The 57,443-nt window shown below is 57.2% G+C and carries 52 protein-coding genes and 2 tRNA genes (2 of these 54 running past the window's edge); 29 read left to right on the forward strand and 25 right to left on the reverse strand.

Translation table 11 applies throughout. The features are described 5' to 3' along the window. Positions 1–697, forward strand: the 3' portion of a protein-coding gene (locus tag K3556_RS04970; RefSeq protein WP_260518625.1) for an inositol monophosphatase family protein. 92 nt of this gene lie to the left of the window's left edge; only the last 697 of its 789 coding nucleotides appear in the window; its start codon lies off the left edge, out of view; it ends in the stop codon at positions 695–697. 100 nt (positions 698–797) lie between these two features. Then, positions 798–968 (forward strand): hypothetical protein, encoded by a 171-nt coding sequence (locus K3556_RS04975; protein WP_260518626.1) that lies wholly within the window; start codon positions 798–800, stop codon positions 966–968. A 50-nt stretch (positions 969–1,018) separates the two neighbouring features. Here the strand turns inward: K3556_RS04975 and K3556_RS04980 are convergent, their stop codons facing one another. Together K3556_RS04980 and putA are read right to left on the reverse strand one after the other, a co-directional pair. Beyond that, positions 1,019–1,771, reverse strand: coding sequence for a rhomboid family intramembrane serine protease (locus tag K3556_RS04980; protein ID WP_260518627.1), 753 nt, complete (start codon positions 1,769–1,771; stop codon positions 1,019–1,021). A gap of 44 nt (positions 1,772–1,815) precedes the next feature. Then, a complete protein-coding gene (putA, locus tag K3556_RS04985; protein WP_260518628.1) occupies positions 1,816–5,274 on the reverse strand; it encodes a bifunctional proline dehydrogenase/L-glutamate gamma-semialdehyde dehydrogenase PutA in 3,459 nt (1,152 codons plus the stop codon). A gap of 109 nt (positions 5,275–5,383) precedes the next feature. On the opposite strand from putA, the gene K3556_RS04990 reads away from it, so the two are divergent. From K3556_RS04990 to K3556_RS05000, 3 genes are all read left to right on the forward strand, one after another. Further along, positions 5,384–5,863, forward strand: coding sequence for an Lrp/AsnC family transcriptional regulator (locus tag K3556_RS04990; RefSeq protein WP_260518629.1), 480 nt, complete (start codon positions 5,384–5,386; stop codon positions 5,861–5,863). A gap of 83 nt (positions 5,864–5,946) precedes the next feature. Beyond that, positions 5,947–6,033, forward strand: a tRNA-Leu gene (locus tag K3556_RS04995). Between the two features lie 257 nt (positions 6,034–6,290). Beyond that, on the forward strand, positions 6,291–6,581 hold the full coding sequence (locus K3556_RS05000) for a CBU_0592 family membrane protein (protein ID WP_260518630.1): 291 nt from the start codon (positions 6,291–6,293) through the stop codon (positions 6,579–6,581). A gap of 101 nt (positions 6,582–6,682) precedes the next feature. On the opposite strand, the gene ychF is transcribed toward K3556_RS05000, so the two are convergent. Beyond that, positions 6,683–7,780 (reverse strand): redox-regulated ATPase YchF, encoded by a 1,098-nt coding sequence (gene ychF / locus K3556_RS05005; RefSeq protein ID WP_260518631.1) that lies wholly within the window; start codon positions 7,778–7,780, stop codon positions 6,683–6,685. Positions 7,781–7,879: 99 nt separating this feature from the next. Between ychF and K3556_RS05010 the strand changes: the two genes are divergently transcribed. Continuing rightward, entirely contained in the window at positions 7,880–8,296 is a 417-nt protein-coding gene (locus K3556_RS05010; protein WP_260518632.1) for a VOC family protein, read from the forward strand. Positions 8,297–8,356: 60 nt separating this feature from the next. Beyond that, positions 8,357–9,148 carry a tryptophan synthase subunit alpha gene (gene trpA / locus K3556_RS05015; protein WP_260518633.1) on the forward strand — a complete coding sequence of 264 codons (792 nt, stop codon included), beginning with the start codon at positions 8,357–8,359 and terminating at the stop codon, positions 9,146–9,148. A gap of 4 nt (positions 9,149–9,152) precedes the next feature. On the opposite strand, the gene K3556_RS05020 is transcribed toward trpA, so the two are convergent. Together K3556_RS05020 and K3556_RS05025 are read right to left on the reverse strand one after the other, a co-directional pair. Further along, the gene (locus tag K3556_RS05020) at positions 9,153–10,355 is read right to left on the reverse strand and encodes an NAD(P)/FAD-dependent oxidoreductase (RefSeq protein WP_409557772.1); all 1,203 of its coding nucleotides are present in this window, start codon (positions 10,353–10,355) and stop codon (positions 9,153–9,155) included. A gap of 57 nt (positions 10,356–10,412) precedes the next feature. Then, positions 10,413–10,913, reverse strand: coding sequence for a DUF2478 domain-containing protein (locus K3556_RS05025; protein WP_260518635.1), 501 nt, complete (start codon positions 10,911–10,913; stop codon positions 10,413–10,415). A gap of 129 nt (positions 10,914–11,042) precedes the next feature. Here K3556_RS05025 and K3556_RS05030 point away from each other — a divergent pair, with 129 nt between their 5' ends. From K3556_RS05030 to K3556_RS05040, 3 genes are all read left to right on the forward strand, one after another. After that, positions 11,043–11,906, forward strand: a complete 864-nt coding sequence (locus K3556_RS05030) for an urea carboxylase-associated family protein (RefSeq protein ID WP_260518636.1) — start codon at positions 11,043–11,045, stop codon at positions 11,904–11,906. A gap of 67 nt (positions 11,907–11,973) precedes the next feature. Continuing rightward, complete coding sequence (creD, locus tag K3556_RS05035; protein WP_260518637.1) at positions 11,974–13,392, forward strand: cell envelope integrity protein CreD; 1,419 nt, start codon at positions 11,974–11,976, stop codon at positions 13,390–13,392. 262 nt (positions 13,393–13,654) lie between these two features. Continuing rightward, positions 13,655–14,917, forward strand: a complete 1,263-nt coding sequence (locus tag K3556_RS05040; RefSeq protein ID WP_260518638.1) for a SulP family inorganic anion transporter — start codon at positions 13,655–13,657, stop codon at positions 14,915–14,917. A gap of 183 nt (positions 14,918–15,100) precedes the next feature. On the opposite strand, the gene deoD is transcribed toward K3556_RS05040, so the two are convergent. Further along, a complete protein-coding gene (gene deoD, locus K3556_RS05045) occupies positions 15,101–15,805 on the reverse strand; it encodes a purine-nucleoside phosphorylase (protein ID WP_260518639.1) in 705 nt (234 codons plus the stop codon). A 47-nt stretch (positions 15,806–15,852) separates the two neighbouring features. On the opposite strand from deoD, the gene K3556_RS05050 reads away from it, so the two are divergent. Next, entirely contained in the window at positions 15,853–16,377 is a 525-nt protein-coding gene (locus tag K3556_RS05050; protein ID WP_260518640.1) for a DUF4329 domain-containing protein, read from the forward strand. 3 nt (positions 16,378–16,380) lie between these two features. Here the strand turns inward: K3556_RS05050 and K3556_RS05055 are convergent, their stop codons facing one another. Beyond that, positions 16,381–18,345 (reverse strand): protein meaA, encoded by a 1,965-nt coding sequence (locus K3556_RS05055; protein WP_260518641.1) that lies wholly within the window; start codon positions 18,343–18,345, stop codon positions 16,381–16,383. Between the two features lie 227 nt (positions 18,346–18,572). On the opposite strand from K3556_RS05055, the gene K3556_RS05060 reads away from it, so the two are divergent. The 6 genes from K3556_RS05060 to K3556_RS05085 all read left to right on the forward strand — a co-directional run bounded on the left by K3556_RS05060 (position 18,573) and on the right by K3556_RS05085 (position 24,940). Further along, entirely contained in the window at positions 18,573–20,018 is a 1,446-nt protein-coding gene (locus K3556_RS05060) for a 1-acyl-sn-glycerol-3-phosphate acyltransferase (RefSeq protein WP_260518642.1), read from the forward strand. 157 nt (positions 20,019–20,175) lie between these two features. Next, positions 20,176–21,465, forward strand: coding sequence for a crotonyl-CoA carboxylase/reductase (gene ccrA / locus K3556_RS05065; RefSeq protein ID WP_260518643.1), 1,290 nt, complete (start codon positions 20,176–20,178; stop codon positions 21,463–21,465). Positions 21,466–21,719: 254 nt separating this feature from the next. After that, positions 21,720–21,935 (forward strand): hypothetical protein, encoded by a 216-nt coding sequence (locus K3556_RS05070; RefSeq protein ID WP_260518644.1) that lies wholly within the window; start codon positions 21,720–21,722, stop codon positions 21,933–21,935. Beyond that, the gene (locus K3556_RS05075) at positions 21,880–22,593 is read left to right on the forward strand and encodes a helix-turn-helix transcriptional regulator (protein WP_260518645.1); all 714 of its coding nucleotides are present in this window, start codon (positions 21,880–21,882) and stop codon (positions 22,591–22,593) included. The genes K3556_RS05070 and K3556_RS05075 overlap by 56 nt, the downstream gene beginning before the upstream one ends. 90 nt (positions 22,594–22,683) lie before the next feature. After that, on the forward strand, positions 22,684–23,334 hold the full coding sequence (locus tag K3556_RS05080; protein WP_260518646.1) for an acyl-homoserine-lactone synthase: 651 nt from the start codon (positions 22,684–22,686) through the stop codon (positions 23,332–23,334). 67 nt (positions 23,335–23,401) lie between these two features. Next, entirely contained in the window at positions 23,402–24,940 is a 1,539-nt protein-coding gene (locus K3556_RS05085) for an ATP-dependent RecD-like DNA helicase (protein ID WP_260518647.1), read from the forward strand. Between the two features lie 13 nt (positions 24,941–24,953). On the opposite strand, the gene K3556_RS05090 is transcribed toward K3556_RS05085, so the two are convergent. The 14 genes from K3556_RS05090 to K3556_RS05155 all read right to left on the reverse strand — a co-directional run bounded on the left by K3556_RS05090 (position 24,954) and on the right by K3556_RS05155 (position 37,087). After that, positions 24,954–25,721 carry a TIGR02186 family protein gene (locus K3556_RS05090; protein ID WP_260518648.1) on the reverse strand — a complete coding sequence of 256 codons (768 nt, stop codon included), beginning with the start codon at positions 25,719–25,721 and terminating at the stop codon, positions 24,954–24,956. Next, positions 25,721–26,638 carry a sulfite exporter TauE/SafE family protein gene (locus K3556_RS05095; RefSeq protein ID WP_260518649.1) on the reverse strand — a complete coding sequence of 306 codons (918 nt, stop codon included), beginning with the start codon at positions 26,636–26,638 and terminating at the stop codon, positions 25,721–25,723. Before K3556_RS05095 ends, K3556_RS05090 begins: the two co-directional genes overlap by 1 nt. Positions 26,639–26,703: 65 nt before the next feature. Continuing rightward, on the reverse strand, positions 26,704–27,507 hold the full coding sequence (locus K3556_RS05100) for a purine-nucleoside phosphorylase (protein ID WP_260518650.1): 804 nt from the start codon (positions 27,505–27,507) through the stop codon (positions 26,704–26,706). Then, positions 27,491–28,459, reverse strand: a complete 969-nt coding sequence (locus tag K3556_RS05105) for an ABC transporter permease (protein ID WP_260518651.1) — start codon at positions 28,457–28,459, stop codon at positions 27,491–27,493. Before K3556_RS05105 ends, K3556_RS05100 begins: the two co-directional genes overlap by 17 nt. Continuing rightward, positions 28,459–29,556 carry an ABC transporter permease gene (locus K3556_RS05110; protein WP_260518652.1) on the reverse strand — a complete coding sequence of 366 codons (1,098 nt, stop codon included), beginning with the start codon at positions 29,554–29,556 and terminating at the stop codon, positions 28,459–28,461. The genes K3556_RS05105 and K3556_RS05110 overlap by 1 nt, the downstream gene beginning before the upstream one ends. Further along, positions 29,556–31,127: an ABC transporter ATP-binding protein gene (locus tag K3556_RS05115; RefSeq protein WP_260518653.1), complete on the reverse strand. Its 1,572-nt coding sequence runs from the start codon at positions 31,125–31,127 to the stop codon at positions 29,556–29,558. The genes K3556_RS05110 and K3556_RS05115 overlap by 1 nt, the downstream gene beginning before the upstream one ends. 7 nt (positions 31,128–31,134) lie before the next feature. After that, positions 31,135–32,130, reverse strand: a complete 996-nt coding sequence (locus K3556_RS05120) for a BMP family protein (protein WP_260518654.1) — start codon at positions 32,128–32,130, stop codon at positions 31,135–31,137. A gap of 158 nt (positions 32,131–32,288) precedes the next feature. Beyond that, a complete protein-coding gene (gene rimI / locus K3556_RS05125) occupies positions 32,289–32,732 on the reverse strand; it encodes a ribosomal protein S18-alanine N-acetyltransferase (RefSeq protein ID WP_260518655.1) in 444 nt (147 codons plus the stop codon). Between the two features lie 10 nt (positions 32,733–32,742). After that, positions 32,743–33,360 (reverse strand): tRNA (adenosine(37)-N6)-threonylcarbamoyltransferase complex dimerization subunit type 1 TsaB, encoded by a 618-nt coding sequence (gene tsaB, locus K3556_RS05130; protein WP_260518656.1) that lies wholly within the window; start codon positions 33,358–33,360, stop codon positions 32,743–32,745. Beyond that, positions 33,350–33,913, reverse strand: a complete 564-nt coding sequence (locus K3556_RS05135) for a NifU family protein (RefSeq protein WP_260518657.1) — start codon at positions 33,911–33,913, stop codon at positions 33,350–33,352. The genes tsaB and K3556_RS05135 overlap by 11 nt, the downstream gene beginning before the upstream one ends. Before the next feature lie 67 nt (positions 33,914–33,980). Further along, the gene (locus K3556_RS05140; RefSeq protein ID WP_260518658.1) at positions 33,981–34,436 is read right to left on the reverse strand and encodes a universal stress protein; all 456 of its coding nucleotides are present in this window, start codon (positions 34,434–34,436) and stop codon (positions 33,981–33,983) included. A gap of 58 nt (positions 34,437–34,494) precedes the next feature. Continuing rightward, positions 34,495–35,529 carry an AbrB family transcriptional regulator gene (locus tag K3556_RS05145; protein ID WP_260518659.1) on the reverse strand — a complete coding sequence of 345 codons (1,035 nt, stop codon included), beginning with the start codon at positions 35,527–35,529 and terminating at the stop codon, positions 34,495–34,497. Further along, positions 35,522–36,385 (reverse strand): branched-chain amino acid aminotransferase, encoded by an 864-nt coding sequence (locus K3556_RS05150; RefSeq protein ID WP_260518660.1) that lies wholly within the window; start codon positions 36,383–36,385, stop codon positions 35,522–35,524. The genes K3556_RS05145 and K3556_RS05150 overlap by 8 nt, the downstream gene beginning before the upstream one ends. Before the next feature lie 264 nt (positions 36,386–36,649). Beyond that, positions 36,650–37,087, reverse strand: coding sequence for a DUF1489 family protein (locus K3556_RS05155; protein WP_260518661.1), 438 nt, complete (start codon positions 37,085–37,087; stop codon positions 36,650–36,652). A gap of 127 nt (positions 37,088–37,214) precedes the next feature. Here K3556_RS05155 and K3556_RS05160 point away from each other — a divergent pair, with 127 nt between their 5' ends. Further along, positions 37,215–39,470 (forward strand): adenosylcobalamin-dependent ribonucleoside-diphosphate reductase, encoded by a 2,256-nt coding sequence (locus K3556_RS05160; protein WP_260518662.1) that lies wholly within the window; start codon positions 37,215–37,217, stop codon positions 39,468–39,470. Between the two features lie 30 nt (positions 39,471–39,500). Here K3556_RS05160 and K3556_RS05165 read toward each other — a convergent pair whose 3' ends face one another. Next, positions 39,501–40,172: a Crp/Fnr family transcriptional regulator gene (locus K3556_RS05165; RefSeq protein WP_260518663.1), complete on the reverse strand. Its 672-nt coding sequence runs from the start codon at positions 40,170–40,172 to the stop codon at positions 39,501–39,503. Positions 40,173–40,302: 130 nt separating this feature from the next. Continuing rightward, positions 40,303–42,174 (reverse strand): cation:proton antiporter, encoded by a 1,872-nt coding sequence (locus tag K3556_RS05170; protein WP_260518664.1) that lies wholly within the window; start codon positions 42,172–42,174, stop codon positions 40,303–40,305. A 401-nt stretch (positions 42,175–42,575) separates the two neighbouring features. Here K3556_RS05170 and K3556_RS05175 point away from each other — a divergent pair. The 5 genes from K3556_RS05175 (at position 42,576) to K3556_RS05195 (ending at position 47,952) form a co-directional block, all read left to right on the forward strand. Beyond that, positions 42,576–42,665 (forward strand) — tRNA-Ser (locus K3556_RS05175). 219 nt (positions 42,666–42,884) lie between these two features. Continuing rightward, positions 42,885–44,135, forward strand: a complete 1,251-nt coding sequence (locus tag K3556_RS05180; RefSeq protein WP_260518665.1) for a sarcosine oxidase subunit beta family protein — start codon at positions 42,885–42,887, stop codon at positions 44,133–44,135. Positions 44,136–44,145: 10 nt separating this feature from the next. Further along, positions 44,146–44,442, forward strand: coding sequence for a sarcosine oxidase subunit delta (locus K3556_RS05185; RefSeq protein WP_260518666.1), 297 nt, complete (start codon positions 44,146–44,148; stop codon positions 44,440–44,442). Next, entirely contained in the window at positions 44,439–47,393 is a 2,955-nt protein-coding gene (locus K3556_RS05190; protein WP_260518667.1) for a sarcosine oxidase subunit alpha family protein, read from the forward strand. The genes K3556_RS05185 and K3556_RS05190 overlap by 4 nt, the downstream gene beginning before the upstream one ends. Beyond that, entirely contained in the window at positions 47,386–47,952 is a 567-nt protein-coding gene (locus K3556_RS05195) for a sarcosine oxidase subunit gamma (RefSeq protein ID WP_260518668.1), read from the forward strand. Before K3556_RS05190 ends, K3556_RS05195 begins: the two co-directional genes overlap by 8 nt. 12 nt (positions 47,953–47,964) lie before the next feature. Here K3556_RS05195 and K3556_RS05200 read toward each other — a convergent pair whose 3' ends face one another. Continuing rightward, complete coding sequence (locus K3556_RS05200; protein WP_260518669.1) at positions 47,965–48,981, reverse strand: GlxA family transcriptional regulator; 1,017 nt, start codon at positions 48,979–48,981, stop codon at positions 47,965–47,967. Next, the gene (locus tag K3556_RS05205) at positions 48,978–49,874 is read right to left on the reverse strand and encodes a LysR family transcriptional regulator (protein WP_260518670.1); all 897 of its coding nucleotides are present in this window, start codon (positions 49,872–49,874) and stop codon (positions 48,978–48,980) included. Before K3556_RS05205 ends, K3556_RS05200 begins: the two co-directional genes overlap by 4 nt. Before the next feature lie 101 nt (positions 49,875–49,975). Between K3556_RS05205 and K3556_RS05210 the strand changes: the two genes are divergently transcribed. From K3556_RS05210 to K3556_RS05235, 6 genes are all read left to right on the forward strand, one after another. Further along, positions 49,976–51,424: an aldehyde dehydrogenase family protein gene (locus K3556_RS05210; protein WP_260518671.1), complete on the forward strand. Its 1,449-nt coding sequence runs from the start codon at positions 49,976–49,978 to the stop codon at positions 51,422–51,424. Then, positions 51,424–52,401, forward strand: coding sequence for a dipeptidase (locus K3556_RS05215; RefSeq protein ID WP_260518672.1), 978 nt, complete (start codon positions 51,424–51,426; stop codon positions 52,399–52,401). The genes K3556_RS05210 and K3556_RS05215 overlap by 1 nt, the downstream gene beginning before the upstream one ends. After that, the gene (locus tag K3556_RS05220; RefSeq protein WP_260518673.1) at positions 52,398–54,083 is read left to right on the forward strand and encodes a DUF2408 domain-containing protein; all 1,686 of its coding nucleotides are present in this window, start codon (positions 52,398–52,400) and stop codon (positions 54,081–54,083) included. The genes K3556_RS05215 and K3556_RS05220 overlap by 4 nt, the downstream gene beginning before the upstream one ends. Beyond that, positions 54,080–54,709, forward strand: a complete 630-nt coding sequence (locus tag K3556_RS05225; protein ID WP_260518674.1) for a DUF3726 domain-containing protein — start codon at positions 54,080–54,082, stop codon at positions 54,707–54,709. Before K3556_RS05220 ends, K3556_RS05225 begins: the two co-directional genes overlap by 4 nt. A gap of 12 nt (positions 54,710–54,721) precedes the next feature. Then, on the forward strand, positions 54,722–55,732 hold the full coding sequence (locus K3556_RS05230; RefSeq protein ID WP_260518675.1) for an Ldh family oxidoreductase: 1,011 nt from the start codon (positions 54,722–54,724) through the stop codon (positions 55,730–55,732). Positions 55,733–55,811: 79 nt separating this feature from the next. Next, positions 55,812–57,443, forward strand: the 5' portion of a protein-coding gene (locus K3556_RS05235) for a BCCT family transporter (RefSeq protein WP_260518676.1). It continues 207 nt past the right edge of the window; only the first 1,632 of its 1,839 coding nucleotides appear in the window; its start codon is at positions 55,812–55,814; its stop codon lies beyond the right edge, outside the window.

Below are 57,443 nucleotides of genomic sequence, written 5' to 3' on the forward strand. Positions count from 1 at the left end.
GCAAGTGTCGATGAAGGGCGCAGGCGACTTCGTATCGAAGGCTGATTTGGCCGCTGAAAAGATCATTCGAGACATCTTGATGGAGGCACGGCCCAACTATGGCTGGCTGGCCGAAGAAAGCGACGCGGCCGAGGGCAAAGATCCGACCCGTCGCTGGATCGTCGATCCCCTGGATGGGACGACCAATTTCCTGCACGGTTTGCCACATTGGGCGGTTTCTATTGCTCTGGAGCATAAAGGCGAGATTGTTGCCGGTGTGATTTTTGATGCCGCGAAAGACGAAATGTTCGTTGCTGAAAAAGGCGCAGGCGCATGGTTGAACCAAAGCCGGCTGCGCGTTTCGGGCCGGTCGCGGATGATCGAAAGCCTGTTTGCCACGGGGCTTCCATTTGGCGGGCGCGCTGATCTTCCAGATACGCTGCAAGACCTTGCACGGATCTTGCCCAGTTGTTCGGGTGTTCGCCGCTTTGGTGCTGCTGCTCTTGACCTCGCCTATGTGGCGGCTGGACGGTATGACGGGTTCTGGGAACGCCGCCTGAACGCATGGGACGTCGCAGCCGGACTAGTTATCGTTCGCGAGGCAGGTGGCCTTCTTGCACCGATCAATCCTGAAGGGTCAATCCTGTCGGATGGAGAGGTCATCGCATCAAACGAAGCGATCTTTGAGAAGTTCTCGGGCCTCGTTCGCGGCGACTAATTTCCTGCCAGAGCTGCAAAATACCGTTTCGAGGTCACAATGCTGCCTGATTGTTCGGCAAGAAAGCGGTATGAACAAGTTAAAAGATATATCAGCCCGCATGTTTGGGCTTCTCGCGGACGAAGATGGTGCTGTAACCGTCGATTGGATCGTGTTGACCGCTGCTATTGTCATGCTGGGCATGGCGAGTATGTTTATTGTCGCTGGGAATATTCCCGGGCTGTCCAGTAAGGTCAGTAGCGTCGTGGCCAATCAGTCAGTCGGAAGTTAACCACCTTTTCGTGGGTCGAAAGCAGGTGCGTGCGTTGCGCCAGCTGTGCGTTATTGCTTCCGTCGGCGAACGGTCGGAATACCACTTTTCTCAAATTTATATTGTGCATCCGGATGGTCCGGATGCCCATGGGTGCGTGTCCAAAACGCCGTTGCACCAAGCCGTTGCCAAACTGGCAGCACGAACAGGAGACCGGTGATGAAGCCGCCCGCGTGGGCCCAATAGGCCACGCCGCCGCCTGTTTGCGACAGGCTCAGCGCTCCGTTCACGACCTGCAATCCGAACCAGATGATCAGCATGAGCCAAGCTGGGAACGGGATCACTTTGATGATCACGATGATGATGAAAAGCACGTCGACCCGCGCCCGCGGAAACAACAATAGGTATCCGCCCATCACGCCCGCGATCGCACCTGATGCGCCGACCATTGGGACGAGGCTGCTGGTGTCTGCGATTATCTGCATCGCCAAAGCGCCGATACCGGACAGAAGATAAAAGACGGCAAACCGGACATGACCAAGTACATCTTCAAGGTTGTCACCAAAGATCCACAAAAACAGCATGTTGCCAGCGAAATGCATAAAGCCACCATGCAGGAACATTGAGGTGACCACCGTTAGGATGCCATCGCCGCTCATAAGCCGCATCGGTACGGCGCCAAACTCCACGTAGATGCGGCCCAACGCTTCTTCATTGCCATAAAGCGGCAACATCAAAAGAAAAACGATCGCGTTTATCGCAATCAGCCCGTAGGTGACATAGGGCGTGCGTTCGGATGGGTTGTGATCGCGAATAGGAAACATGGGATGACTTGACCCGATGGCGTGCACCGGGTCAAGCACAGTGCTTATTCAGCGGCAAGATCAGGCGCTTGCGACAGCATCAAAAGTTCCGCATTGCCACCCGATGCCGTGGTGTCCACGCAAAGGTGGCGTTCATAGGTGACAGCCTCTGCGGTGATCGCGCCGGTGATCAAAGACAGGATCGCTCCCGGACGCGCAGAAAGCGCCTGCGCGATGGTGCGGGAGATGTCGTTGTCGCCCCAAAAGACCGCGCCGCCTATTCCACCGACAGATGAAATCAGCTCGGCTGGCAGATCGGGCGACAAAACCGCTTTTCCGCCCAATTTTTCAATGTCGGCCTTCTGCCGTTCGGCTGCGACCTTGCCTGGCCCAAGACACAAGAACGGTGCCCGCGGGTGGATGGACAGTTGGTTCAGTTCACCTGTGGGGCCGGGCAAGCGCTCCGAGCCAAGCATTGTCGCTTTGGAAGCTGACGCGACCGCGCGTTCGAGTTCTGCTTTGCTGAGTATCGAAATCGCGCTCTCCGTAGCGGACATTGGCGCGGGTCCCGTGTCGCAGAAACGATCCATATAAGATGGCCCGCCCGCCTTAGGGCCGGTGCCAGATAATCCCTCTCCGCCAAAGGGTTGCGATCCTACAATCGCGCCGATCTGGTTGCGGTTGACATAGGCGTTACCCGCATGAATGCGTTCGACCACGTGTTGAACGCGGTCATCAATGCGCGTGTGCAGCCCGAAGGTCAGACCATAGCCCGTCGCATTGATCGCATCGATCACACTGTCCAGCTTGTCTGCCTTGTACCGCGCGATGTGCAGCACCGGCCCAAAGATCTCGCGCTCCATCTCTTTGATGCCACCGACGCGGATCAGGGCAGGCGCGATGAAATACCCGCTGTTTGGTGCAGTTAATTCGTGCACCAACCGCTTGTCGGCCCGAGCGGCGTCCACATAGGCGCGAATGCCTTGGTAAGCTTCGTCATCAATCACCGGTCCAAGGTCGGTAGACAATTGCCAAGGATCCGCGGGGTTAAGTTCGTCCATCGCGCCGATCAGCATCTCAGTCAGGCTGTCGGCGATGTCCTCTTGCACGTAAAGACAGCGCAGGGCCGAACAACGCTGGCCGGCTGATTGAAAGCTCGACGCGACGATGTCGCGCACGGCTTGCTCGGGCAACGCCGTGCTGTCGACGATCATTGCGTTCAGTCCGCCGGTCTCAGCGATCAAGGGTGCTGACGGCGACATGTGTTTGGCCATCGCACGTCGAATGATCAGCGCCGTCTCGGTCGACCCGGTGAAGGCGACGCCACCAATCCGTGCATCCGACGTGAGGGCGGCACCGACAGTGGCACCGTCGCCCGGCAAAAGTTGCAAAACATCACGCGGCACACCGGCCTCGTGCATCAATTTCACCGCAGCATGGGCGATAAGCCCCGTCTGTTCGGCAGGCTTGGCCAGCACGCCGTTTCCAGCCGCAAGTGCGCCGGCAATCTGGCCGGTGAAAATCGCCAAAGGAAAGTTCCATGGCGAGATACAAGTAAACACGCCACGCGCCTCGCGGGTCAGATGTGGAATGCGGGACGCGTAATAACGCAGGAAATCCACGGCTTCGCGCAGTTCCCCCATGCAGTCCGGTAAGGTCTTTCCAGCCTCGCGGGTGAGCAGAGCAAAGAAGATACCAAGGTTGTCTTCGTAAAGATCAGCGGCGCGGTTCAGCACATCCGCGCGCCTCGCGGCGTCTGCGTCCCAGCGTTTTGCGGCACCAAGAGCTGCCGTGACGTCTTCGGCGCTGGCCCATGTAATCTTGCCAACTGCGTTGCCATTGGCGGGGTTCTTGACGGTCACGACCTTGCCGCCCTTGGGTTTCGCCGAGATCAGCGGCGCGCCGGTAAATTCGGTTTTGCCAAAAACATCGCGCGCCGCATCAATTTGGTCCAGATGCGGCTCGTATGTTAGATCCAACCCCATCGAGTTCTTGCGGTCGCCATAAAGTTCGGGTCCAGTCGGAACATGCGGCGCCGGGTGGTCCAGCGCATCAAACGGGCAGGCGGCAACCTCCTCTGGTGTAACGCTTTCATCGACAATTTGGTTCACGAACGAGCTGTTTGCCCCGTTTTCCAGCAGGCGACGCACCAGATAGGCTAGCAGGTCGCGATGTGCGCCAACGGGCGCATAAATCCGGCACCGCGTGCCGTTTCCATCCATGATGATCTGGTGCAGACGTTCCCCCATCCCGTGCAGGCGTTGGAATTCATAGCCACGGGCATCCACGCCGGACGTCTTTGCGATGTCCAGAATGGCGGCTGCCGTATGCGCATTGTGGGTCGCAAATTGTGGATAGATACGATCAGTCCGCGACAGCAGGTTGCGCGCGTTGGCGATATAGCTGACATCGGTTGCCACTTTGCGGGTGAAGACAGGGAACTCCGGCAAGCCTTCGACCTGTGCACGTTTGATTTCGCTGTCCCAATAGGCGCCTTTCACCAAGCGCACCATGATCTTGCGGTCCAGCCGCTCAGCCAAGGCATGCAGCCAGTCAATGACCGTGCCAGCGCGGTGGCCATAGGCCTGCACGACAACGCCAAATCCGTCCCACCCGGCCAAAGATTTTTCGCTGAGTACGGCTTCGATAACATCGAGCGAGATTTGCAGTCGATCGGCTTCTTCGGCATCGATGTTGAACCCCATCCCGGCGGATTTCGCCAAGTGGGCAAGTGCGGATACGCGCGGCACCAGTGTTTCCATCACCCGGTCGCGCTGGGCACGCTCATAGCGGGGGAAAAGCGCGGAAAGCTTCACCGAGATGCCGGGGTTGGCCCGGATGTCTTTGGATTTGCAGGCGCCAGCGATTTCAGAGATCGCCTTGGCATAGGACATCTGATAACGGCGCGCGTCATCATCGGTCAGCGCGGCTTCGCCCAGCATGTCATAGGAATAGGTGAAGCCTTTGGCCTCCATTTTCGACCCGCGCTTCATCGCGGACCCAATGGTTTCGCCCAGCACGAACTGGCTGCCCATTTCCTTCATTGCACGACCGACGGCGGTCCGGATGACGGGTTCGCCCAACCGCTTCACGGCTCCACGCAGCGCGCCCGCAATGCCGGGCTCGCGGTCTTCCAGCACCTTGCCAGTCACGAGCAACGCCCAGGTAGACGCGTTCACCAGCGAAGAAGACGAGCGCCCAAGGTGCTTGCCCCAGTCACTGGGGGCGATCTTGTCCTCAATCAACGCGTCAATGGTTTCGGCATCCGGCACACGCAGAAGGGCTTCGGCCAGACACATCAGCGCAATGCCTTCGTCCGTCGACAAGCCGTATTCAGCCAGAAAGACCTCCATCATGCCCGGATCGGAAGAGGCACGGATCGCGCGCACAAGATCGGCACCACTGGCCGAGATACGGGCGCGGTCCTCATTGGACAGCCCAGCCGCTTTGGCCAGCGCATGGATATGTTGTTCTTCGCCAGCATAGGCGAGTGCGTCGATTTTTTGGCGTAGAGCATCGGTCATTTGCGGATCCCCTTGGTGTTCGCGTTTCTGCTATGATATGCCGAATTCACAAATCAGTTTTCCTGATTTTTGCTGATCTGCAGCCGAAATGAACAATTTGAGGGGTAAAATGAAGGAAGAAAAGCAAGTCGACCTTGACCGGTTTGATCGAAAGATTCTGGATGTCTTGTCTGGCGATGGGCGTATCTCGATTACTGATCTGGCACAGCGGATTGGGTTGTCGAAATCACCGACCCAAGCGCGGGTCCGCAGGTTAGAGGCAGAAGGCGTCATCACCGGCTACCGCGCCGATGTTGATCCGATCCGGCTGGGGCGTGATCACGTGGCCTTTGTCGAGGTGAAGCTGTCTGACACTCGCGAGGCTGCTCTGACTGCTTTCAACAAACATGTCGCGCGCATCCCTGAAGTCGAAGAATGCCATTTGCTCGCGGCTCATTTCGATTACTTGTTGAAGGTGCGCACGCAAGACATGCGTGATTTTCGACGCGTGCTGGGCGAGGCGATTTCGACTTTGCCGCATCTGGCTCAAAGCTCGACCCATGTGGTGATGCAGGCCATCAAAGATGACGGACCCACCATCGTGACCTGATCGCAAAGCACGCAATTTCATCTGACCGATTGCCACCGGTTTTCTAAGGAGGTAGGGAAAGGGCGGGGCTAACCCCACCCGGTGCGGGCGTGATGGAATGGTAGACATACCAGACTTAAAATCTGTTGGGCCTTGTGCCCGTGTGGGTTCGACTCCCACCGCCCGCACCACTCAAAGTCACCCATTTAAAGCATCCCACAGCAAAGTTCCTGCTTCGTTCCGCTTGGCGTGAGTGTGGGGTTTGGGCGGCGTTAATTAAGCGTCAATACGCGTGTCGGGGCATTGATTTTTTGCCCCGGCATGGCGAAACCTAAACTCAGGTCAGGCACCGCAGATCATTCATTCTGCAGATTACAGCCAAGTTTTCATTAGGCCTTTTCGATAACCAAATTATTTTTTTAAGACTTTGGATTGGATGGTCGGGGATATGAGTCATTTTAGCTCATTAGATGGTTGGGAAATGGTCGGATTGCTGGGGGCAGCGATCTATTGCACGACCTACATGTTGATCGCGTTCGACATACTGACCAGCAAGGCAACGTGCTATTACGCGTTGCAGTTTTCGGCAGCCAGTTTTGTGGCGTTGAGCCTGACGGTTCATTTCAACGTCGCTGCGCTAACCATCCAGGTATTTTTCCTGGTGGTATCGATCATAGGTTTCGCAAACCACATGAAGGGGCAGTCCGCTTCGTCTGCAAAAAACAGCAAAGCGGTTTGACGGGTAACGAGACCTCTCCCTGAGTGCGTTGTCCCACGTGCTCAACAGAAAAGCCGGGCTAGGGGTGGCCCGGCTTTTCACTTTTCCATCGGCTGTTGGGGTCAGGCGTTGAACAGGAAATGCAGAACGTCGCCGTCTTTCACCTGATAGGTTTTACCTTCGGCGCGCATTTTTCCCGCTTCCTTGGCGCCAGCTTCGCCATTCAAAGCGATGTAGTCCGCATAGGCGATGGTTTCTGCCCGGATGAAGCCGCGTTCGAAATCGCCGTGGATGACGCCTGCCGCCTGCGGTGCCCGTGTGCCCTCGCGGATCGTCCAGGCGCGGGCCTCTTTCGGGCCGACGGTGAAATAGGTTTCCAGATGCAAAAGCTCGTATCCTGCGCGGATCAGGCGATCCAGACCCGCTTCTTTCAGGCCCAGTTCTTCCAAAAACATTTCCATGTCATCAGCGTCAAGCTGGCTGATCTCTTCTTCGATCTTGGCGGAAATGACGACCGAGGCCGCACCTTGTTCAGCAGCCATCTTTTCGACGGCTTCCGAATAGGCGTTGCCGGTGGCGGCGTCGCTTTCATCAACGTTGCAGACATACAGGATCTTCTTGGTAGTCAGAAGCTGCAACATGTCCCATGCTTTACGGTCTTCGTCGTCCACATCGACAGTGCGGGCAGGGCGGCCCGCTTCCAGCGCCTCTTGGGCGGCCCGCATCAGACGTTCTTGCTGCACGGCTTCCTTGTCGCCCCCACGCACTTTGCGCACGATGTTTTGCAGGCGCTTTTCGATGCTTTCCAGATCGGCCAGCATCAATTCGGTTTCGATGACTTCGGCGTCTTCAACCGGGTTCACGCGGCCTTCGACATGGGTCACGTCACCGTCGTCAAAGCAGCGCAGCACATGGGCAATGGCATCAACTTCGCGAATGTTGGCCAGAAACTGGTTGCCCAACCCTTCGCCTTTGGACGCGCCCTTAACCAGACCGGCGATGTCGACAAAGGTCATTCGGGTCGGAATGATCTCTTTTGACCCGGCGATGGCGGCCAATTTGTCCAGCCGGTCATCCGGTACGTTCACCTCGCCCACATTGGGTTCGATGGTGCAGAACGGAAAGTTCGCCGCCTGCGCTGCGGCCGTTTTGGTCAGTGCGTTGAAAAGGGTTGATTTACCGACATTCGGCAGACCAACGATACCCATTTTGAAACCCATCACGGCCTCCGTCATTCAGTGTTCGAGGCGTTCTAGGGCTTTGACAGGATGGGCGCAAGCGTGCTGGAGTGGGAATGCGCACAACACAGGAGCTTTGCTATGCAACCTATTCCTTACGTGTTTTTTAAGAGCGGCTGTCGCGATGCCGTTTCACGCTATGGCGAGATATTTGGCAGCGACCCCGAGATCATGTCGTTCAAGGACATGCCGGAAGAAGATCGCAAACAGATGCCCGGCGTGCCCGACGATGCGGTGATGCATGCCGGCGTGGCAATTGGGGACGGGATGCTTTTTGCCAGCGATGACCCAAGCGGCGAGACACCAGAGATGGCGGGGTGCAATGTCTGCATCTCCTTACCGGACGAGGCCGAAACCAAGCGGGTCTTTAACGCTTTGGCCGAGGGTGGCGATGTTCGCATGCCACTCAGCCCGATGTTCTGGACTCCATTGTTCGGAACGCTGACCGACAAGTTCGGCATCCGCTGGATGATTATGGCGGACAGCGACTATCAGTGACCCATTGATTTTCTCGCGCGTTTTCGGCACATCGGTTCTGAACTTGATAAAGGACGGATGATGAGCCGGATTGATGCGAAATTTGCTGCTTTGGCCGCGACAGGTCAGAAAGCGTTTGTGAGCTATATCATGGGCGGTGATCCCGACATGGCGACATCGCTTGAGGTGATGAAAGGATTGCCAGCGGCGGGTGTCGATATCATCGAGTTGGGCGTGCCTTTTACCGATCCGATGGCGGACGGCCCGACCATCCAGTTGGCCGGACAGCGCGCGCTTGAAGCCGGGATGACCCTGCAAAAGACGCTTGAAATGGCCGCCGAGTTTCGCAAGGGCGATGACACGACGCCAATTGTGCTGATGGGGTATTACAACCCGATCTACAATCGGGGTGTGGACAAGTTTCTGGCGGATGCAAAAGCTGCGGGCGTGGATGGCCTGATCGTTGTCGATCTGCCACCGGAAGAGGATGACGAATTGTGCATTCCCGCGAATAAAGCTGGGCTGAACTTTATTCGGCTGGCGACCCCAACCACTGACAACAAACGGTTGCCGAAGGTTCTGCAAAACACTTCTGGGTTTGTCTATTACGTCTCAGTTACCGGCGTGACCGGTTCGTCCGAAGCGCAGGCGGCAAATGTCGGGCCCGAGGTCGCGCGGATCAAGGCAGCGACAGATATTCCTGTGATTGTCGGCTTTGGTGTGAACACACCAGAAAAGGCCGAGGCGATCGCTTCTATTGCAGACGGCACCGTTGTGGGCAGCGCTATTGTTGCAAAAATCGGGGCGGGTGAGTCTGTTGAGGACGTCCTCGCCTTCGTGAAAACGCTGGCCGACGGAGCGCATCGGGGCTGATGGGTCAGATCACCGCGCGTTCGCCAAAGGGACGACCAGCTGCGATCCGGTCATAACCAAACGGGCTCAGGTGCATGGTCTGGAAGCCGCCGGTCGTGATCAATTCGGCCAGGCCGCGCCCCATCGCGGGGGCTTGTTGCAGCCCGTGGCCAGAGAACCCATTGATAAAATAGAAGTTTCCGATCTCGCCATGCGAGCCAAGGATCGCGTTCTGATCGAGTGTATTATAGGCGTAATGCCCCACCCATTCGGTCACGATCTTCAGCGCCTCGAATTGCGGAATGCGTGTCGCGACAATTGGCCAGACATGGTTTTCCCACCGACCGTGGTCCATATTGAAATCATCCGGGTCAACCGCTAGGTCCGGGTCGGCAGCCGCACCTATCATATATGTTTCCGGGCCATCTTGACGGAAGTGCACTCCAGACGGGTCAATCGTTAAGGGCAGGACGCGATCAAGGGGCCGTACGGCTTTGACGACCCAAGTGAAGCGCTTGCGCGGCTCAACCGGGATGGTCAGCCCGGCCATCTGTGCAACGTGACTGGCGCGCGGACCTGCGGCGTTGACCAGATGTCCGCAGGACAGGTTCTGTCCAGAGGCGAGCATCACCGATGAAACCTGCGAGCCAGCGGTTTCGATCCCGGAAACCTCGGCATCCACATATTCGACACCTGCCGCCACAGCTTTGCGCCGGAACCAGTCAAATAGTGCTCCGCCATCCCAATACCCTTCGTCACGTGTGCCGTGACTGCCTAGGGTGATGTCGTCCAGATCGTAGAACGGAAAGGCCTGCGCAATTTCATCTCTCGACAAGATGCGGGTGCCGGCCCCAAGGCTGTGTTGGACGGCTTGCGCTGCGCGCAGCGCCGCGGCCTTTTCTTCCGTATCGGCCAGGTAAAGATAGCCGAAGTCTTGAATCTCCAGATCATCGACACGCGGATCACCGCCCATGTTCGCGCGTAAATTTCTGATGAATTCGACTGTGAATTGCGAGATGCGCACGTTCAGCGCCTCGCTGAACTGTTGCCGAATGCAGGAATTGGTGTGCGCAGTCGAACTTTGGGCAAATGTGGCGTCGCGTTCGACCACCAATATACGGCCCTGAAAGGCGGGATCATTGGCAAGCCACCACGCAACGGAAGAGCCCATCATCGCGCCGCCGATGATGATGACGTCATAGGTGTCATGCATCGGGGTGCAGGACATTACAGCCATTAGACTGCCCTCCAACAAGCGAACGATGCGGGCTGCAGAGGCAGTTTTTTAGGGCGTCGCATTCAGCGCCCAAGCCATGACGGCTTCATGTTCCGGGTCCAATTGCTCCGCGTCCCCAACAAAATCCATGAAGGCCTGACGTGACCCTTCCGAGACGCCAATAATGGCAGGGATGTCGCGGGCCAGCGCTTCGCCCACGGCTTCGCGAAAGCCCCGGCCTTCGGCCTCTTGCTTGCCAAATTTGTTGACGATCAGAAGATCAGCGCCTGCTTTCAAACGCTCTTCGGTTTGCCCAACGGCGGTTTCCAACGCTTCGGGGTTTAGTTTGCAACCGCGGGCATTCGCGCCCAGAAACTGGCTGATGCGGATCTTTGGCCCGTCTGGCAGCACCAATACATCCATGTCACAATGGTGGTCCTCGGCCCGTTCGGTGTCCAGTTGCACGGTGCCGCACAGCGTCAGCCCGCGCTGTGCCAGCGCCTCTGCAATTCCTGCCAGCAACAGGTTCGTTTTGCCCCGTCCGGGCGCAATGACATATGCGAGCTTCATGCGGACCCCAATTAGACCTTCGTATCAGATGGCAATCCGGCGCGGCCTTGTCAATTGGAACGACGCCCACAGTGTTCTTGCCTGTCCGGGCAGCATGTGGCCTGATGACGGAAAGATAAGGGCTGCCATATGAAACTACAAAATCCAACCCACTCGGCACCAGTCGATGCAGCGCAACGCCGCGCCGTCGCGCCGGTGATTTGCTATCCTGTCGATGATCTGCCTGCGCCCGACCTCGATCTGTATCAGGCCGCGCGTGAGACGGCGACAAAGATCGACGAAGTGGTGGTGCCGCCTCGGGATGCAAAGGTGTTTCAAGTGCCTGCGGGTCACTTTTTTCGAATCACGTCCGTCGAAGGGCCACAGGTAGGGGACCTGAACTTGTGGAACCTGAAAGATCTGGCCGAAAGGTTCTATTCAGGCAAGACGCGGGCCCTTCATGGCACACATTTGTCCGTTTCAGATCGGATTTGGTCAAGTTTTCCAAACATGCGGCCAATGGCAACTGTCACCTGTGACACGCTCGACTGGTATGGATTCGACGAATTTGGCGGCTCTGTCCATGATGTGATTGGCACGCGGTGCGACCCCTATACCCATAATCTTTTGGCGGGCGGACAGTATCACCATTGCTGCCATTCCAACCTGACCCGCGCGCTTGCCGATCATCTAGGGTGTTCAACCGATGAGGCAGAGCCGCATATCCACGATGTTTTGAACGTCTTCATGTGTACCGGCTTTACCCGTGACACCGGTCAATACTTCATGAAAGCCAGCCCTGTGCGCCCCGGCGATTATCTTGAGTTTTTTGCCGAGATCGATCTCTTGGGCGCGTTAAGCGCTTGCCCGGGCGGTGATTGCTCGACCAATCACAGCTCGGACGCGGCGCTGTGCCATCCGTTGCTGGTGGAGACATTTGCCCCAGATAGGAAAGCCTTGGGTGACTGGCGTTCGCCGCCGGTGAATGGGTATTCAGGTGACCATGGGCGGTGACAGTTCTGCCTTGCCCTTGCTTGCCGGTCCGTTAGGGTCCACCTGACTGTTGTTAAAGGAGAATCCCATGAAATCATTGGGTTGGCGTTTCTTGATCGTGGGACTTTTGTGCCTTGTAATGTTCATCCCGCTGATGATGGTCTCGGACATCGTAAGCTCGCGGCGCGCCTATTCTGAAGACACCATACGTTCAGTTGGTCGTGAATGGGGTGGAGCACAGACACTTTCGGGCCCTCAGATCGTTATCCCGGTGAAGGCGCGCGTTAAGGTCACTGAGCTTCGCAATGTGATCGATCCAGAGACGGGGTTGGTGATGCGAGATCAGGATACAGGCAAAAACCTGCAAAAGCTTGTTGAGGAAGAACGGATCGAAGCGCGCGAAGCGCTTTATGTCTATCCCGATCTCTTTGACGTGCAGATCACGACCCAAACCCAGATGCGCCACCGCGGAATTTTCCAAGTGCCCGTATATCAGGCCGTCGCGAACATAGAGGCTGATTTCCCGCTTGATCGCGTCGAAGCAACCCTGAAAGACGGTGAATTTGCGATTTGGGAAGAGGCTGAGTTTCGGCTGACCGTCAGTTCAAACCGCGCTTTGCGTGGCGAAGCCAGCTTGCAGGCTAACGGCAAAAATATTCTTCTCGAACCGCTAAGTGGGCAGGCAGGTCTGCGTGCCCATCTTGGCAACGGCAAAGACACCAAGAAATTCGAGCTGTCACTGGCGTTCAATGGGGCCACCGATTTGCGCGTGGCACCTGTCGGCCGGACGAGCACGGTCAGAATGATAAGCGACTGGCCAGATCCGAGTTTCGGCGGAGCCTTTTTACCCGATGAATCTGATATTACGGAGACAGGCTTCAGCGCCAAATGGACCATCCCCCATCTGGCACGCAGTCTGCCCCAAATCGCGCGCATCGACCGCGAGGACCTGTCGCGCTCAGAGACAGCGTTTGGGGTCAGCTTCTATCAACCCAACGATTTCTATCAGAAAGCTTGGCGCGCTGCGCGATATGGCATTTTGTTTGTTTCGCTGACATTTCTGACGGTTTTGTTGATCGACATGCAAAGCAAACGGCCGGTCCATCCGGTGCAATATCTGATGATCGGTCTTTCGCAGGCGGTGTTTACCCTGCTGATGCTGGCCTATGCCGAGCAGGTTGGATTTGGCCTTGCTTATCTTGGTTCCGCGGCAGCCTTGATCGTGCTTCTGGTGTTGTTTGGGAATTTTGCTCTGAAGCTTGGATCACGGGTCTGGGTGCTGGCGGCAATGTTGGTGCTGCTCTATGCCATTCTCTATCTGATCTTGTATTCGACAGACTATGCGTTGCTTGCCGGCGCGTCCCTCGCGTTTGTTGCGATCGGGGCGACCATGTATGCGACGCGGAACGAAGAATGGTACAGCGAAGCCGGACCCGGATCGGGATGGTTCGGGAAACGGGCCGCCAAGAAAGAGGCTCTCGCACCGGTTCAAACCAAAGAGACCTGACCCAAAAAAAGAGGCGCTTCAGGGCGCCTCTTTTTACGGATGGAGCCAAATTCAATCGCCGCATCCACCTTGCGCAGCAAGTGATCGGTGGGCAATGGGTTTCTTCAACATGACAAGGTTGAATCCGTGCAAAGGCGGTGGATCAAGTGGTGATCTGGCAGAGATGAAGGTCTGGATTGCAGGACTTTGCTGCCTTTCAGGACAGCAAGCTGAGCGTCCGCTTTCAAATGACGACAGATGAACAGTTGATTAGTGTCTACACATGAAACCTAAGATTCTCACGACGCTACCAGACTATACGCGTTCTCTCTTTATGCAGGACGCCATAGCTGGCTTGACGGTTGCGATGGTCGCATTGCCGCTCAGCCTTGCCATTGCGATTGCGTCTGGCGCGGATCCTTCAAAAGGGCTTGTGACTGCGATTGTCGCCGGTTTTTTGATTTCGCTTCTGGGCGGAAGTCGGGTGCAGATCGGCGGTCCCACAGGGGCCTTTATCGTCGTCGTTTTCAGCGTGGTCGCGGAACATGGCTATGACGGATTGGTCATGGCCACTTTCATGGCCGGTCTGATCTTGTTGGTCGCCGGATATTTCCGGGCGGGAAACCTCATAAGACTCATTCCGGAGCCGGTCATCAATGGCTTTACCATCGGCATCGCAGTCATCATCGCAACAAGCCAGCTCAAGGACCTTTTCGGGCTTTCACCATCCGAAAATCCCGCTGAATTTATCGCCAAGGTTGAAGGTCTTTGGACTGCCCGTCCGACTTTTTCCATGGCAGCGGCAGTCATCGGCCTGTCCACAATGGTGCTGATCGTGTTGTTTCGCCGAGCAGCACCAAAACTGCCCGGATTGATCTTTGCGGTCGCAATCACGTCAGCACTTGTGGCGCTTGCCGATCTTCCGGTCGAAACTATTCATTCCCGGTTCGGCGATTTGCCGAACACCCTGCCATGGCCCGCGATGCCTGAGATCAGCTTTGAGCGGATCGTCGAACTGCTGCCATCGGCACTCATCATCGCGTTTCTGGCGGGTGTTGAGTCCCTGCTGTCTGCCATGGTGGCCGACCGCATGATTTCCGGTCATCACCGCCCGAATGCAGAACTGCTCGCGCAAGGTGCTGCAAACATCGGATCGTCTCTTTTTGGGGGCATGCCCGCGACGGGGGCCATTGCCCGCACAGCGACCAATATCCGAGCGGGCGGCAAGACGCCGGTGGCAGGGTTGATCCATGCTGTGATCATTCTGCTTATCATGCTGGTCGCGTCACGCCTTGTAGGATATCTCGCCATGCCTGCACTGGCGGGTCTGTTGATCCTTACGGCGTGGAATATGAGCGAGCCGCACAAATGGAGCAGCTATCTGGAGGAGCGAAAAACGGACATCTTCCTGCTTACGCTGACTATGATCCTGACCGTCTTAGCCGACCTGACGGTCGCTATCGGTGTCGGGGTTGCCTTGGGTCTGGCGCTCCGTCTGCAACGTCGCGATATCCCTGAATCCGTATGGTCCGAGCCGGACCGGTAACACGATGACAGTAAGCTTCCTGTCGTTTTAACGGCCATTGGTGCAAGTTGCAGCATCGGTCAAAGTGGGCTCAAAGCAGCCATTCATCCAAAAAAAGAAAGTCGGGCTGCGCGCGCACGCAAGCGCGACCTTTTCAGCGGTCTGAGGCGCCTTACGGCGCCTATTTCTGCCTTGTGGACAGGATCAGGCGAAGGCCGCTTCCAGCGCAATCTCGATCATATCGCCAAAGCTTTTTTCGCGTTGGTCGGATGGTAGGGCTTCGCCTGTTTGAAGGTGATCCGATACTGTCATGATCCCCAAGGCACGCACGCCATGGCGGGCGGCCAGTGTATATAGCTCGGCGGCCTCCATCTCGACCCCCAGAATGCCGTGGCGGGTCATTTGCTCGTTCAGGTCGGGGCGTTCGTCATAGAAAGTGTCCGAGCTGTAGATGCCCCCCACATGGACCCCGACATCGCGCGTGCGCGTCGCGGCAACAGCGGCCTCCAGCAGCCCGTAATCGGCGCAAGGCGAATAATTCAGTTCGCGGAACATCGATGATGACGGTGTCGCCACAGTCGTGCAGGTCATCGCAATGATCACATCCCGGACTTTCACCTGCGGCTGCATGCCACCGATCGAACCGACACGGATCAGTGTTTTCGCGCCGAAGTCGCGGATCAGCTCGTTGGCGTAGATCGACAGGCTGGGCATGCCCATACCGGACCCTTGGATGGACACGCGGTTGCCCTTGTAGGTTCCGGTAAAGCCAAGCATGCCACGCACTTCATTGACCAACTCAGCGCCGTCCAAGAAATTCTCGGCAGCCCAGCGGGCGCGATAGGGATCGCCCGGCATCAGGACGGTTTCAGCGATCTGGCCGGGTGCGGCACCAATGTGGATGGTCATCTTAATCTCCTATGGGTAAAGTCGCGCATTAGAAAACGGAGTTTGTTATGCGCTGGTTGTTCTTTGCCCTCTTTATCCTCCCACTTCCTGCTTGGGCGCAAGAGCCGGGCGAACTTGCCTTGGTCAAGAAGGTGTTTGCTAAACTGCAACCGATCTCGATCAAAGCCAATCGCGAATACTGCGGCTATATCGGTTACAACGCATCCGGCAAGCTGGTGGCGTCGAATGCCAAGCGGGGGGGCAAAGGGTCGTGTCTGGCGAATGATCCGGTCAATCTTGAGACGGTGATCGCATCATACCATACCCACGGTGCATTCTCGACCCGCTATGCGAACGAGGTCCCGTCTGGCGATGACATGGAGACCGACGAGATTGAGGGCATCGATGGTTGGGTTGCCACTCCCGGCGGTCGCCTTTGGTATATTGATACAGAAGATATGGTCACCAGCCAGATTTGCGGGATTGGGTGTTTGCCGATGGATGCCAAATTCAGGCAAGGCGACATGGGGAAGATCGCGCAAAGTTACAATTACGACCAACTCATTGAAAAGCTGGTCGAATTGGACGAATAGGCCTTACTCGGCGGCTACGGTTTTCGGCGCAACCAAGGTTACAATGTCGTCCATGATGGTATTCAGCTCAAAATCTTTTGGGGTATAGACCTTCGCGACGCCCATGGCGCGCAGCCGCTCTGCGTCGTCATCCGGGATAATACCACCCGCGACAACTGGAATGTGCCCCAATGCCGCGTCGCGCATCCGATCGATCAACTCTTCCAACAAAGGAATGTGGCTGCCTGACAGGATCGATAGGCCGACTACATGGGCTTTGGTCTCCAAAGCAGATGCGACAAGTTCCTCTGGCGTCAGCCGGATCCCTTCATAGGTGATGTCCATGCCACAGTCGCGGGCGCGGGCGGCGATTTGTTCGGCCCCGTTGGAATGGCCGTCCAGTCCCGGTTTGCCGACCAAAAAGGTCAGGCGGCGGCCAAGAGCGTCGGATACGGCGTCCACACGGGCACGGATGTCGTCCAGCCCTTCGGTGCGATTGGATGGGTTTTTCGACACGCCCGTCGGCGCACGATATTGCCCGAAAGCCTGACGCATCACTTCGCCCCATTCGCCGGTTGTCACGCCGGCTTTGGCCGCGGCAATTGAGGGTGGCATGATGTTGTCGCCGGACTTCGCGGCGGCACGCAACCCGTCAAGCGCGGCTTTGACCTTGGCATCGTCACGGTCCGCGCGCCATTGGTCCAGTCGCGCGATTTGATCGGCTTCGGCTTCCGCATCTGCCACCATGATCGCTCCGTCGCCAGATGTCAGCGGGCTTTCGGCGGCTTCTGTCCAACGGTTCACGCCAACGACGGTGGTTTCGCCAGCCTCAATCTTGTTGATACGGCGGGCATTGGAGTCCACCAGACGCGACTTCATGTACTCGATGGCGGCCACTGCGCCACCCATCCCGTCAATCTGCGCCAGTTCGGCACGCGCGCCGTCCTTCAGCTCGGCAACTTTGCGGTCCACGGCGGGGTTTTCATCAAACAGGTCGTCGAATTCCAAAAGGTCTGTTTCATAGGCCAGAATCTGTTGCATGCGCAGGGACCATTGCTGGTCCCAAGGGCGGGGCAGGCCAAGTGCCTCGTTCCATGCGGGTAGCTGCACGGCGCGTGCGCGGGCGTTTTTCGACAGCGTCACCGCCAGCATCTCGATCAGAATGCGGTAGACGTTGTTTTCAGGCTGCTGCTCGGTCAGACCCAACGAGTTCACCTGCACACCATAACGGAAGCGGCGGAATTTCGGGTCTTCGACGCCGTAACGCTCACGGGTGATTTCGTCCCACAGTTCGACAAAGGCGCGCATCTTGCACATCTCGGTGACGAAACGGATGCCTGCGTTCACGAAGAAGCTGATACGGCCGACCATGGCGGGAAAGGCCTCGGCGGGAACTTTGTTTTTCAGATCGTCCAGTACGGCAATCGCGGTGGCCAGCGCAAAGGCCAGTTCTTCTTCCGGCGTCGCCCCGGCTTCTTGAAGGTGATAGGAACACACGTTCATCGGGTTCCACTTTGGCAGATGTTCGCGGGTGTAGGCGGCCACGTCGGTGATCATGCGCAACGAAGGTTCGGGCGGGCAGACATAGGTGCCGCGAGACAAGTATTCCTTGATAATGTCGTTCTGAACCGTGCCCTGCAGCTTCGAGATGTCCGCGCCCTGTTCCTCTGCCGCAGCAATATATAGTGACAACAGCCATGGCGCAGTGGCGTTGATCGTCATCGAGGTGTTCATCTGCTCAAGCGGGATATCGGCAAATAATGCGCGCATGTCACCAAGGTGACCAAGCGGCACACCAACCTTGCCCACTTCACCCCGTGAGAGCTTGTGGTCACTGTCATAACCGGTCTGGGTCGGCAGATCGAAGGCCACGGACAACCCGGTTTGCCCCTTGGACAGGTTATTACGGTACAGCGCGTTCGAGGCTTTGGCGGTCGAGTGACCGGCATAGGTGCGGAATAGCCAAGGGCGGATCGTATTTGAAGACATGGCAGAGACTCACCTTATGTTGCGCTGCAGCATTTTTCGCAGACGCAAGATTATTTCGCAAGGGTGAAATCAGCGGGAAGAAAATTACGCACGATGCTGTGCAGGGAAGCTTGCTGGGGCAGAATTGACTGTTTCGCCCGCCGCGCGTTGAAAACACGCTGTTTGGTTGGTTTAGGAGCGCCACGCACGGCCTTTACCTTACAGCCATTTCCTGAAAACGTGGCGCTATGACGCGCGCGATAGAATTGCCCCTTTGGCTTCTTATCCTGATCCTGGCCTTTGCCACGGTGACATTTGCATCGCATTTCTTATTTCCGTCAGTCCGCTGGTTCTTCCGCAAACGGCTCGTGCGGGCCGTTGACCGATTGAACGAGAAGCTTGAACGCCCGATCGAGCCATTCAAGCTCGCCCGACGCTACGATATGGTCCAGCGGTTGTCCTATGATCCCGAAGTCGCGAAGGCGATTGCCGAACATGCGCGCACTAACGGTGTGCCCGAACAGGTGGCGTTTGAAAAAGCGCAGCGATACGCCCGTGAGATTGTGCCAAGGTTTTCCGCCACGGCCTATTTCGGCTTCGGCATCCGCGTTGCCAAACTGCTTAGCCGCTCGTTTTATCGTGTACGGCTCGGCGCGTTTGATGAAGCCCGACTGAAAGAAATCGATCCTGAGTCAACCATCGTGTTCGTGATGAACCACCGGTCGAACATGGATTACGTATTGGTCACTTGGTTGGCCGCCGAACGATCACACCTGTCCTATGCGGTTGGAGAGTGGGCACGCGTATGGCCCTTGCGCACTCTCATCCGATCTATGGGCGCTTATTTCATCCGACGCAAAAGCCGCAATGCGCTCTATCGCAAAGTGCTGTCGCGTTACGTGCGGCTCGCGACCGATGGAAATGTGACCCAAGCGATGTTTCCCGAAGGCGGCCTTAGCCTGAATGGCACGGTGGGCGAACCTAAGCTGGGATTGCTGAGCTATCTGGTTCAGGACTTTGATCCAGACGTGAACAGAAATGTCGTCTTTGTGCCGGTCGCGATGAATTATGATCGGGTCTTGGAAGACCGCGTGCTTGTATTGGCGGACATCAAGGGGAACCGGCGGTTTGGTCTGCGGTTCAAATATGTTGCCCGCCATGTTGGTCGCCATGTCTGGCAGCGCCTGACCGGCAAGTTTCACCGTTTCGGCTATGCCAGCGTTTCGTTCGGTGTTCCATTGTCATTGAATGACTATCTAAGTGACCGTAACCCGGCAGATGTCCTGGAGAACCTTGGTCACGAACTGATGTCACGCATTCGCGACGTGGTGCCGGTTTTACCGGTGCCTGTTGTGGCCGCTATTATGCTTGAGAAAGAGACCCACACACGGGCCGAGGTCGAGACCCGTTTCGCGACCCTTGTTTCTGATATGGAAGCCAATGGGGCGCATGTTCATTTGCCCCGTGGCGATATGGCTTATGCCGCCGAAGTTGGCCTTCGGCTTTTAACGCTGCGCAAACTCATCATCGAAAAAGGTGAGGGGCAGGACGCGCTTTACAGTGTTAATTTGCCGGACCGCTTGATACTGGCCTATTATGCAAATTCCATTGCACATCTGTCGGGCGATATCAGCCCTATTCAAATTTCGGACCTGACCCCAGCCGAGGTCGCTGACGCCGCCATATTGCCGTAACTGCGCTCGACCCACCGAAAGTGGGCGCGACATAAAATTACAAAAAAAGACCAATTGTGGTTGCATTCTTGCGGGGCGATACGTAATGCTGCAGTAGCAGCCGCATTTCTGCAATGCGGCAATGGAATCAGATAACGCGTACATACAGGAGGCCCCGATGGCTTTGGATACACAACCCAGCATCGCTGATTACGATGCCCCGAAGAAAGACCTTTACGAGATTGGCGAAATGCCACCACTCGGCCATGTGCCAAAGCAAATGTATGCTTGGGCAATCCGCCGTGAACGTCACGGCGAACCCGACAAGTCGTTCCTGGTCGAGGTTGTGGACACGCCTGTTCTGGACAGCCACGAAGTGCTGGTTCTCGTTATGGCGGCCGGCGTGAATTACAATGGCGTCTGGGCGGGTCTGGGCGTGCCGATCTCGCCATTCGACGGACACGGTGCTGATTACCATATCGCGGGGTCGGATGCGTCGGGCATCGTTTGGGCTGTTGGCGATAAGGTGAAGACTTGGAAAGTCGGCGACGAAGTTGTCATCCACTGTAACCAAGACGACGGCGACGACGAAGAATGTAACGGTGGTGATCCAATGTTCTCGCCGTCGCAGCGTATCTGGGGATACGAGACGCCAGACGGATCATTCGCGCAATTCACCAACGTGCAAGCACAGCAGCTGTTGCCACGTCCCAAGCACCTGACCTGGGAAGAGAGCGCCTGTTACACGCTGACACTCGCGACCGCTTACCGGATGTTGTTCGGTCACGCACCGCACGAACTGAAGCCGGGCCAGAACGTGTTGGTTTGGGGCGCGTCAGGCGGCCTTGGCTCTTTCGCGATCCAATTGATCAACGCGGCGGGCGCCAACGCGGTGGGCGTGATTTCGGAAGAAGACAAACGCGACTTCGTTATGGGCCTTGGCGCAAAAGGCGTGATCAATCGCAAGGATTTCAACTGCTGGGGCCAATTGCCCACGGTGAACACGCCAGAATACGCGGCTTGGTTCAAAGAAGTCCGCAAATTCGGCAAAGCCATCTGGGACATCACCGGCAAAGGCAATAATGTCGACATGGTGTTCGAACACCCCGGCGAAGCCACCTTCCCGGTTTCGACGTTTGTCTGCAAGAAAGGCGGGATGGTCGTGATCTGCGCCGGTACGACAGGGTTCAACTGCACATTTGATGTTCGGTATCTGTGGATGCACCAAAAACGCATTCAGGGCAGCCACTTTGCCCACCTGAAGCAAGCCGCGTCCGCCAACCGCATGATGGTCGAGCGTCGCATCGACCCCTGCATGTCGGAGGTATTCCCATGGGACGAGATCCCGGATGCGCATATGAAGATGCTGCGCAACGAGCATAAACCGGGGAACATGGCCGTTTTGGTACAAGCACCAAAAACCGGGCTGCGCACCTTTGAAGACGCACTGGAAGCCGGCCCGAAGTAACGCCACTAATCGTTTAAATGAAAACCCTCTACCCTGCCGGGGTAGAGGGTTTTTTTGTGCCGATTTTCGTAATCGCAGGCCTGCGGTTCGTGCGAATCACCAAACACAAAACCGACCAATTGGTTGGCTATGTTGAAGAACAAAGACTTACGAATTCACGCCTCGCTATTTAAGGGGAGGCAGAATGTGTGAATTTCCCAACACGAAAACACATGCGAAGGTTGATTTTCCAACTTTCGAGATCGAGGCTTTACATGTCTGATGAATGGATCATTGATGTTCTTACTGACCTGAAGGCCTACGCGGTTAAAAATGGTTTGAACGTCACAGCAGACCAGCTTGATGACGCGCGGCTTATCGCCATGACCGAAATCGCCTCAGCCTCACGTCGAGAGACGGAGAATGCGCGCGCACATGAAAAACCGGTTGGAAGACCTTGTCTCTACGTTGCAGGCGGCGAGCTCGCTTGAAGACCTGCAAGTCGTTACAGAGGCCTTGCGCGACCACTACGGCGTCACGCACACGGTTTATCATTGGGTAAATTCAGTTGGTGAAAGGTTTGGTGCTGGGACCTACAGCGCCGAATGGGTCGACCGTTACCTCGAGAAAGATTACCTGCGCATTGATCCAGTTATTTTTGGATGTTTTCAAAGGTTTACACCTGTAATTTGGAAAGAGCTCGACTGGTCATCCAAGGCCGCCCGTGAGATGTTTCAGGACGCAATGGATCATGGGCTTGGCAACCAGGGATTCACCATTCCGATCCGCGGACCCAATGGACAATTCGCGTTGTTCACCATGAATGCCAACACAGAAGATGACGCGTGGGAAACTTTTGTAGATGAGAACACGCGCGACCTGATGATCGTTTCACATGAGCTGAACAAAAAAGCGTTGGAATTCGAGAAATGGGGGCAGGATGGTCAGTCGCCTGCTTTGTCACCGCGGGAGTTGTCTGCCATGACCTGTCTGGCAAAAGGAATGAACCGCGCACAATCGGCGGCAGAGTTGAAGATTTCTGAGCACACCCTGAGAGTGTATATAGAATCGGCACGCCATAAATTGGGAGCTATGAATACAACCCATGCGGTAGCGCGGGCGTTGTCGACAGGGATCATAATCGTATAAAATACAATTAAAACGCTCAAGACATTTGCCTTATTTTAACCTTAAGGCGACCATCATTTGGCTAACTTATCGGACAAAGGAGCCAAACCGATGCTGCGCTATCTCTATGGTAATGATTTGAACAACTTCCCGCTGCTTGCAGATACTATGTTCCGCGATCGTGCTGAACAGTTTTCTCGCCGGTTAGGCTGGGATGTCCATGTGGACGATGCGGGACATGAACGCGACGAATACGACGCAATGAACCCGCTCTACGTGATCTGGGAACAAGCCGATGGTCGCCACGGCGGATCGATGCGATTTCTACCTACGGTCGGTCAGACGATGGTCAATGACCACTTCGATCACCTGACGGATGGTGTGCATATCGAAAGCCCGTTGATCTGGGAATGCACGCGGTTCTGCCTTGCACCGGGTGCGGATCGTCGCGCGTCGGCCGCTTTGGCGCTGGGCGCGGGCGAGTTGATGTCAGCCTTCAAGCTGCGTCATTACGTTGGCGTATTTGACCCGCGGATGGAACGGATCTATCGCCTGATGGGACTTGAGCCAGAGGTGCTTGGAACGTCAGGTGAAGGAAAAGACCGTATCGGTGTTGGCCTTTGGTCGATGAACGATGACGCGTTTGCCCCGACCCTTGCCCGTGTGGGCGTGGATCGTGAAACCAGCAAGAACTGGTTGCGCTATTCGCTGGGTCTTGGCCAACGGGTCGTTACTCCGGACTCCATGCCCGCCAGTGCATAAGAAATAATCAGACTGATGTGCGCCCAACGTGCTGGCGCAGCATCAGAGCGCAGGTTAGTGTCGCGCCATGACCACAGGCGCGCACCTAACGTATTCTGATGACCAGGCTGACGCCCATGATCGCGTAGCAGAAATGCTACGCGGGGCAGGCGTCAATTTGGATGACGCATTGCTTACCCCGCTGTCTGACGGCAAGTCGCATGTGATGGCGGTTGTTGGGAAAGCGGGTTCTGGCAAAACGATGCTTTTGGCCGAACTTTACCGCGCGCTGGAAGAGGCAGGCGTGGACATTGTGTCCGGTGATTGGGAAGGCAAACGCCGGAAAGATCGCAGAACGCTGGCCATCTTGGCACCAACCAACAAAGCGGCCAGTGTGCTTCGCAACCGCGGTGTGCCGGCGACGACAATCCACCGCATCCTCTATACCCCTGTCTATGACCCGGAATACGAGAAGATAGCGGAGTGGCTGGCGGGCAATGGCGAACGGCCAGTCGTTGAAGGTTTGACCGATCTGGCCTTGGATCGCGCATTTGCTTTCTATCAATCCAATAAATCCATACCGGGAGCTCTGGCGACGGCGGGTCTGCGTGGATCTGATTTTATCACCGGCTGGAAACGGCGTGACGATCCGCTGGATATCGGTTTTGTCGACGAAAGCTCAATGTTGGATGAAAAGCAATTCAACGATCTGCGCGAAATCTTCCCAACTTTGGTCCTGTTTGGCGACCCGGCACAGCTTGCCCCGGTCGGCCAGTCGGGCGAAATGGTTTTTGACCGTTTGGGCGACAGCAGAAAAATGGTCCTGCATCGCATTCACCGGCAAGAGCAGGACAACCCGATCCTAGATTTGGCGCATGCCCTGTCAGATGATGCGCTGGATTTCCAGACATTCGAGCAGATGATAGAAGACGCCGCACGGACCGATGACCGCGTGGTGGTGGCGCCGCGTGTGAATGCTGATCTGATGGCTCGCTCGCCTGTTCTGGTCTGGCGCAACGTGACGCGTGTCCGCCTGATCCGCGCGTTCAGGGGGGCGTTCGACGCGCCGGAATACGAGCTTTTACCGGGCGAGCCGTTGATCTGTGACGGGATCGAACTGCCGCTCAAGCACCGAAAGAAACGCATTGATCTGGAAGCGCGCGGCCTGATCAAGGGCGCGCAATGTATCTATCTGGGACCCGGAAATCGCGAAGGTTTCTCGCGCCTGCATGTGTTGGGGGCTGAGGATCCGCAAGTGTCGGCTGCGTCGATTATCAAGATTGAGCAGCCAGACGAAGAAGAGCCGTTTATTCCCTATGCAGCGCGCATGGGAGCGGCGTTTCTCCACGGGGCTGCGGTGACCATTCACAAGGCACAGGGGTCGCAATGGCCGGAGGTTCAGGTTTTCGCGCCAGACATCTGGGCGGCATCTCGGGCTGGACGGACCGAGGCTGGTTTGCCGTTATGGAAACGATTGGCTTATGTGGCGATAACGAGGGCGGAAACACGGCTGCATTGGGTCAAGCGCTATGCCATGGCACGACCGGAAAGCGGGTTGTCGACCCAAGATTTGCCAAGCAAGCCTGTGGCCCTGACCTTGGAAGCGCAAGACGAAAGCGCGGCATAGGCCGCGGCCTTCCTTAGGTGCGAAGGATAATTCGAAACAGGGCCGATGCACCCCAGCCAGCGGCGATCGCGATCACCAACGACAAGATGCCATAGACCAACGGTTGTTCGTGCGCGAGGTTGTAGATCCACCGTTCCAAGCCGACTTTCTGAACGTTGATCACCGTCTCATATTGTGACGCCACGCTGCCGCCACGTGTCAGGTATATCCGTGTGCGGTATTCACCTTCGGTCACATTGGCAGGCAAGGCTATGCGCGTGTCAAACAACGTTTCTTCCTGCAGATTTACGGTGCCTTCCATAAGCTTATAGAGGTCCGATTTTTCGCGGATCCGTATCAGTGCGCGGGTGAAGTCGCGGGGATCATCGTTGTTGAAAGGGTTGTCATTGATGCGGATCGAACGCTCAACCGATATGAGGTGCTGCAAGTCGTCCAGGATCGAAACCGTTTCTGTCAGTGGCGCGGATGTCGCCACCGCATAAAAGCTGGGCGCGGCTGCCAACTCGAGCGATTCCGTGTTGACCCAGATGCCAAAGCGTTTGTCTTTCTTACGCACCGTAATCGGGGTTGCAGGTCCTTCAACCACGACGATCACTTGAAGCGGGTTATCTGTCGGCGGCGGTGTGTCGCGTTTGACGGCACCGAAGATCAGGATTTCCGAGCCCACGAATGTGGCTGTGATCGACACACGGTTCTGGCTGAGCCCCGCGACGACCTTTTCCGCGCGCGCGGGCAGAGCGGTCGCAAGAATCAGAGACAGGATGGCGAGAAGTCGCAGCATCAATGCCCCCCCGCCTGACCGATCTCAAAAAGCTCGGAGGGCTGGATCAGAAGGTCGAGCGCAAGTTTGCCGCAGACGACCAGAACCATAAGCGCCAGCAGCACGCGCAGTTGCTCAGCCTTCAGCTTCACGCCGATCCGCGCGCCGATCTGTGCCCCAACGACCCCGCCGATCAGCAACAAAACCGCCAAGGCCATATCAACAGTGTAGTTTGTCGTGGCATGCAAAAGCGTCGTGAAAGCGGTTACGAAGATGATCTGAAACAGCGAGGTTCCGACAACGACCTTTGTTGGCATTCCCAGCAGATAGATCATCGCGGGCACCATGATAAAGCCGCCGCCAACACCCATGATGGCCGCCAGAATGCCTACCAAAACGCCCACAAGAATTGGCGGGATGACCGAGATATAAAGACCCGAGGTTCGGAATTTCATCTTGAATGGAAGGTTATGGACCCAGGTGTGTTTGCGCCGAGTTGGTATGGCCCCACCGCCCCGTGTTTTCATAAGCGCACGCACGCTTTCGACAAACATCAATGATCCGATAATGCCAAGGAACAGCACATAGGACAGCTTGACCAGCAAATCGACCTGTCCAATGGCTTTCAAAGCATTGAACAATTGCACGCCCAAGGCCGCACCGATCAACCCACCGATCAACAGCACCACCCCCATTCGGAGGTCCACTGTTTTGCGTTTAAGGTGGGCAAGAACGCCGGAAAACGAGCTTGCGACGATCTGATTGGCTTCGGTGGCCACGGCCACAGCTGGGGGAATGCCGATGAAGAACAGCAAGGGGGTCATCAGAAAACCACCGCCCACACCAAACATGCCAGACAAGACACCCACAATTCCACCAAGCCCGAGCAGCAAAAAAGCGTTTACGGAAACCTCGGCTATTGGCAGGTAAATCTGCATCAGTAAAAACTCTGGGCTGGCTGTGTGTTTGCGAATTGCTTCTTTATTGGCCCAAGAGGCAGGGGTTAGTCACGTGTTAAGTAGCGACGAACCAGTTTTTCCAGCTTTTCAGCGCCAAGTGGAGCCATGGCCTTGGTGTGTTCGTGGCTAATCGCCTCGTCTGACAGGCCCTGTGCCATGTTGGTAATGGTCGAGAAGGCGGCAACCCGCAACCCAAGGAACCGCGCAAGAATCACCTCGGGCACGGTGGACATGCCGACAGCGTCGGCTCCAAGCCTGCGAATGGCGCGAATTTCGGCGGGGGTCTCAAACGACGGACCGGAATACCAGGCATAGATTCCAGGGGTCAGGGTGATCCCTTCCTCGGTTGCGATTTTTGCGAAAACGCCCTGCATCTCGGCGTCATAGGCGCCGCCCATAGGCACAAAGCGTGCGTCCGTGGGTTCGCCAATCAAAGGGTTCAGCCCCGAGAAGTTGATGTGATCCGAGATCAACATCAATTCGCCCGGTGGAATGTCCTGCCGCATCGAGCCGGCCGCATTTGTCAGGATCAGACGGTCCGCGCCTAAGGCCTTCAACAGTTCCAGCGGCAGGCGCATCGCATCCGCCATCCCGTTCTCGTAATAGTGGGACCGGCCCCCGAACACAGCAACCCGCGTGCCTTCCATCTGCCCGATCACAAGTTTCGGGTTGTGGCCTGAAACATGGGGCTGGGGAAAGCCATCAAGTTGGTCATAAGGGATAGACACCCCATCGACCGTGTCGGCCAAATGCCCGAGGCCAGATCCCAGCACCAGCCCGACGTCTACGGGCTCGGCCCCGGCAAGATTGCGGACCTGCTCGGCGAGTGCTTCAGCGTTCTTTGACATAGGGTTGTCCCCCGGCCTTGGGTGCGACCGCAGTGCCTCCAAACCCGGCAAGGATGATCACGGTCAGGATATAGGGCAGGGCCTGCATGAACTGCACCGGAATGACAAAGCTGCCGAGATCGATGTTCTGATACCGGTTGGCGATGGCTTCGAGCAACCCGAACAACAGCGTGGCATAAAGCGCATGCCATGGCCGCCAACGGGCGAAAATCAAAGCGGCCAGCGCAATGTATCCGCGCCCGGCGCTCATCTCTTTCACAAAGCCAGCGGCCAGCCCGGTTGCCAGATAGACACCCGCCAATCCGCACAAGACACCAGCGATGGCCATCGCGGCATAGCGCAGCCGGATCACCGAGACACCCGCCGTATCGACCGCCGCCGGATTTTCACCAACAGCGCGCAAGCGCAGGCCAAAACGGGTACGGTACAAAACGAACCACGACAGCGGCACCATCAAAAGCGCCACATAGACAAGGATCGTGTGACCGGACAGCAAATCCGAATAAATCGGTCCAAGGATCGGTACATCAGCCACCGCATTGGCAAAGGGTAGCTCTACAGCCGAAAACCGCTGCCCGCCCGACAGGCTAGGGGTGCGTCCTCCAAGGCCAAACCATGCGGTCCCGATCAGGATCGTGATACCCGAGGCAAAGAAGTTCAGCGCCACGCCAGAAATCAGCTGGTTGCCTTGAAAGGTGATCGACGCCATGCCGTGCACTGCCGAAAACGCAATGGACGATGCGACACCGGCCAGCAATCCCAACCAGACCGATCCAGTTGCCGCCGCAACCGCCGCCGAGAAAAAGGCCGACGCAAGGATCTTGCCTTCAAGCCCGATGTCAAAAATACCTGCGCGTTCTGAAAACAATCCGGCAAGGCAGGCAAACAATAGCGGCGTGGCAAGACGTAACGCGCTGTCTGAGATCTGGATTATCGTCAGGAAATATTCCATCAGTTTGCCCCCCGTTTCGCTGCACGGATGAAGGCACGTTCCACCGGCACCCGAACCATGTTGTCGAGCGCGCCAGTGAACAAGATGACCAGCGCCTGAATGACAATGACCAACTCGCGCGGAATTTTCGTCCACAGCGACAGTTCACTTCCACCTTGGTAGAGGAAACCGAACAACAGGGCAGCCAGCAACACCCCGAACGGGTGGTTGCGACCCATAAGCGCCACGGCGATCCCGATAAAGCCCGCGCCTTCAACCGAGTTCAGGACAAGCCGCTCTGCCTCGCCCATTGTGTTGTTGATGGACATCATGCCGGACAGGCCACCTGACAGGATCATCGCGATCATGATGATCTTGAAGGGTGATATGCCCGCGTAGACAGAGGCTTCGGGAGACAGCCCGAAGGCTCGGATTTCATAACCCAGACGAGACCGCCACATCAGAAGATAAACCACGACACAAGCGGCCAACGCGATGAACAAAGAGATGTTCACCGGTGCAGATTTTGAGAATGCGATGCCCAGCGGTTCAAGCATTTCGTGCAGCGTCGGCAGGTGCGTCGTCTCCGGGAATTTCCCAGTGGCCGGGTCCATGGACCCTTTGGGGCGAAGCACGTTGACCAGCATATAATTCAAAAGGGACGCGGCGATGAAGTTGAACATGATCGTGGTGATTACGACATGGCTGCCGCGGCGGGCTTGCAGATAAGCCGGGATCATTGCCCAAGCGGCACCGAATACTGCCCCGCCGATCATCGCGAACAAAAGCGCGACAGACCAATGCGGAAAGGGGATATAAAGACAGACCAGCGCCACGCCCAAGCCGCCAATCATGGCCTGACCCTCGCCACCGATATTGAACATCGCGGCTTTGAAGGCGATTGACACAGCAAGCCCGGTAAAAATGAAATTGGTCGCGTAATAGAGCGTATAGCCCCATCCATATGTCGACCCGAGCGCGCCGTTGATCATCATCTGTAACGCCTTGATCGGGTTTTCCCCGATGGCAAGGATCACCAAGCCCGACAGCACGAAAGCGATCAGTAAGTTCAGCAGTGGGATCAGGGCGACATCGGCCCATTTCGGCATCTTTTCCATCAGGCTGCGTCTCCTTCACCGGAAACCCCGGCCATCAAAAGGCCAAGCTCTCTCTCGTCAGTCTGGTCGGGCAGGCGCTCACCCATGATATGACCGTCAAACATAACGGCGATCCGGTCACTGAGAGACAGGATTTCTTCCAGCTCAACCGAGATAAGCAGCACAGCCTTGCCCTGATCGCGCAACGCAATGATTTGCTTGTGGATGAATTCAATCGCGCCAATGTCGACGCCGCGTGTTGGCTGGCCCACCAGAAGCAGGTCGGGATTGCGCTCGATCTCGCGGGCGACCACGATCTTTTGCTGGTTGCCGCCGGAAAAACTTTTGGCCTCCAGTTGCGGGTTGGGCGGACGGACATCGAAACGGTCCATCTTGTCCTGTGCGACTTCCAGCATCTTCGCGTTGTCCATCAGCAGTTTGTTCTTCTGATATTCAGGCGCGTGGTGGTAGCCGAACACAATGTTTTGCCAGGCGGGGAAGTCCATGATCAGACCATGCTCCTGCCGGTCCTCTGGCACATGCGCAATGCCTCGTGCGCGCCGTGACCGTCCGTCGGACAGCTTGCCGGTCAGGTCGATCGGATCACCGTTGATGCGAATTTCACCGGTGGCCGTCGCATAGCCGCCCAACACTTCCAGAAGCTGGGATTGACCGTTTCCAGACACACCAGCAATCCCGAGGATTTCGCCCGCGCGCACATTCAGCGAGATACCTTTCAACCGTTCGACGCCGTGGTCGTCGGTCATGCGCAGGTTTTCCACTTCCAGCACTTTTTCGCCGGGGTTGGCAGGCACTTTGTCGACCCGCAAAAGCACTTTGCGGCCAACCATCAGCTCGGCCAAATGCTCGGGGTTGGTATCCTTGGTCTTGACCGTTGCGGTCATTTCACCGCGTCGCATTACCGATACGGTGTCCGTGATTTCCATGATCTCGCGCAGCTTGTGGGTGATCAAGATGATCGTTTTACCTTGGTCGCGCAGACCATTCAGGATGCGGAACAAGTGGTCCGCTTCGGCGGGGGTCAGCACCCCGGTTGGCTCGTCCAAAATCAGGATGTCGGCTTCGCGGTAAAGCGCTTTTAGGATCTCGACACGTTGTTGCACACCTACGCCAAGATCTTCGATCAATGCGTCGGGGTCGACGTGGAGTTCATATTCTTCCGCAAGTGATTTCAGTGACTTGCGTGCCTTGGCCAACGAAGGCTGTAGCATTGCGCCGTCTTCGACCCCCAAGATCACATTTTCAAGAACCGAGAAATTTTCGACCAGTTTAAAGTGCTGGAACACCATCCCGATACCGGCAGCAATCGCAGCCTGACTGTCGGGGATCTGGGTCTCGTTGCCGTGGATAAAAACCTGCCCGGCATCGGCTTTGTAAAAGCCATAGAGGATGGACATCAACGTCGATTTTCCCGCGCCGTTTTCGCCGATGATCCCGTGGATCGTCCCCGGCTGCACAGAAATCGAAATGTCCTTGTTCGCTTGCACGGCCCCGAAGGCCTTCGATATGCCGCGAAGCTCGATGGCGGGAGCAACAGTCGCCTGTTGCCCCCCAGTTTTCAGGGTTGCCATTGCTGGATCAGAAGTCCAGAGCGGGGCAGCTGTCGTCCGACGTGTAGTCGTGAACAGCAATTTCACCCGAGATGATCTTGGCCGCCGCTTCGTCAACTGACGCTTTCATCTCATCCGAAACCAACTCGGCGTTGTTTTCGTCAAGTGCATAGCCAACACCTTCTGCGCCAAGGTTCATGACCTGGACACCGGGTTTAAGATCTGTTCCCGCCTTCATTGCCTCATAAACCGCGACATCAACGCGCTTCAGCATCGAGGTCAGAACTTTGCCCGGATGCAGGTGGTTCTGGTTTGAATCCACACCGATCGACAATACACCTTCGTCAGCCGCTGTTTGCAGAACGCCCAGACCGGTACCACCGGCAGCGGCATAAATCACGTCCGCACCTTGGCTGATTTGTGCTTTCGTCAACTCACCACCCTTAACCGGGTCGTTCCAAGCAGTCGGCGTGGTTCCGGTCATGTTCGAGATGACCTTCGCGTCCGGGTTCACCGCTTTGACACCTTCGGCATAACCACAGGCAAACTTGCGGATCAGCGGGATGTCCATGCCACCGATGAAGCCGACAGTGCCCGACTTGGAGGCTTGTGCGGCCATCATACCGACCAGATACGAGCCTTCATGCTCGGAAAACGCGACGTTCAGAACGTTTGGCGCATCCGACCAGCCGTCAATGGTGACGAAGGTCGTTTCCGGGAAATCCGGCGCAACTTCGGACAGCGGGGCAGACATCGCAAAACCCATGGTGATCACCGGGTTCGCGCCCGTTTCAGCAAAACGGCGCAAGGCCTGTTCACGCTGAGCTTCGGACTGAAGCTCGATTTCAAGATAGCTGCCGCCTGTTTCGTCGGCCCATTTCTGCGCGCCGTTAAAACCGGCTTCGTTGAACGACTTGTCAAACTTGCCGCCAAGGTCGAAAATAATTGCGGGATCGGCCATTGCCGCACCAGCGGTCAGGGCCATCGACGCCGCAGCGCCTAGAAATGTCTTCATCAGGGTCATGTTGATACTCCCGGTTGTTGTTGTTGGGGGGTGAGCGGACGGAATGTCAGCCGATTCCCAAAGTCTGCGAGCAGATCGCTGAGTAGGATCATCCGGGATTTTGGGCGGAGGGCAAGGGTGCGGTCAACATTAAGTTTCACTGACCAGTCTGAAAACGCCTATTTTTCAGAAGGTTCACCCAAGGGAAGGCGTTTAGAAAGCGCGATAGCATCGACGTCGCCACCCGCTTTACGTGCATAATAGCCTTGCCGGCGACCAGATTCGGCCCAACCGGCTGACAAATACAGCGCTCGGGCTGCTTCATTGTCTTCTGCAACCTCAAGAAAGGCGTGTTTGGCGCCTCGCGATCGGGCTTCCTGCTCAAATTGTAGCAACAGTTTGCGTCCGAAACCTTTGCCCTGTTGTTCGGGGTGGACCGCAATGGTCAGAAGTTCGACCTCATCCACAATCACGCGCCCCATCGCGAAGCCATAATCTGCGCTGACAACGAAAATATGGGGCGATTGCAGCAGTGCCTGCATTTCATCAACGCTCCAGGCGCGCGTGGTTTGGAAAGCCACGGCGTGCAGGTCTGCGATCGTTTTAGCTGTCTTGTCGGTCATAAAAAAGCGGTTAGGGAAGGATAAGCGGTGCCGGGTCGCGCGGTGGGGCGGCGTCGGCTGTGCGAATATAAAGCGGAGCAGGGCGGGTGATCGGTGTCGTCCCAGCCCGCGCAAGACGGAGGGCGGCAATGCGCGCGATTGCCGGGGCCGGATCGCCTAACGCATCGGGGCCGATCCGCGCACCTTCAAGTCCCGCAACTTCGCGCGCGGACAGGAGGCAGGGCATTTCATCATCCCAGTCTGGGCGCAGGTATTGGGCAAAGACATGATCGCGGCGCGCATCAAGAAGCGACCAGATCGGACGGCTGGCGTCAATTGCCTGTGCTTCAAGCGATGATACGCCAATGGCGGGGATGCCCAAAGACAGGGCCAAACCGCGCGCCGCTGCGACCGAGATGCGAATGCCGGTGAAATTGCCCGGACCTATACCGACGCCGATAGCGGCCAGATCTTTCCAGGTGAGGGCTGCTTCAGACAGCACCTCTTCCAGCAATGGCATCAAACGTTCGGCTTGCCCCTTGCTCATCTCTTCATAGCGGCTGGCAATAATTTGGTTGCCCGACAGCAAAGCGGCCGCGCAATGCGCGGCCGATGTGTCAAACGCCAAGATCAATGGATCACGCGGCAACGGGCCGTACCTCGGTCACCTCAGGGATATAGTGCTTCAGCAAGTTCTCGATCCCCATCTTCAACGTCAGCGTCGATGAGGGGCACCCAGCACACGCGCCTTGCATGTGCAGGTAAACGATGCCGCGGTCGAAGCCGTGGAAGGTTATGTCGCCGCCATCTTGCGCCACGGCAGGGCGCACACGAGTATCCAGAAGCTCTTTGATTTGCTCAACGATCTCGCCGTCTTCGCCATGGTGTTCCGCGTGACCCGCAGGGGCCGTCGCTTCACCTGCCATGACCGGTTGGCCAGATTGGAAATGTTCCATAATCGCGCCAAGGATCGCGGGTTTGATATGGTCCCATTCAGTGTCGTCACCTTTGGTCACCGTTACGAAATCCGCGCCAAAGAAAACACCGGTCACACCCTGCACTTTGAAAATCCGCTCGGCCAATGGCGAACTGCCAGAGGTTTCGGCAGTCGGGAAATCAGCCGTTCCTGTGCCCAAAACGGCCTGACCGGGCAGAAATTTCAGCGTCGCGGGGTTCGGTGTGGATTCGGTTTGGATGAACATGTTGGCGCACCTTTTTTGTCAGGATTGATATGGGCCTCGAATAGGCCGAAGTCAAGGTGGCTTGGGCTTACGTAATCTCTTCCAGCCGATCCTTGGACATTTCACCTGGCACGATGGTCATGGGCACCGGCAACGTGGCCGAGGCCCGCATGAGTTGGCTGATAATTGGACCCGGGCCGTTTTTTTCTGCGCCCGCCCCAAGTACCAGCACGCCGATGTCAGTGTTCTCGTTGATCTGGGCCATAATCTCGGCCACCGCCTCGCCCTCGCGGATCACCAGTTCGGGATCGACGCCTTGCCGGTCGCGCATCCACTTGGCAAAAACTTCGAAATGTACGGTGATACGTTCGCGCGCTTCTTCACGCATGATGTTGCCAACACCGATCCAGTGGTTGAATTCATCGGGGGCGATGATCGAAAGCACCTGCACACCGCCGCCGGTCTTCGCCGCACGCATGGCAGCAAAACGCATCGCGTTAAGACACTCGCGACTGTCATCAAGGATCACAAGGAACTTGCGCATATTGGCCCTCCAAAATCAAGGTCAGTGTGCCTCAGGGGGGGGGTGCTGTCCATGGTTTTCAGCGCGGCGTCTGGCGGGCGATACGGGTGGCATAGCCGGTGATGAGAATGGCCAAAAGCACCAACCGGCCCACATGGGCAGCGGCGACAAAGCTGGGATCCGCGCCCATGGCCACGCCGACGATGATCATGGTTTCCAGCCCACCGGGTGCAAACCCCACCAGCAAATCCAGCACAGGAAGACCAGACAGATAGGCTGCCGGAATGGCAACAGCGGCGGCCATCAGACCCGTCAACGCAACAACAATCCCTGCCGCCGCCACGTTGTGCTTCAGATCGCGCCACGTGACGCCGGAAAAGCGAGTGCCAATCAGACACCCCATCATGATCAGCACAACTTGGCTGACCCAAGGGGGAAGATTACCATCAACCGCTCCGGTCAAATGAAAAGCTGCGGCCGCGATCATGGCCGCCAGCAAAACCGGTGCAGGCAGGCGCAGGCGGATCAACACAGGCGTAAGAGCCAATGCGGCGGCCAATTCGGCGCCGATCATCAGCAAAGGGGCCGTGGCACGTCCCATTGGCAACCCGGGTCCAAGCTCGATCCCCGAAAGGCGGGCCGCCAAGGGGACAAAAAGGCTGAGTGCCAGAACACGAAAAGAGGCAAGGATCGCGGGGCGGGCGACGGGAATGCGCAAGCTGTCAGACAGCGATACGACAAGGCTCAGATGGCCGGGGGCTGCGGACAAAAAGGCCTCGTCCCGGCCAAAACCCATTGTGCGTGTCAGCACCCAGCGTCCGACAAATGGTGTGGCAACGGTCAGCGCCGCCAGCAGGGAAAAGGCGATGGGCCAGCGCAGTACGGCCTCGATGCTGGTTGGGGTGACCATTGATCCCACCGTCAACCCGACCAACACAAAAATGACATTGCGCAACGGCGGGGCGATGTCGGTCTGCATACCACGCAGGCTGGCGATGGCGACAACCAACGCTGGCCCGACCAGCAATCCCATTGGCATGTTGATGGCCCATGCAATCGCCGCACCGACAGAACCGACACAAAGGGTCAGAACCGTGCGGCAGGGTTCAGACATCGGAATGAGCCCAGTCCCAATACAGGTCACGGACCCGGCGTGTCATTGGGCCAGAGTTATACATAGTGCCGTCAAATTCACTGACCGGCGTGACTTTCATCATGTTGCCGGACATGAACACCTCGTCCGCCTTGCGGAAATCGGCGAAGGTCAGAACGGTTTCATGCACTTTGATACCATCAGCGGTCATGTTGGCGATGTGGCGCGCGCGGGTGATGCCGGCCAGAAAACAGCCGTTCGGGATCGGGGTGAACACCTCGCCGTCGCGGACCATGAAGATATTGGCCGAAGCAGTTTCAGCCACATTGCCAAGCGCATCAGCGACAAGCGCATTGCCATAACCCTTGGCACGTGCTTCGGACAACATGCGGGCATTGTTGGGGTAGAGGCAACCGGCTTTGGCGTCGACCACGGCATCTTCGATAACAGGGCGTCGAAAGCGCGTCGTTGTCAGCGTGGTCGCAGCGGTTTGAGGCGCCATCGGAATTTCCTCAAGCGACACGCAAAACCCAGTAGCACCTTCTTTTGGCACGATCCCCAGATCGCCGCCTTCCAGGGCCCAATACATCGGGCGGATGTAAACCGCGGCATCTTGCGGATAGGCGGCAAGACCCTCTTTCACAATCTCGACCATGGCAGCGGTTTCAACTGTTGGCGAGATCATCAGTGCTTTCGCAGACCGGTTTACCCGCGCGCAATGGGGTTCAAGATCCGGGTGGATGCCTTCGAAATATCGCGCGCCGTCAAAGACAGTGGTTCCCAACCACGCGCCATGGTCGGCGGCGTTCATCACGGGAAGGTCGCCGTCGTGCCATGTGCCATTGAAATAGGTGCGGATATTGGTGCCGGTTGCCATCGGGGCCTCCCTGAAAGTCGAGCAAACAGTATCAGGCATAAGACCGGTGTCCAGACCTGTCGCTTTGCGACCGGGCCGAAAGAACGCCCCCGGCAGATGGGGATCACTGCCGAGGGCGTGCGTATGCAATTGGTTGAGACGGGTACACGCAATGTGCGATCTGGTTTTCCGGGCGGGTGGCCGGATAAACCGGGAATCGATCACAGGGTAGACTGTGCCGTGGGATCGAAACCGTTTTGTGACAGCGCTGTCCGGCGCGCGGGTTCAACGGATTCCGATATCCGCCAGTGCGGCTGCCAACGCGTTCGGCAAGGGCGTGTCGTCGCTATGGGCATTGTCAGTCAAAAGGTCACGCGGGGCATCGGCGGGCGGCAGGTATCGCCACCCTTGAAAAGCCCGGCGCGGCTGGCTTTCGGTGCGAACGATGTCCGGGTGCAGCACGATGCCACAGCGACGTATACCGTCGTCGCCGATCACCTCTTCCAGACGAATGATGCGTTGGCGGGCAAGAACAAATCCCTTGAAAACCCAATAGAGAGACCCGCCCGACAGAAGCTCGGCCTCGCGCTTCGGCCACATGCGTGTGACATGGCGAGGATTGGCCTGTCCGCTTTGCGCCCGGCGCGTTGCCTGCCACGTTTCAAGGTCCTCGACTCGCTCAGCCCCGACGCATAATTTTACCAGATTTATGAAGTCGGGCACTTGGTCACCCCAGATATAGTGTGATTGAGAGATTACTTTAGTTAATTTCTGGCAGGTTGGCAATTGACCTGACCCCATCGGCGGCCCTATTCTGGAACACCTTCCAACACGCATAGGAATCGTCTGCATGAGCCGTTTTGCTGCCCCCATCGCTGAACAAATCTGGGATATGAAATACCGGCTCAAGCAGGCCGATGGGACAGCCGAGGATAAGACGGTCGAAGACACGTGGCGCCGCATCGCCCGCGCTTTGGCAGAGGCAGAGCCCGCGCAGCAAGATGCGTTCTATGGTGCTTTGGAAGATTTCAAATTCCTGCCCGCAGGTCGGATCACCGCTGGGGCGGGCACGGGCCGGTCGGTGACGTTGTTCAACTGTTTCGTCATGGGAACGATCCCTGACAGCATGGGCGGCATTTTCGATATGCTGAAAGAAGCCGCGCTGACCATGCAGCAAGGCGGCGGGATCGGTTACGACTTCTCGACCATCCGCCCGCGTGGGGCGGACGTGAAGGGTGTGGCGGCAGACGCCTCGGGCCCGCTCAGCTTCATGGATGTATGGGACGCGATGTGTCGCACAATCATGTCGGCCGGTTCGCGCCGCGGGGCGATGATGGCCACGATGCGCTGCGACCACCCGGACATTGAAGATTTCATCACCGCCAAATCCGACGCCGCCCGTCTGCGCATGTTCAACATGTCGGTGCTGGTGACCGATGATTTCATGCAGGCCGTCAAGGAAGACACCAGCTGGGAACTGACGTTCGAAGGCACCGTTTATCACACGGTTGAGGCGCGTGATCTTTGGAACAAGATCATGAAGGCGACCTACGAGTATGCCGAGCCGGGCGTGATCTTCATCGACCGTATCAATCAGATGAACAATCTGGCCTATTGCGAAACCATTGCCGCCACCAATCCCTGTGGCGAGCAACCCTTGCCGCCATATGGCGCTTGCCTGCTTGGTTCAATCAACCTTGCGCGTCTGGTTGCGGATCCGTTTGAGGAGGCCGCGCATCTGGATGGTGACGCGCTGTCGGAGTTGGTCGCGACTGCCATTCGCATGATGGATAATGTGGTCGATGCCAGCCGCTTCCCGTTGGAAGCACAGCGCCAGGAGGCTCAGGCCAAGCGCCGGATCGGGCTGGGTGTCACCGGACTTGCCGACGCTCTGTTGATGCTTGGTCTGCGCTATGGTTCGGACGAGGCAGCGGCCCAGACCGAAGCCTGGATGAAGCAAATCGCACGCGCGTCCTATCTGGCGTCGGTCGAATTGGCCAAGGAAAAGGGTCCGTTCCCGTTGTTTGACGCCGAGAAATACCTGGCTTCTGGGTCGCTGACCCATATGGACGATGACGTGCGCGATGCAATCCGTAAACATGGCATCCGCAACGCGCTTCTGACGTCGATCGCACCCACTGGCACGATCAGCCTTTATGCGGGCAACGTGTCCTCAGGAATCGAGCCGGTCTTTGCCTATGCCTATACCCGCAAAGTTCTGCAAAAGGACGGCACGCGCACCGAAGAGGAGGTCGTGGATTACGCCGTTCAGATGTGGCGCGACAAGTTCGGCGACAAAGAACTTCCCGACTATTTCGTCAACGCTCAGACGTTGGAGCCGCTGGCGCATGTAAAAATGCAGGCGGCCGCGCAGAAATGGATCGACAGCTCGATTTCCAAGACCATCAACTGCCCGGAAGACATCAGCTTCGAGGCGTTCAAGGACGTCTATATGGCTGCGTGGGACAGCGGCTGCAAAGGCTGTACGACCTATCGGCCGAATGACGTGACGGGATCGGTTTTGTCAGTGTCTGAGAAAACCGAAACTGTGCCCGAAGCTGATACAGGCGCGGATGTCGTCTATATCTCCGAGCCGCTGGATCGCCCGCAATCTCTGGAAGGCCATACCTATAAGGTCAAATGGCCCGACAGTGAGCACGCGATCTATATCACGATCAACGATCTGGTCCTGAACGGCCATCGCCGCCCGTTCGAAGTGTTCATCAACTCGAAGAATATGGAGCATTTCGCCTGGACCGTGGCCCTGACGCGCATGATTTCGGCCGTGTTCCGGCGTGGTGGTGATGTCAGTTTTGTCGTCGAAGAGCTGAAAGCGGTGTTTGACCCGCGCGGCGGAGCCTGGATGAATGGGAAATACATTCCGTCCATATTGGCGGCGATTGGCGGCGTGATCGAACGCCATATGGTGTTGACGGGCTTCCTTGAAGGCGAGGGGATGGGGTTGAAAACTGACCCTCATGCGGAAGTCGTGAACCTTGGCAACGCCCCGCGCGGCCCGGCCTGCCCAAGCTGTGGACAGTATGACATGCGCATGATCGAAGGCTGCATGACCTGCGCATCCTGCGGCCATTCAAAATGCGGATAAGCTGACGCGAGGGGCGGGCTTTGGCACGCCCTATCCGTCGTCGCGTGCGTAGTTGCGCAGCTTTTGCAAGTCGCTGATAATCGCGCTGCTTTTGTCAATCTGGACACCAAAGGCACCCAGCCTTGAAAAGGCGCGTGACAGGCTTTCGGGCTTCATTCCCAGACGTCCTGCGATCAGGACTTTATCATAGGGCAGCTTGATGGCGCAGTCGCTTGGCGTTCCATCACACAAAGCCAGCAGAAACTCTGCGACACGCTGAGGTGCCGTCTTGGCCTTCAGCTGTTCTAGCTGGGTGACCAGCCCGTGCAGATGTGTGAATGTCGCCGACAGGATGGACAATGCGACCTCGGGATCCTGCTTCACAAGTTGAACAAGGACGTTGGTCGGGATGTTCATGATCTCGCAACTTGTCGCAGCTTCGCCCGACACCGGATAGGGCAGTTTGCGCAAGGCCACTGCTTCGCCAAAGCTTTCGCCCCGGGTAAAGACACTCACCACAGCTTCGGTTCCGCCACGGGTCATGCGATACAGCTTGACCCAGCCGTCCAACACAATGTGGATCGCCTCTGCCGGATCCTCTTGCATAAACAAAGTCTCGCCGCGTTCGTAGTGGCGCCAAGTCGCCTGCGACAGAAGATCCTCCACATGCACCTTCGGCAGCGCGCGCATAAACAGCGAATTGCGCGCTATGTTTTTATACATTTCGTGTGGCACTCTTTAGTCCCCTGTCAACGGCACCGCGCAAGCAGAATGCCACCTTGTTCCCAAATGAAGTCTAGCTGCCCCGGTGAACGCCGTCCACCAGCAGGAAGCGGGCGCCAGCAGGCTCGGCTCAGTCAACTTTTTTCTTTGCATTGTAAACCCTTCCTGCCATTTGCTCCTGCCAGACCTCCATCATCTCGCTGACACGTTGCATATAGGCTTCGTTTTCGACCATCGGTATGTTGATGTCATGAAGTTCCGCGAGTTCCAGCATGACCTCGCGGTCCGACGCATCAAATTCCGCGACCATACGTTCCGCCGTCGCGCGGCTGTGGCCCAAGGCTTCGAAAGCTGATCGGGTAGCGCGCAACGAACTGTCATAGGTCTCACGGATGACATCACGACATCCAACAGACCAAAGGTCATAAACGTGGTCGCGATCAACCGCGCGGGCAATGACATGTACGTGCGGGTAATGCGCGCAGACATATCGCGTCAGCCCGGTGATAGCCTCTTTCCCGTCGATGGCCACCACAAGGATCTTGGCTTCTTCAATTCCTGCGGCGTGCAAAAGGTCGGGTCGCGTGGCGTCGCCGAAATGCACGCTGATTTTGAAACGGCGCAGCATCTCGAGCTGTTCTGATGAATAGTCAAGCACCGTCGTATCAAGCCCGGCGGCGCGCAATCCCCGGTTCACGATGCCGCCAAACCGGCCATGACCCGCAATGATAATCTGCGAAGGAGCTTCGATCTTGTCTGCCTCACGCTCGTCTTCGTACGAGTAGCGCGGGGCGATGACGCGGTCGTAAAGGATGAACAGGGCAGGGGTCAGCAGCATCGACAAGGCAACGACCAGCAGTAAAATATCTGCAACCCCGTCCGGGATAACAGCGTTTGCGACCGTGAAGGACAACAGAACAAATCCAAATTCACCAGCTTGCGCCAAGCCCAGCCCGAACAGCCACTTATCCCCACCTTCAAGCTTGAAGGCCTGTCCCAGTAACAGAAGTATCGCAGATTTCAGGATGATCAGACCGACGGTCAGCCCCAGAACCAATGCGATGTTCTGGCCAAGTAGCCCGAAATCAATGCTTGCCCCGACCGTGATGAAAAAGACCCCAAGAAAGATGCCCTTGAAGGGATCGATGTCACTTTCCAACTCATGCCGATATTCGCTGCCGGCCATGACGACCCCAGCCAGGAAAGTGCCCAAGGCGGGTGACAACCCGACCAGTGTCATAAGAAGCGCGATGCCAAGCACCATCATAAGGGCGGTGGTGACAAAAAGTTCGCGCAGGCGGGCGCGGGCGACAAAGCGGAAGATCGGTGTGGTCAGGTAGGTGCCGATAAAGACGACTCCGGCGATTGCCGCAAGTGTGACAAGACCCGTCTGCCAGCCGTTCAACCCTTGGACCAGGCTCAGGTTCAGGCCGCCCGAACCATGATCGCCGCCTGTATGTCCATGCGACATCGCCTCGGTCAGTTCAGGCAGGGCGAGCAGCGGGATCAGCGCCAGCATTGGGATGACCGCAATATCCTGCATCAACAGAACCGAGAAGCTGGCCTGCCCACCGTCCGAACGCAACAATCCCTTCTCGCGCAATGTTTGGTTCACGATCGCCGTTGAAGACAGGGCAAAGACCAGACCAATCGCCAACCCGACGCTCCACGGTTGCCCAAAGGCCATGGCGACCCCCATGACAAGCAATGTTGTCACCGTGACTTGCAGCCCCCCCAGCACGAAAATACGTGACCGCATGGCCCAAAGCGATTTCGGGTTCATTTCAAGCCCGACAATGAACAGCATCATGACGACGCCAAATTCCGAGAAATGCTGCAGCGCGACCACGTCAGCGCCGATCCAATGCAGAAACGGGCTGATCACGATGCCAGCCAACAGATATCCCAGCACCGATCCTAGCCCAAGCCGCGACGCAATTGGCACAGCCAGCACGCCCGCCAGAAAAAGCGTGAAGGTGATCAGCATAAACTCAGCGGTCATGTGAACGTCCTATTCCGTTTGCATTGATGAGGCAGCGGCATGCCCCGGTCAGATAGCGTGCTTTGCCGCGGTGCCGCGGGGACGAAAGCCTCGCTGACATCACCGCTTTGCTGTTCGCGCACCAAAATATTAACGTGTTCATCTCTTACTGAAACCTGTGCGCCAATCAGCGTCAAGGGACAGCGCGACAAGCTTGCATATATTTGAGGTGCCGGCCCAGGCCGTCGTCTATCACCAGCGGGTCAAATTGATCTGTTACCCCGCCACGGCGCTGTTCAAGCGTATGGCAATCACACCGCATTGCGAAGTCGGTTCAGGTGTCGCTCCGGAATAGCCGCAAAACCAAACATTTTTCCATTTCGCCCTTGCCCCGACTTTTTGAGATGGATAAACGGGTCGACGGAGACGTGGCCGAGTGGTCGAAGGCGCTCCCCTGCTAAGGGAGTAATGGGGTAACTCATTCGAGGGTTCGAATCCCTTCGTCTCCGCCACCATACCTTTTTCGCTGTTGCCGGGTCGCCTTAGGCAGCTTTTGGACATTTGAAAAAGTTGCGGCACAGTACAGGCTTGGCCGCGTGACGGTGGCTAAGTGGCGGTGATCACCCCCCAATTTCTGGCGATGTCGATTTTGCGACTGCTTTTGTCAGAAATCATGCAAGCACGAGCGTAGCGCGCAGTCCAAAATTGGCCGGATATTGTCGGGAGTCGCTATGCGGTATTCGGGTTTTAGACTGTTCAAGGAAGCCTTGACGGGTCACAAGGGTTGGGCTGGGCAGTGGCGTGACCCTGAGCCCCAAGATGCCTATGACTACCTGATCATTGGCGGGGGTGGGCACGGGCTTGCGACGGCCTATTACCTTGCCAAGGAATTCGGCGGCGCACGCATTGCGGTGCTTGAGAAAGGTTGGATCGGTGGTGGTAATGTCGGTCGCAATACGACGATCATTCGGTCGAACTATTTGCTGGATGGCAATGAGCCCTTCTATGAATTTTCGCTGAAACTGTGGGAAAACCTAGAGCAAGATCTGAACTATAATGCGATGGTATCGCAACGCGGCATTCTGAACCTTATTCATACGGATGCCCAACGGGATGCGGCGCGCAGGCGCGGCAATGCGATGATCCTGAATGGCTCGGACGCCGAGCTTCTGGACGTGGCAGGCGTACGTGCCATGTACCCCTTCCTCAACTTCGACAATGCACGATTCCCGATCAAGGGCGGACTGCTGCACCGGCGCGGCGGGACCGTGCGCCACGATGCAGTAGCCTGGGGCTATGCGCGCGGCGCGGACCGTCGGGGCGTCGATATCATCCAGAACTGCGAAGTGACCGGCTTTCGCATTGAAGGCGGCAAAGTTCTGGGCGTTGAAACGTCGCGCGGGTATATCGGCGCGGTCAAGGTCGGTGTCTCGGTCGCTGGCAGCTCTGGCCGTGTGATGGCCAAAGCGGGGATGCGCCTGCCGATTGAAAGCCATGTGCTTCAGGCGTTCGTGTCTGAGGGGTTGAAGCCCATTATTCCGGGCGTGATCACCTATGGCGCTGGGCACTTTTACTGCAGCCAATCTGACAAAGGTGGGTTGGTTTTTGGTGGCGACATTGATGGCTACAATTCCTATGCCCAACGCGGCAACCTGCCGGTGGTCGAGGATGTGGTGGAAAGTGGCATGTCGCTGATCCCCGCCCTTGGTCGCGCGCGTCTTTTGCGCAGCTGGGGCGGGATCATGGACATGTCGATGGACGGCTCCCCCTTAATCGACAAGACCCACATAGACGGGCTCTATTTCAACGGAGGCTGGTGCTATGGCGGCTTCAAAGCGACGCCAGCGGCTGGCTATTGCTTTGCCCATCTTCTGAAAACCGACCGGCCGCATGAAACCGCAAAAGCCTATCGCCTGGATCGGTTCATGACCGGTCACATGATCGACGAAAAGGGCCAAGGCGCCCAGCCCAACCTGCACTGAGGACCGAAAGATGATCATCAACCATCCGCTTTTGGGGCCACGCGACGCGCAGGAGTTTACTTATCTGGGCGACGCCAACCTGATAAACCGGCCAGATTGGCAGTCGGAAAACGCACTGCAAGAATTCCACGATTATTTGCATCTGCGCGACAATCCCGTCGGTCTGCATCGCGAGTTGTGGTTCCACGAACAAGGTGACCGCTCTTGGCTGGTGGTGACGCGCGACACGACCACACATGAAATTACCGACGTCAAACTGGCGCGTGATGTGGCCCGCGCGAACCGCGCTTCCGAGGTGATACGATGACCCAAGAAAACCGACTTGCTGGCGGGTTGATTGATCGGACAAAGGCGCTTGGCTTTACCTTCGATGGTAAAACCTATCAGGGTCATGCGGGCGACACGCTGGCGTCGGCTTTGCTGGCCAACGGTGTGCGCCTGATGGGCCGGTCGTTCAAATATCATCGCCCGCGCGGTGTGCTGACTGCGGGTAGTGAAGAACCCAACGCACTGGTCGAGCTTCGCTCGGGCGGGAGGCAAGAGCCCAACACCCGTGCCACAGTGGCCGAGGTTTATGAGGGGCTTGTCGCAAACTCGCAAAACCGCTGGCCGTCGCTGGAACGCGACGTGATGGCGATCAATGATCGCTTCTCAAACTTCCTCACCGCCGGGTTCTACTACAAGACATTCATGTGGCCGAAAGCCTTTTGGGAAAAGCTGTATGAACCAATCATCCGCAAGGCCGCCGGGCTTGGCAGCCTGACCGGAGAAGACGACCCAGACACCTATGACAAGGGTTATCTGCATTGCGATCTCTTGGTGATCGGGGCGGGGCCTGCGGGTCTGGCGGCCGCACTGACTGCTGGCCGGGCTGGCGCGCGGGTGATCCTGGCGGACGAAGATTTCCGTCTAGGGGGGCGTCTTTTGTCTGAAGCTGTGCCGTTAAATGACATCTCGGGGGTGGATTGGGTTGCGCAGGTGCAGGCCGAGCTTGGGTCGCTGCCCAATGTTCGCGTGATGCCGCGCACCACCGTTTTTGGGGCCTATGATCATGGCATTTATGGCGCGGTAGAACGCAACGCGGATCATCTGATCGCGCCCCAACCGGGCAAACCGCGCCAGACGCTCTGGCGCATTTACTCAAAACGCGCGCTTATCGCGACAGGGGCCATTGAACGACCGATTGCATTTGAAAACAACGACCGCCCCGGCGTGATGTTGGCGGGTGCCACGCGCGCCTATGCCAATCGTTGGGCGGTGTCGCCCGCGCAATCAGTTGTCGTATTTGCCAACAACAACGATGCCCACCAGACCGCCCGCGACCTGATCGCGAAAGGGGTCGAGGTGCCTGCCGTCATCGATATCCGACCGGATGCGCCCCAGATTGAGGGCCCCGAGCTTTTGGCTGGGGCCGAGGTCGTCGATACAAAGGGGCGCTTAGGCCTGACCTCGGTCACTGTGCGGCTGGCAAACGGCCATACCAGAGAGATAGCTTGTGGCGCTCTGGCCATGTCGGGCGGCTGGAACCCCAATCTGGGCCTGACTTGCCACCAACGCGGCCGGCCAGTCTGGGACGATCGCATTCACGCCTTTGTGCCGGGGCAAGACTTGCCTGTCGGTCAGGCCGTGGCCGGGGCGGCAGCGGGCGACATGACCACTACCGCCGCTTTGACCGGCGGAGTGGCAAGCGCGGTCACCGCCCTTGCTGATCTTGGCATCAACGCGACGCCTATTGATTTGCCGAGAGCCGAGGATGGCCCGGTCACCATCACACCATTCTGGCATGTGTCCGGCGCGAAACGCGCTTGGCTCGACTTTCAGAATGATGTGACCGTGAAAGACGTCAAACTGGCGCATCAGGAGAACTTCACCTCGGTCGAGCACCTCAAGCGCTACACGACACTCGGCATGGCCACCGATCAGGGCAAGACCTCGAATGTGGGTGCGTTGGCGGCGATGGCAGAGCTGACCGGGAAGTCGATCCCCGAGACCGGCACCACCATTTTCCGCCCGCCCTACACGCCCGTTTCAATGGGCGCGCTAGCTGGACGTGCGGTGGGCAAAGAATTTCATCCCACACGCCTGACCCCCAGCCACAAATGGGCTGCGGAACAAGGGGCGGTTTTTGTCGAAGTCGGTAACTGGATGCGGGCGCAGTGGTTCCCGAAAGCAGGCGAGACCCATTGGCGGCAATCCGTCGACCGTGAAGTGCTGTCGACGCGCAGTTCTGTCGGTATTTGCGACGTAACAACGCTTGGCAAGATCGATGTGCAAGGTGCTGATGCAGCGGAATTTTTAAACAAGATTTATGCCAATGGATTTGCAGCATTGGCCGTCGGCAAGGTCCGCTACGGCCTGATGCTGCGTGAAGATGGCGTCGCCTATGACGATGGCACAGCCGCCCGTCTGGCCGAGGACCATTTTATTGTCACCACCACCACGGCCAATGCCGTTTTGGTTTATCGCAATATGGAAATTGCCCGGCAGTGCCTGTGGCCCGATCTGGACGTGCAGCTTATTTCGACAACGGAAGCCTGGGCACAATATGCCGTTGCCGGACCAAACGCCCGCAAACTTTTGCAAAAGATCGTCGACCCTGAATTCGACATCTCGAACGAGGCTTTCCCATTCATGGGATGTGGCGAAATCACCGTCTGTGGTGGCTGCCGCGCACGGCTCTTCCGGATCTCCTTTTCTGGTGAGCTGGCCTATGAAATCGCCGTTCCAACGCGGTATGGCGACGCGCTGATGCGCGAGATGATGGTCGCGGGCGAAGCGTTCGGCGTGACACCCTATGGTACCGAAGCGCTGGGCGTCATGCGGATCGAAAAGGGCCACGCGGCTGGCAACGAGTTGAACGGCACGACCACGGCGTTGAGCCTTGGGTTGGGGCGCATGGTTTCGACCAAGAAGGATTGCATCGGCGGTGTGTTGAGCCGCCGTGACGGGATGAACCGAGAAGATGCGCTGAACCTTGTCGGTCTGCGCCCTGTGGATGCGACGCAATCTGTGCCTGCAGGTGGGCATTTGATGGCCGCCTCTGGTCCCGTGGATGCGGCCCACGATCAAGGCTATGTCACGTCGGCCGCCTTTTCGCCAACGCTTCAAAGCCCTATTGGCCTTGGTTTTGTGAAGGGTGGGTTCGAACGAATGGGCGAGCAGCTTCGCCTCGTGAACCCGTTGGAAAACCAAGAGGTTCTGGTGGAAATCGTAAGCCCGCATTTTGTCGATCCAGACGGGGAGAAGCTCCGTGCATAAGTTGAAAGCTATAACACCGCTTGGCGCGAAGAACCCACGCGTCGACACTGTCGGAGCGATAACAATCACAGAAGTTGTGGATCAAGCGCTGGCGTCGGTCGCCGCGCGACAGGGCCAAGAGAAGGCCCTGCGTCAGGCCCTTCAGAAACACCATGATTTGACCTTGCCCGCTGTTGGGGCTTCGTCACGGGCTGGAGACCTTTCGGCCTTCTGGCTGGGGCCAGAACAGTGGATGCTGAGCGCCCCATATGACAGCCACGAACTGCTGGCGGCAGAGCTGAAGCTGACTGTCGGAACGAGCGCCTCGGTTGTTGAGCAAACCGACGGCTGGTGTTGCTTTGATGTATCTGGGGCGACTGTGTGTGACATGCTCGAGCGACTGTGTGCCGTGCCCGTCCGCACGATGGACAAGGGCGCAGTGGTCCGCTCAATCATCGAACATAGTGGTGCGTACGTTTGGTGCCTGAGGCCTGGGGAGAGGTTTGCGCTGATGTCGCCCCGATCCTCAGCAGCGTCGTTGCATCACGGTCTACAGACCGCGGCAACGTCGATCGCGTGACGTTATCGCGCCTTAACTAGCAGGCAAACAATCGCCATCCGAGACCCGCAACGAGTTCTTTTTCCGCCGATCCGTGATCGGCGTGATCCCGTGGCTTTCGCGATAATGCCGCAGGAAGGTTCCCGGTGCCGAGTATCCGACCATATAGGCAATGTCGGTGACAGGTTCGTTTGTATAAAGCACCAGCTGACGTGCCTGTTTCATCCGCACCGCCCGGTAGTATTTCAACGGGCTTTGCCCTGTGGCTTCTTTGAAGCTGCGTTCAAGACTGCGCGTCGACAGCCCCAACGCGCGCGCGACTTCACTGATCTGCAGCGGGTTGTCGATATGTTCGGAAAACAATTCAATCGCATTAGCAACCTGTTTCGGTAGCATGTCTTCGCTTCGTTCGCTGCGGACAGCGGGCGTTTTTTGCGAAACTGCCGCGCTGCGGATAAGCGGGTGCTGAAACCAGCACGCCACTTCGGCCATGATATCTCCGCCCAGACTGACGCCAATCAAGTTCAGCATATAGTCGAACACAGCGGTGGCTCCAGAAACTGACTTGATGCGGGGGGCGTCGCAAATCACCGTGTTTTCGACTGGAATATCGGGAAACTCGGCCTGGAATGCCGCCGAATAGCACCAGTGGACGGACATGGCATCGCCTTGAGTCAATCCAGTGCGGGCCAATGGAAAAACGCCGCCACTGAAAGCGCCCAACACACCGCCTGCACGGATGTGGCGTTGTAATGCTGCCCCTGCGCGCGAGGAGTTTTCGAACCGTCCGTCCGGGCTTGATACAAAAAACAGGTAGTCCAGCCCTTCAATTTCAGACAGCGCTTTGTCCGGGGCGAACAAAACCGTTGCGGATGATACGACCGGCGCCTTCTGCTCTGCCACGACCTGCCATTCGAAAACAGTCTTTCCCGAGATTTCATTAGCGGCGCGCAATGGTTCGATACACGACGTCAGGCAGGCCATTGGAAACCCGGGAAAGACCAGGATGCCCAGACGGATTGGCTTTGTCGGTGCGTTGGTATCAGTCATGCCGGAAATCGTTCTGTGAGATGTGCGGCGGTTTCGCTGATGCGCCGCTCTAGCAGCCGCGCTGCCGGGGATTGGGCTGAATCCGCTTTGCGCAGCAGATGGATTTTTCGCCGGATCGTGTCATCAGCGAGCGGTCGGAAGATCAGGTCGTTTGGCTGCAGCGCCAATGACGCCATTTCAGGCAGGATCGTGATCCCGATATTCGCCCTCACCATCGCAATGATCGACGTCAGGTTATGCGCCGTCAGCATGGCGTTTTCGTGCAACTTCCTCGATTCCGGCACGGTGATACCGGCGGACAAGCTATTGGCGATCACTCTTTCATCTGCAAGCTCGCTCCAGACAACCGGCCCACGTGTCTGAGCAATCTTGTGATCGGGCGACGCCACGACGCCGAAACGGTCGGACATCAGAAACTGGCTGTGCAGGCCCACCGCATGTTCGCCAAGGGTCGCGATGCCAATATCGATCCTGCCACGCGAGAGTTCGTGCAGGATCGAAGTTGAATCCATGTCCCGCAGTTCAATATCGACATGTTCGAACTCTTCAATGAAACGCGAGAAAACATCCGGTATTACGGTGCCCGCAACAGATGGGACAACCGCGATACTGACGCGGCCATGTGTGGCTTTCGCAAACCCCTCAATCGCTTTGACCGTGTTGTCGAACTGCTGCAATTCCCGCTCGGCTTGCTCAAGGACGAAAGTGCCAAGCGCGGTCAGACGGTTTTTCCGATCTGTTTCAAACAAAGGTTCGCCAAGGTGAGTTTCCAGCTGTTTGAGCATCATCGAAACGGCCGAGGGTGTGCGCCCCAGACTTCGCGCGCCATCGCTGAGGTTTCCGCTTCGCGCGACGACGGCGAAGCCCCGAAGCATCTCGATCTTTAATGCCACTTCAATTTTCCTGAATTGCCATTCAATAATTTTAGTTTGCCTGAAGTCGTTGCGCGAGTCCATACTTGGCAAAACTGACAAATGCGTAGGACGACACATTTATGACCGATATCCAGAAAAACCTGATCGCAGGCGAATGGCAAGCTGGCGAAGGTGAGATCGAAAACCGAAACCCATCGGATCTGAGCGATCTTGTCGGCATGTTTGCGCAGGCCAGCAGCGACCAGCTTGAGGCGACTTTGGATCAGGCCCGTGTCGCCCAACGCGAATGGGCCGCATATGGCATGGAGCGCAAACAGGCGGTTCTGAACGCAATCGGCAACGAGCTGATGTCGCGGGCCGAAGAGCTTGGAGCACTTCTGAGCCGGGAAGAGGGGAAGCCGAAGGCGGAAGGCAAGGGCGAGGTTTATCGCGCGGGTCAGTTCTTCACCTATTACGCCGCAGAATGTCTGCGCCAACTGGGTGAAAACGCGGATTCGGTGCGCGATGGCGTTGAGATCGACGTGCGCCGCGAACCGGTGGGAACCGTGGCGATCATCAGCCCCTGGAACTTCCCGACGGCAACGGCCTCGTGGAAAATCGCACCAGCGCTATGCTATGGCAATGCAGTTATCTGGAAACCCGCCAATGCGACGCCCGCTTCGGCCGTTGCGCTAGCCGAGATCATCAACCGGCAGGATATTCCCAAAGGCCTGTTCTCGTTGGTGATGGGGGCAGGGCGCGCAGTTGGGCAGCGCATTGTGGAAAGCCCGAAGGTGAACGCAATTTCCTTCACGGGCTCGGTGCCGGTGGGCAAAGGCATCGCATCGGCGGCTATCCAGAACCTGACCAAAGTCCAGATGGAGATGGGATCGAAAAACGCGCTGGCCGTGATGGACGATGCCGATCTGGATCTGGCTGTGACACTGGCGCTGGGCGGCGCTTTTGGTGGCACCGGTCAGAAATGCACCGCGTCATCGCGCCTGGTGGTGCATGCAACCATTCACGATGCCTTCGTCGACAAGCTGGTGGCGGGCGCTAAGGCGATGAAAGTCGGTCATGCGCTGGAAGAGGGCACCCAGATGGGGCCGGTTGTCAGCGAACAGCAATTGAAAGAAAACCTCGCTTACGTCGATCTGGGCAAAACCGAAGGCGCAGAACTGGCCTGTGGCGGGGCGCGGCTTGAGATGCCGCATGACGGTTTCTACATGTCGCCGGGCGTGTTCCTGAACACCACCAACAGCATGCGCATTAACCGCGAAGAGATGTTCGCGCCGCTGACCAGCGTGATCAAAGTTGGCAGCTATGACGAAGCGTTGGCCACAGTGAATGACACCAATTTCGGCCTGACCTCGGGCATTGTGACGAAGTCGCTGGCACGTGCCACCCATTTCCGCCGCAACGCGCGGACAGGTGTCGTGACCGTCAACCTGCCGACAGCAGGCACCGATTACCACGTACCGTTCGGGGGGCGTGGCGACAGCTCTTATGGCCCGCGTGAACAGGGCAGGGCAGCCGCCGAGTTCTATACCACTGTCAAAACCGCGTATATCAGCGCAGGCCCCGTCTGATGCGCATAGACGGCCTGCAATATGCCAATTGGTCGGAGAAGATTTTCCGCCAGCTTCGCGAAGGCGGCGTGGACGCGATCCACGTCACCATCTCGTACCACGAGAATTTCCGCGAAACGGTTCTGAATTTTGAAAAGTGGAACCGTTGGTTTGAGCAATATCCCGATCTGATCATGAAAGGGCAGTGGGCCAGCGATATTGATGTCGCCCGCGAAACCGGCCGCACCGCCGTGTTCTTCGGCTTTCAGAACCCCAGCCCGATTGAGGACGACATTGGATTGGTCGAAATCGTGCACACACTGGGTGCGCGTTTCATGCAGCTCACCTATAACAACCAGTCGCTTCTGGCGACCGGCTGTTATGAAGCCGAAGACACCGGCATCACCCGTATGGGCAAGCAGGTGATCAAGGAAATGAACCGCGTTGGTCTTGTGGTGGACATGAGCCATTCCGCTGATCGGTCCACCGTTGAGGCCGCTGAACTGTCCGAGCGTCCCATCGCCATCACTCACGCGAACCCGCATGATTGGTCGCCTGCGCTGCGCAACAAGCGCGACGCGGTGATTCGTGCGGTGACCGAACACGGTGGGATGCTCGGCTTTTCGGTCTATCCGCATCACCTGAAGGGCAAGTCGGACTGCACGCTGGAAAGCTTCTGCGAGATGATCGCGCGGACGGCGGACACCTATGGGGTCGAGCATTTGGGGATTGGCACGGACCTGTGCCAAGATCAGCCCGACAGCATCGTGGAATGGATGCGCGTAGGCCGTTGGACCAAGGAAATCGACTATGGTGAAGGATCGGCCACCAACGCTGGCTTTCCGCCCATGCCGCAGTGGTTCAAAGACAATCGCGACTTTGGCAATATCGAGGCCGGGTTGCGCGCGACGGGTATGAATGCGGACGAAGTTGCGGGCGTAATGGGTGGAAACTGGTATCGGTTCTTCAGCGAAAATTTCGGGCCTCGGAGTAAATGACCAAGATCGACACTCATATCGCGCGACGTGACCCAGCACTTGTAATGCGGCTGAAACGCCTTGGGTCGTTGCATCAGTGCCGCCTGAGCTTCATGCGCGTTTTGACGCGGCGTTTGGCGCGGGAAAACTGGACCTTCACGCGACCTGTCTTCGATATTGATGATCATGGTGTGGGCCATGCGGTGTATTCCGCCACAGGGCCGGATCGAGTGTATTCTCTTGTGGCTTTCGCGCATGATCTGCCCCCGGAACTGCGGTCGGATCGCGTGATCGCAACCGCATGGGATGCGACGTTCACGCTGTTCGACGGCGTGCCGAGCGCCGCTGACATTCAGCGATTGTCAAAAAACGTGCCATTGCAGGAAGCAGGCCGTGTCAGCGAAAAAGAAATATCGGTATCGCGCGCCAATCGGTCCGTGCGCCTGTGGGCGCATTTTGTCGATGCACTGGCATCCGGTCAGCAACCCGATCAGGCCAAAATTGATGCTGTCGGGTACTTGATGCGCACCACTGCGGTCTATGGGTCCGGCAAACTCGGGGCCACAGACCGGGAGGGCATCGCACAGCGCGACGAAATGTTGGTTCCATTTCAGGCCGAGATGCTCTCCGTCTTTCTGACCCGTTGGTTTGTACGCGATCTGGTTCAGCACATGGCAGACGCTAAAGGTGGCGACGGAACCGCACAGCTTGACCCCGTGATCGCGCGTCAACTTGGGATCGGCAATTCAACTGGCCTGGGCATGGCGCCGTTCATCGTCAATCACCCCGTTCTTTTTAACAACTGGATCATGGCCCGCGAAGAAGCAATCGCACGCGTGTGCTCGCAGAAATCCGCAACAGAGGCTGAGCGCAAGGTATTTAAAGGCATTCTGCGCAGAAGTGCCGCGTCTGTTAACCGCTGGCATTCCGAACACCCGATCCAGATCGAAAAGCTGAAAGGGTTGAAGTCGGACCTTCAAGCGCTTGAAGCCCATCTTGATGGGGACGTGCTGAGCGGTGATTTCCCGTGGGGTCGACTGCTAAGTTGGTCCATGGAAAATCTGAGCGAAGAGGGGCAGGAACTCGTCGCTTCTCTTGTGTTGGAGCCCTACGCCGATCTTGTCGACGGGTTGGCGACTTGCATGGCGGACAGCAATACCGGAGCCTTCGCAATCAATGGCGCGATGTCCGTCGCTCAACACCGGGCGTTGATCGAAACCTGCTTCGGCTGGGCCTTCGACGTCGACTGGAGCGCGAAGGAAAACTGCGCTCGGGCGTGGTATGTCTCGGAAGAGAAGCTTGAGCCTCGTCTTGGCGAACGGTTTGATGAGCCGATTGAAGATTACGAGCAGCCGCTTGCCCCGGCCCGGGATGCGGTGGCTGCATATGAAGCCCTTGCGAGTTTTGACGATGACCAGCCCATCGCAGAGTTCCTTTTGCAGCACCCCGAACACCGTCACACGATCCGCCGTGCTCAGATCAGTCGCATTGCGCCATATGGCGAAATTCATGACAACACCATAGGTGCATCGGTTCTTCCCATCGACATGCTGCGCGCGAAGCTTTCGTTTTTTGGCGCGACGCATTTTGATCCGCGGTCCGACCGTTGGGTGCGGATCTGCATGTATGCGGGGGCACCTTATCCTGAGGATCTGACGGTCGATAATGCCGACCTTTGGGTTTATCCGGAGGCAGAGCAATGAGCTTTTCGCTGAATGAAATGGAAGCGACGGCCAAGCGTGCGACACGCGGCGCCGGCTATTCCTGGGGCCTTGCCGAAGAAGCGGCAAAAGCTGCGCGGTGGCTGTGTGTTCAGGGTCTGGATGGCAGCACCGATCTGGCACGCGTTCTGGAGCGTAGGTTTTCAGAACACCCGGCGCTTCACAGGCCACAGACCACTGCTGGCGTCTGGCACGGAAAAAACGACCTGTGCCCGCTCGCCTCGGGTGCGCTGCTGTCAGATTGCGCGCAGCGCTTGAAGGATGGGCCGATCGAGATGCGTCAGGTCGCAGCCCCCTTGGTGCTTCTTCCCTTTGTTGCGTTGGCCGCGAAGCAACTGAAGCACTCCGTACGGGTCGAATGCGATGATGTGGTTGCTGTCACGGATGGCACGAACCTTGACCTCCAAGGCACGCCGCCGGCGGTCGCTCAACGCGTGACGGTTTCTATATGCCAAGAAACGGCAAAGCCAAGCCGACTGCTAAGCCGGTCCCACCCCGCGGCGCAAAGCTGGGAAGCTCTGAACCGCTTCGCCCACAAAACCTACGCCCCAGCCACCGAGGAATCCCGTGCATTGGGTGCCGGTTCCGGGCTGTCCGACAATGATTGAGAAAGCACGCACATGGTAGAAACCCAGACACTCACCTTGGCCGAGATCGAAGACCTGTCATTCCGCGCACTTGTTGCGGTCGGCACGTCCGAAGAAAATGCCCGTCCACTGGCCGTTGCAACTGCCGCGACCGAGGCCGATGGCGTTGCCAGCCATGGCCTTGCCTATATCCCAATCTATTGCGAGCATGTGCAGTGCGGCAAAGTCGATGGTCAGGCCATTCCTGTCCTGTCCCGACCGCGACCCAGTGTTGTGGCCGTCGATGCGGCCACTGGTTTTGCACATTCCGCGATCGACCTTGGTTTTCAATCTCTGATCCCGGCCGCACGCGAACAAGGCGTCGCCGTTTTGTCGATCCGTAACAGCTACAACTGTGGGGTTTTGGGGTATCATACCTATCGTTTGGCGCAGGAAGGATTGCTTGGTATCGGCTTTACCAACGCGCCAGCGTCTATTGCACCTTCTGGCGGGTCAAAACCTGTCGTGGGAACGAACCCGTTTTCAATCGCCGCACCCGGCGCAGACGGACAGCCCGCGATCCTGATTGACCAAAGTGCTAGCACCATCGCGAAAAGCGAAGTGATGAAACACGCACGCGAGGGCAAACCCATCCCTGTCGGATGGGCCCTGGATGCTGATGGCAACCCAACGACTGACCCGGACGTGGGGTTGAAGGGTTCGATGGCACCGTCGGGCGGCTATAAAGGCGTAGGCGTTGCATTGTTGACCGAAATAATGGCCGCAGCGATGACCGGCGCGTCTTTGGGAATTGATGCCTCGCCATTTTCAGGCACAGTCGGTGGCCCCCCTAAAACAGGACAATTCTTCATTGCCATTGACCCAACGGCCACCGCAGGCGACGCTTACATGACCGGTATTGTCGCTTTGACCCATGCAATTCACCAACAAGAAGGCGCACATTTACCAGGAGACGGTCGCCGAAACAAAAGACTGTCCGCTCACGATGGCGGCGTGGCTGTAAACAAAGCGACGCTCGCAAAGATAGAAGCGATCTTGAGTTAAACCGCGCGGGAACTGACCGGGGACCGCCATCGGAAAAAATAACCCGGCATAGCAACTCGTGCGAATAGGGAGAAAACGCATGTCTTTAAAACAACCATTCACCGACTTGGAAGTCCGAAGGGCGGCTAGTGGGTTTTACGAGGGGCATAGCGTCGAAATCGCGCTGCTCAGTAAAGCCATTATGGTCGGCCTCGTGATCTGGGCCTTGGTATTTCCCGCCAACGCTAATGGCGTTCTTGGCAGCCTCAACTGGAAACTCCTTGAGGGTTTCAATTCATTTTACATTGTCATTGTTGGACTGTTCTCGTTCTTCTTGTTGATTGTGGCGTTGATACCCCAAACAGGACGCAGAATAATGGGACGTGAGGGTGAAGCGCCCGAGTTCTCCAACTTTTCTTGGTTTTCCATGATGTTTGGCGCTGGTCTGGGCGTGGGGCTTATGGTTTTTGCAACCGCTGAACCGTTGGGTCTGTGGGGATCAAACCCCGTTGTATTGGCGGGCGATGTTCAACCTAACACAGAAGAAGCCGTTCAATCAGGCTTCCGCTATACTTTCCTGCACTACGGCTTCCACGCTTGGGCAATCTATGTCGCTACCGGTCTTTCGCTGGCGTATTACGCCTATACGCGTGATATGCCACTGACGATCCGCTCTGCGCTGACGCCGTTGTTTGGCAAGTTCATGAACGGAATCCTCGGACATATCGTGGACGTGCTTGGCGTTGTGGCAACCATCCTTGGTGTGTCGGTCACTATCGGCTTTGGTGTCTCGCAATTCATTGATGGCCTGTATGCAATTACCGGCGCCGAATGGATGATGGACATGACCGGCGATGCGCCTGCACCTGGCACAGTCGGCTTGGTAACCGGCCTGGCTGTTATCATGGGTCTGTCCATCGTATCAGCGGTTTCGGGCGTTGGTCGCGGGGTTAAGTACCTGTCGAACTTGAACCTGGTCCTGTCGATCATCCTGCTGATGACCTTCGTCATCTTTGGATCGTTCTTCTTTGCAATGACAACCTATGCGACTGCATTTGCAGACTACATCTTGCACTATGCGTCGCTGAGCTTTGGTGCTTTTGGCCCGCAATCAACAGTCGATTTTGCAGCGGCTCTGCCAGAAGAAGCCGCACCGTTTGCCGACGCATTACGTGGTGGTGCGACCAATGCCTGGGGATCCTTCGCAGGGTTCAAGTCAGGTTTGGAAGGTGAGGCAGCCGCGCTGTCCGATGAGGTTCTTACAGCTGCCTACGCGGCTGGTGAGCCCGGCCGTCAGTTCGGTTGGCAAGCAGGTTGGACCACATTCTACTGGGCATGGTGGATCGCGTTCTCGCCCTTTGTCGGATTGTTCCTAGCACGTATCTCGCGCGGTCGTTCGGTTCGCGAGTTCATCGTGGGCTGTGTGTTCGCCCCGGCGCTTGTCTGCTTTGCGTGGATGACTGTTCTGGGTGGTACTGCAATCGATATGGAACTGAGCGGAGCCGCGGAAGGCGCCATCATCGGCGCTTCGAACACGGCGAAGCTGTTTGTGACCTTGCAACAGATCATCTCGGGCCCGCTTCTGTCGGGGATTACCGTGATGTGTGTGGTCTTGATCATGACATTCCTGGTGACGTCAGCAGACTCGGGCATCCTCGTGATGAACACGATCATGTCTGGCGGTGATCAGGAGGTCGGCAACAAACATAAGATCGTTTGGGGTGTCATCTTG

The sequence above is a fragment of the Aliiroseovarius sp. M344 genome (assembly GCF_025140835.1).
Lineage (GTDB): Bacteria > Pseudomonadota > Alphaproteobacteria > Rhodobacterales > Rhodobacteraceae > Aliiroseovarius.

Excerpts from the sequence above, each read along its gene's own strand:
- K3556_RS05160 (WP_260518662.1), top strand. The coding sequence starts at position 37,215 with ATGAGCCGTTTTGCTGCCCCCATCGCTGAACAAATCTGGGATATGAAA.
- K3556_RS05085 (WP_260518647.1), top strand. The coding sequence starts at position 23,402 with ATGACCACAGGCGCGCACCTAACGTATTCTGATGACCAGGCTGACGCC.
- K3556_RS05150 (WP_260518660.1), bottom strand. The coding sequence starts at position 36,385 with ATGGCAACCGGCACCAATATCCGCACCTATTTCAATGGCACATGGCAC.
- K3556_RS05120 (WP_260518654.1), bottom strand. The coding sequence starts at position 32,130 with ATGACCCTGATGAAGACATTTCTAGGCGCTGCGGCGTCGATGGCCCTG.
- K3556_RS05220 (WP_260518673.1), top strand. The coding sequence starts at position 52,398 with ATGACCAAGATCGACACTCATATCGCGCGACGTGACCCAGCACTTGTA.
- K3556_RS05115 (WP_260518653.1), bottom strand. The coding sequence starts at position 31,127 with ATGGCAACCCTGAAAACTGGGGGGCAACAGGCGACTGTTGCTCCCGCC.
- K3556_RS05010 (WP_260518632.1), top strand. The coding sequence starts at position 7,880 with ATGCAACCTATTCCTTACGTGTTTTTTAAGAGCGGCTGTCGCGATGCC.
- ychF (WP_260518631.1), bottom strand. The coding sequence starts at position 7,780 with ATGGGTTTCAAAATGGGTATCGTTGGTCTGCCGAATGTCGGTAAATCA.
- trpA (WP_260518633.1), top strand. The coding sequence starts at position 8,357 with ATGAGCCGGATTGATGCGAAATTTGCTGCTTTGGCCGCGACAGGTCAG.
- K3556_RS05070 (WP_260518644.1), top strand. The coding sequence starts at position 21,720 with ATGTCTGATGAATGGATCATTGATGTTCTTACTGACCTGAAGGCCTAC.
- K3556_RS05230 (WP_260518675.1), top strand. The coding sequence starts at position 54,722 with ATGGTAGAAACCCAGACACTCACCTTGGCCGAGATCGAAGACCTGTCA.
- K3556_RS05210 (WP_260518671.1), top strand. The coding sequence starts at position 49,976 with ATGACCGATATCCAGAAAAACCTGATCGCAGGCGAATGGCAAGCTGGC.
- K3556_RS05105 (WP_260518651.1), bottom strand. The coding sequence starts at position 28,459 with ATGGAATATTTCCTGACGATAATCCAGATCTCAGACAGCGCGTTACGT.
- K3556_RS05060 (WP_260518642.1), top strand. The coding sequence starts at position 18,573 with ATGACGCGCGCGATAGAATTGCCCCTTTGGCTTCTTATCCTGATCCTG.
- K3556_RS04975 (WP_260518626.1), top strand. The coding sequence starts at position 798 with ATGTTTGGGCTTCTCGCGGACGAAGATGGTGCTGTAACCGTCGATTGG.
- K3556_RS05080 (WP_260518646.1), top strand. The coding sequence starts at position 22,684 with ATGCTGCGCTATCTCTATGGTAATGATTTGAACAACTTCCCGCTGCTT.
- K3556_RS05170 (WP_260518664.1), bottom strand. The coding sequence starts at position 42,174 with ATGACCGCTGAGTTTATGCTGATCACCTTCACGCTTTTTCTGGCGGGC.
- K3556_RS05185 (WP_260518666.1), top strand. The coding sequence starts at position 44,146 with ATGATCATCAACCATCCGCTTTTGGGGCCACGCGACGCGCAGGAGTTT.
- K3556_RS05200 (WP_260518669.1), bottom strand. The coding sequence starts at position 48,981 with ATGACTGATACCAACGCACCGACAAAGCCAATCCGTCTGGGCATCCTG.
- K3556_RS05190 (WP_260518667.1), top strand. The coding sequence starts at position 44,439 with ATGACCCAAGAAAACCGACTTGCTGGCGGGTTGATTGATCGGACAAAG.
- K3556_RS05145 (WP_260518659.1), bottom strand. The coding sequence starts at position 35,529 with ATGTCTGAACCCTGCCGCACGGTTCTGACCCTTTGTGTCGGTTCTGTC.
- putA (WP_260518628.1), bottom strand. The coding sequence starts at position 5,274 with ATGACCGATGCTCTACGCCAAAAAATCGACGCACTCGCCTATGCTGGC.
- deoD (WP_260518639.1), bottom strand. The coding sequence starts at position 15,805 with ATGACCATCCACATTGGTGCCGCACCCGGCCAGATCGCTGAAACCGTC.
- rimI (WP_260518655.1), bottom strand. The coding sequence starts at position 32,732 with ATGACCGACAAGACAGCTAAAACGATCGCAGACCTGCACGCCGTGGCT.
- K3556_RS05030 (WP_260518636.1), top strand. The coding sequence starts at position 11,043 with ATGAAACTACAAAATCCAACCCACTCGGCACCAGTCGATGCAGCGCAA.
- K3556_RS05020 (WP_409557772.1), bottom strand. The coding sequence starts at position 10,355 with ATGTCCTGCACCCCGATGCATGACACCTATGACGTCATCATCATCGGC.
- K3556_RS05225 (WP_260518674.1), top strand. The coding sequence starts at position 54,080 with ATGAGCTTTTCGCTGAATGAAATGGAAGCGACGGCCAAGCGTGCGACA.
- K3556_RS05100 (WP_260518650.1), bottom strand. The coding sequence starts at position 27,507 with ATGTCAAAGAACGCTGAAGCACTCGCCGAGCAGGTCCGCAATCTTGCC.
- K3556_RS05055 (WP_260518641.1), bottom strand. The coding sequence starts at position 18,345 with ATGTCTTCAAATACGATCCGCCCTTGGCTATTCCGCACCTATGCCGGT.
- K3556_RS05025 (WP_260518635.1), bottom strand. The coding sequence starts at position 10,913 with ATGAAGCTCGCATATGTCATTGCGCCCGGACGGGGCAAAACGAACCTG.
- K3556_RS05075 (WP_260518645.1), top strand. The coding sequence starts at position 21,880 with ATGAAAAACCGGTTGGAAGACCTTGTCTCTACGTTGCAGGCGGCGAGC.
- K3556_RS05215 (WP_260518672.1), top strand. The coding sequence starts at position 51,424 with ATGCGCATAGACGGCCTGCAATATGCCAATTGGTCGGAGAAGATTTTC.
- K3556_RS05165 (WP_260518663.1), bottom strand. The coding sequence starts at position 40,172 with ATGTATAAAAACATAGCGCGCAATTCGCTGTTTATGCGCGCGCTGCCG.
- K3556_RS04990 (WP_260518629.1), top strand. The coding sequence starts at position 5,384 with ATGAAGGAAGAAAAGCAAGTCGACCTTGACCGGTTTGATCGAAAGATT.
- K3556_RS05180 (WP_260518665.1), top strand. The coding sequence starts at position 42,885 with ATGCGGTATTCGGGTTTTAGACTGTTCAAGGAAGCCTTGACGGGTCAC.
- K3556_RS05140 (WP_260518658.1), bottom strand. The coding sequence starts at position 34,436 with ATGCGCAAGTTCCTTGTGATCCTTGATGACAGTCGCGAGTGTCTTAAC.
- creD (WP_260518637.1), top strand. The coding sequence starts at position 11,974 with ATGAAATCATTGGGTTGGCGTTTCTTGATCGTGGGACTTTTGTGCCTT.
- ccrA (WP_260518643.1), top strand. The coding sequence starts at position 20,176 with ATGGCTTTGGATACACAACCCAGCATCGCTGATTACGATGCCCCGAAG.
- K3556_RS05050 (WP_260518640.1), top strand. The coding sequence starts at position 15,853 with ATGCGCTGGTTGTTCTTTGCCCTCTTTATCCTCCCACTTCCTGCTTGG.
- K3556_RS05135 (WP_260518657.1), bottom strand. The coding sequence starts at position 33,913 with ATGTTCATCCAAACCGAATCCACACCGAACCCCGCGACGCTGAAATTT.
- K3556_RS04980 (WP_260518627.1), bottom strand. The coding sequence starts at position 1,771 with ATGTTTCCTATTCGCGATCACAACCCATCCGAACGCACGCCCTATGTC.
- K3556_RS05110 (WP_260518652.1), bottom strand. The coding sequence starts at position 29,556 with ATGGAAAAGATGCCGAAATGGGCCGATGTCGCCCTGATCCCACTGCTG.
- K3556_RS05040 (WP_260518638.1), top strand. The coding sequence starts at position 13,655 with ATGAAACCTAAGATTCTCACGACGCTACCAGACTATACGCGTTCTCTC.
- K3556_RS05095 (WP_260518649.1), bottom strand. The coding sequence starts at position 26,638 with ATGCAGATTTACCTGCCAATAGCCGAGGTTTCCGTAAACGCTTTTTTG.
- K3556_RS05090 (WP_260518648.1), bottom strand. The coding sequence starts at position 25,721 with ATGCTGCGACTTCTCGCCATCCTGTCTCTGATTCTTGCGACCGCTCTG.
- K3556_RS05000 (WP_260518630.1), top strand. The coding sequence starts at position 6,291 with ATGAGTCATTTTAGCTCATTAGATGGTTGGGAAATGGTCGGATTGCTG.